Annotated in this window: 51 protein-coding genes, 1 tRNA gene, 1 other RNA gene and 2 pseudogenes (1 of these 55 running past the window's edge); 27 read left to right on the top strand and 28 right to left on the bottom strand. The window is 51.9% G+C overall.

Annotated elements, in window-relative coordinates; genetic code table 11:
- A protein-coding gene (locus OGY10_RS16925) for an alpha/beta hydrolase (RefSeq protein ID WP_131797909.1) crosses the window boundary here: on the bottom strand, positions 1–757 show its 5' portion. The gene continues 302 nt to the left of window position 1, outside the view; only the first 757 of its 1,059 coding nucleotides appear in the window; it begins with the start codon at positions 755–757; its stop codon lies beyond the left edge, outside the window.
- A 263-nt stretch (positions 758–1,020) separates the two neighbouring features.
- Here OGY10_RS16925 and OGY10_RS16920 point away from each other — a divergent pair, with 263 nt between their 5' ends.
- The 9 genes from OGY10_RS16920 to OGY10_RS16880 all read left to right on the top strand — a co-directional run bounded on the left by OGY10_RS16920 (position 1,021) and on the right by OGY10_RS16880 (position 12,382).
- On the top strand, positions 1,021–1,905 hold the full coding sequence (locus OGY10_RS16920) for a LysR family transcriptional regulator (RefSeq protein ID WP_063444329.1): 885 nt from the start codon (positions 1,021–1,023) through the stop codon (positions 1,903–1,905).
- A gap of 302 nt (positions 1,906–2,207) precedes the next feature.
- Positions 2,208–4,187: an alkyl/aryl-sulfatase gene (locus OGY10_RS16915; protein ID WP_072420591.1), complete on the top strand. Its 1,980-nt coding sequence runs from the start codon at positions 2,208–2,210 to the stop codon at positions 4,185–4,187.
- Between the two features lie 51 nt (positions 4,188–4,238).
- Entirely contained in the window at positions 4,239–5,030 is a 792-nt protein-coding gene (locus tag OGY10_RS16910; RefSeq protein ID WP_072420592.1) for a hypothetical protein, read from the top strand.
- A gap of 261 nt (positions 5,031–5,291) precedes the next feature.
- Positions 5,292–6,143 (top strand): aldo/keto reductase, encoded by an 852-nt coding sequence (locus OGY10_RS16905; RefSeq protein ID WP_063444331.1) that lies wholly within the window; start codon positions 5,292–5,294, stop codon positions 6,141–6,143.
- A 26-nt stretch (positions 6,144–6,169) separates the two neighbouring features.
- The gene (locus OGY10_RS16900) at positions 6,170–7,159 is read left to right on the top strand and encodes an aldo/keto reductase (RefSeq protein ID WP_072420593.1); all 990 of its coding nucleotides are present in this window, start codon (positions 6,170–6,172) and stop codon (positions 7,157–7,159) included.
- 436 nt (positions 7,160–7,595) lie between these two features.
- Positions 7,596–10,097 (top strand): phosphoenolpyruvate--protein phosphotransferase, encoded by a 2,502-nt coding sequence (gene ptsP / locus OGY10_RS16895; protein WP_063444333.1) that lies wholly within the window; start codon positions 7,596–7,598, stop codon positions 10,095–10,097.
- A gap of 23 nt (positions 10,098–10,120) precedes the next feature.
- Positions 10,121–11,140, top strand: coding sequence for a PTS fructose transporter subunit IIC (locus tag OGY10_RS16890; RefSeq protein WP_024274694.1), 1,020 nt, complete (start codon positions 10,121–10,123; stop codon positions 11,138–11,140).
- Between the two features lies 1 nt (position 11,141).
- On the top strand, positions 11,142–11,996 hold the full coding sequence (locus OGY10_RS16885; RefSeq protein ID WP_001515328.1) for a helix-turn-helix domain-containing protein: 855 nt from the start codon (positions 11,142–11,144) through the stop codon (positions 11,994–11,996).
- Positions 11,993–12,382 carry a PTS fructose transporter subunit IIB gene (locus OGY10_RS16880; RefSeq protein ID WP_001515329.1) on the top strand — a complete coding sequence of 130 codons (390 nt, stop codon included), beginning with the start codon at positions 11,993–11,995 and terminating at the stop codon, positions 12,380–12,382. The genes OGY10_RS16885 and OGY10_RS16880 overlap by 4 nt, the downstream gene beginning before the upstream one ends.
- A gap of 97 nt (positions 12,383–12,479) precedes the next feature.
- Here OGY10_RS16880 and OGY10_RS16875 read toward each other — a convergent pair whose 3' ends face one another.
- From OGY10_RS16875 to OGY10_RS16865, 3 genes are read right to left on the bottom strand one after another with little or no spacing between them, the layout of a single operon-like run.
- The gene (locus OGY10_RS16875; protein ID WP_001515331.1) at positions 12,480–13,220 is read right to left on the bottom strand and encodes a phosphatase; all 741 of its coding nucleotides are present in this window, start codon (positions 13,218–13,220) and stop codon (positions 12,480–12,482) included.
- 56 nt (positions 13,221–13,276) lie between these two features.
- Positions 13,277–15,271, bottom strand: coding sequence for a transketolase (tkt, locus tag OGY10_RS16870; RefSeq protein ID WP_004105531.1), 1,995 nt, complete (start codon positions 15,269–15,271; stop codon positions 13,277–13,279).
- Complete coding sequence (locus OGY10_RS16865; protein ID WP_024191304.1) at positions 15,272–15,937, bottom strand: HAD-IA family hydrolase; 666 nt, start codon at positions 15,935–15,937, stop codon at positions 15,272–15,274.
- A 362-nt stretch (positions 15,938–16,299) separates the two neighbouring features.
- Between OGY10_RS16865 and ptsP (OGY10_RS16860) the strand changes: the two genes are divergently transcribed.
- From ptsP (OGY10_RS16860) to tal, 5 genes are all read left to right on the top strand, one after another.
- Positions 16,300–18,810 (top strand): phosphoenolpyruvate--protein phosphotransferase, encoded by a 2,511-nt coding sequence (ptsP, locus tag OGY10_RS16860; protein ID WP_001515334.1) that lies wholly within the window; start codon positions 16,300–16,302, stop codon positions 18,808–18,810.
- Between the two features lie 60 nt (positions 18,811–18,870).
- Positions 18,871–19,191 carry a PTS fructose transporter subunit IIB gene (locus tag OGY10_RS16855; RefSeq protein ID WP_001515335.1) on the top strand — a complete coding sequence of 107 codons (321 nt, stop codon included), beginning with the start codon at positions 18,871–18,873 and terminating at the stop codon, positions 19,189–19,191.
- Between the two features lie 167 nt (positions 19,192–19,358).
- A complete protein-coding gene (locus OGY10_RS16850; protein ID WP_047368014.1) occupies positions 19,359–20,462 on the top strand; it encodes a PTS fructose transporter subunit IIC in 1,104 nt (367 codons plus the stop codon).
- Between the two features lie 9 nt (positions 20,463–20,471).
- Positions 20,472–21,725, top strand: coding sequence for a class II D-tagatose-bisphosphate aldolase non-catalytic subunit (locus OGY10_RS16845; RefSeq protein ID WP_001515338.1), 1,254 nt, complete (start codon positions 20,472–20,474; stop codon positions 21,723–21,725).
- Between the two features lie 84 nt (positions 21,726–21,809).
- Positions 21,810–22,760 carry a transaldolase gene (tal, locus tag OGY10_RS16840; protein WP_072420666.1) on the top strand — a complete coding sequence of 317 codons (951 nt, stop codon included), beginning with the start codon at positions 21,810–21,812 and terminating at the stop codon, positions 22,758–22,760.
- Between the two features lie 68 nt (positions 22,761–22,828).
- Here tal and OGY10_RS16835 read toward each other — a convergent pair whose 3' ends face one another.
- Positions 22,829–23,722, bottom strand: a complete 894-nt coding sequence (locus tag OGY10_RS16835; protein WP_072420594.1) for a LysR family transcriptional regulator — start codon at positions 23,720–23,722, stop codon at positions 22,829–22,831.
- A gap of 148 nt (positions 23,723–23,870) precedes the next feature.
- Between OGY10_RS16835 and OGY10_RS16830 the strand changes: the two genes are divergently transcribed.
- The 3 genes and pseudogenes from OGY10_RS16830 to OGY10_RS16820 all read left to right on the top strand — a co-directional run bounded on the left by OGY10_RS16830 (position 23,871) and on the right by OGY10_RS16820 (position 25,435).
- Positions 23,871–24,662, top strand: a complete 792-nt coding sequence (locus OGY10_RS16830; RefSeq protein ID WP_072420595.1) for an SDR family oxidoreductase — start codon at positions 23,871–23,873, stop codon at positions 24,660–24,662.
- Between the two features lie 124 nt (positions 24,663–24,786).
- A complete protein-coding gene (locus OGY10_RS16825; RefSeq protein WP_063421708.1) occupies positions 24,787–25,038 on the top strand; it encodes a YdgH/BhsA/McbA family protein in 252 nt (83 codons plus the stop codon).
- A gap of 56 nt (positions 25,039–25,094) precedes the next feature.
- Positions 25,095–25,435 (top strand): annotated as a pseudogene (locus OGY10_RS16820) (helix-turn-helix domain-containing protein).
- A 362-nt stretch (positions 25,436–25,797) separates the two neighbouring features.
- Here the strand turns inward: OGY10_RS16820 and OGY10_RS16815 are convergent.
- Positions 25,798–26,244 (bottom strand): annotated as a pseudogene (locus OGY10_RS16815) (DUF3800 domain-containing protein); the annotation flags it as partial.
- 266 nt (positions 26,245–26,510) lie between these two features.
- Between OGY10_RS16815 and OGY10_RS16810 the strand changes: the two are divergent.
- A complete protein-coding gene (locus OGY10_RS16810) occupies positions 26,511–26,921 on the top strand; it encodes an ASCH domain-containing protein (protein WP_023299534.1) in 411 nt (136 codons plus the stop codon).
- A gap of 219 nt (positions 26,922–27,140) precedes the next feature.
- Here OGY10_RS16810 and OGY10_RS16805 read toward each other — a convergent pair whose 3' ends face one another.
- The 3 genes from OGY10_RS16805 to actS all read right to left on the bottom strand — a co-directional run bounded on the left by OGY10_RS16805 (position 27,141) and on the right by actS (position 29,395).
- Positions 27,141–28,319 carry a tyrosine-type recombinase/integrase gene (locus tag OGY10_RS16805; RefSeq protein ID WP_072420598.1) on the bottom strand — a complete coding sequence of 393 codons (1,179 nt, stop codon included), beginning with the start codon at positions 28,317–28,319 and terminating at the stop codon, positions 27,141–27,143.
- Positions 28,320–28,483: 164 nt separating this feature from the next.
- Positions 28,484–28,557 (bottom strand) — tRNA-Gly (locus OGY10_RS16800).
- Between the two features lie 79 nt (positions 28,558–28,636).
- Positions 28,637–29,395 (bottom strand): amidase activator ActS, encoded by a 759-nt coding sequence (actS, locus tag OGY10_RS16795; protein WP_032945492.1) that lies wholly within the window; start codon positions 29,393–29,395, stop codon positions 28,637–28,639.
- Positions 29,396–29,561: 166 nt separating this feature from the next.
- Here actS and idi point away from each other — a divergent pair, with 166 nt between their 5' ends.
- A complete protein-coding gene (gene idi, locus OGY10_RS16790; RefSeq protein ID WP_191226799.1) occupies positions 29,562–30,116 on the top strand; it encodes an isopentenyl-diphosphate Delta-isomerase in 555 nt (184 codons plus the stop codon).
- Positions 30,117–30,193: 77 nt separating this feature from the next.
- Here idi and lysS read toward each other — a convergent pair whose 3' ends face one another.
- From lysS to xerD, 5 genes are all read right to left on the bottom strand, one after another.
- Positions 30,194–31,711: a lysine--tRNA ligase gene (gene lysS, locus OGY10_RS16785; protein WP_003026911.1), complete on the bottom strand. Its 1,518-nt coding sequence runs from the start codon at positions 31,709–31,711 to the stop codon at positions 30,194–30,196.
- Between the two features lie 9 nt (positions 31,712–31,720).
- Positions 31,721–32,819, bottom strand: a protein-coding gene (gene prfB, locus OGY10_RS16780; protein ID WP_100194817.1) for a peptide chain release factor 2 whose coding sequence is annotated in 2 segments (ribosomal slippage) — positions 31,721–32,743 and positions 32,745–32,819 — 1,098 coding nt in all. Because the reading frame shifts where the segments join, the coding sequence is not laid out codon by codon here.
- Positions 32,820–32,910: 91 nt separating this feature from the next.
- Entirely contained in the window at positions 32,911–34,644 is a 1,734-nt protein-coding gene (recJ, locus tag OGY10_RS16775) for a single-stranded-DNA-specific exonuclease RecJ (protein WP_191226798.1), read from the bottom strand.
- A gap of 5 nt (positions 34,645–34,649) precedes the next feature.
- The gene (dsbC, locus tag OGY10_RS16770; protein WP_048225463.1) at positions 34,650–35,363 is read right to left on the bottom strand and encodes a bifunctional protein-disulfide isomerase/oxidoreductase DsbC; all 714 of its coding nucleotides are present in this window, start codon (positions 35,361–35,363) and stop codon (positions 34,650–34,652) included.
- Between the two features lie 23 nt (positions 35,364–35,386).
- A complete protein-coding gene (xerD, locus tag OGY10_RS16765; protein WP_191226797.1) occupies positions 35,387–36,283 on the bottom strand; it encodes a site-specific tyrosine recombinase XerD in 897 nt (298 codons plus the stop codon).
- A gap of 113 nt (positions 36,284–36,396) precedes the next feature.
- On the opposite strand from xerD, the gene fldB reads away from it, so the two are divergent.
- Positions 36,397–36,918, top strand: coding sequence for a flavodoxin FldB (gene fldB, locus OGY10_RS16760; protein ID WP_003026933.1), 522 nt, complete (start codon positions 36,397–36,399; stop codon positions 36,916–36,918).
- Positions 36,919–37,019: 101 nt separating this feature from the next.
- On the opposite strand, the gene OGY10_RS16755 is transcribed toward fldB, so the two are convergent.
- Positions 37,020–37,427, bottom strand: a complete 408-nt coding sequence (locus OGY10_RS16755) for a protein YgfX (RefSeq protein ID WP_003825515.1) — start codon at positions 37,425–37,427, stop codon at positions 37,020–37,022.
- Positions 37,408–37,674, bottom strand: a complete 267-nt coding sequence (gene sdhE, locus OGY10_RS16750; RefSeq protein ID WP_003825514.1) for an FAD assembly factor SdhE — start codon at positions 37,672–37,674, stop codon at positions 37,408–37,410. The genes OGY10_RS16755 and sdhE overlap by 20 nt, the downstream gene beginning before the upstream one ends.
- Positions 37,675–37,931: 257 nt before the next feature.
- On the opposite strand from sdhE, the gene ygfZ reads away from it, so the two are divergent.
- Positions 37,932–38,915 carry a tRNA-modifying protein YgfZ gene (gene ygfZ / locus OGY10_RS16745; protein ID WP_032944893.1) on the top strand — a complete coding sequence of 328 codons (984 nt, stop codon included), beginning with the start codon at positions 37,932–37,934 and terminating at the stop codon, positions 38,913–38,915.
- Positions 38,916–39,046: 131 nt separating this feature from the next.
- On the opposite strand, the gene trhA is transcribed toward ygfZ, so the two are convergent.
- Positions 39,047–39,709 (bottom strand): PAQR family membrane homeostasis protein TrhA, encoded by a 663-nt coding sequence (trhA, locus tag OGY10_RS16740; RefSeq protein ID WP_006686898.1) that lies wholly within the window; start codon positions 39,707–39,709, stop codon positions 39,047–39,049.
- A 163-nt stretch (positions 39,710–39,872) separates the two neighbouring features.
- Positions 39,873–40,184, bottom strand: a complete 312-nt coding sequence (gene yqfB, locus OGY10_RS16735; RefSeq protein ID WP_191226796.1) for a N(4)-acetylcytidine aminohydrolase — start codon at positions 40,182–40,184, stop codon at positions 39,873–39,875.
- 52 nt (positions 40,185–40,236) lie between these two features.
- Here yqfB and OGY10_RS16730 point away from each other — a divergent pair, with 52 nt between their 5' ends.
- Complete coding sequence (locus OGY10_RS16730) at positions 40,237–40,965, top strand: MurR/RpiR family transcriptional regulator (protein WP_008785744.1); 729 nt, start codon at positions 40,237–40,239, stop codon at positions 40,963–40,965.
- Positions 40,966–41,085: 120 nt separating this feature from the next.
- Entirely contained in the window at positions 41,086–42,519 is a 1,434-nt protein-coding gene (bglA, locus tag OGY10_RS16725) for a 6-phospho-beta-glucosidase BglA (RefSeq protein WP_286577070.1), read from the top strand.
- Between the two features lie 93 nt (positions 42,520–42,612).
- On the opposite strand, the gene OGY10_RS16720 is transcribed toward bglA, so the two are convergent.
- The 8 genes from OGY10_RS16720 to OGY10_RS16685 form a co-directional block, all read right to left on the bottom strand.
- Positions 42,613–43,356: an SDR family oxidoreductase gene (locus tag OGY10_RS16720; RefSeq protein WP_125363289.1), complete on the bottom strand. Its 744-nt coding sequence runs from the start codon at positions 43,354–43,356 to the stop codon at positions 42,613–42,615.
- A gap of 77 nt (positions 43,357–43,433) precedes the next feature.
- Positions 43,434–46,307, bottom strand: a complete 2,874-nt coding sequence (gcvP, locus tag OGY10_RS16715) for an aminomethyl-transferring glycine dehydrogenase (RefSeq protein ID WP_003825499.1) — start codon at positions 46,305–46,307, stop codon at positions 43,434–43,436.
- A gap of 127 nt (positions 46,308–46,434) precedes the next feature.
- Positions 46,435–46,824 (bottom strand): glycine cleavage system protein GcvH, encoded by a 390-nt coding sequence (gcvH, locus tag OGY10_RS16710; RefSeq protein WP_003026965.1) that lies wholly within the window; start codon positions 46,822–46,824, stop codon positions 46,435–46,437.
- A 25-nt stretch (positions 46,825–46,849) separates the two neighbouring features.
- Positions 46,850–47,944, bottom strand: coding sequence for a glycine cleavage system aminomethyltransferase GcvT (gcvT, locus tag OGY10_RS16705; RefSeq protein ID WP_286577067.1), 1,095 nt, complete (start codon positions 47,942–47,944; stop codon positions 46,850–46,852).
- 451 nt (positions 47,945–48,395) lie between these two features.
- Entirely contained in the window at positions 48,396–49,598 is a 1,203-nt protein-coding gene (ubiI, locus tag OGY10_RS16700) for an FAD-dependent 2-octaprenylphenol hydroxylase (RefSeq protein ID WP_191226795.1), read from the bottom strand.
- 115 nt (positions 49,599–49,713) lie between these two features.
- Positions 49,714–50,892, bottom strand: coding sequence for a 2-octaprenyl-6-methoxyphenyl hydroxylase (ubiH, locus tag OGY10_RS16695; protein WP_191226794.1), 1,179 nt, complete (start codon positions 50,890–50,892; stop codon positions 49,714–49,716).
- Positions 50,889–52,214, bottom strand: a complete 1,326-nt coding sequence (pepP, locus tag OGY10_RS16690) for a Xaa-Pro aminopeptidase (RefSeq protein WP_048215582.1) — start codon at positions 52,212–52,214, stop codon at positions 50,889–50,891. Before pepP ends, ubiH begins: the two co-directional genes overlap by 4 nt.
- Before the next feature lie 24 nt (positions 52,215–52,238).
- Positions 52,239–52,817 (bottom strand): YecA/YgfB family protein, encoded by a 579-nt coding sequence (locus tag OGY10_RS16685; protein WP_003026978.1) that lies wholly within the window; start codon positions 52,815–52,817, stop codon positions 52,239–52,241.
- A gap of 167 nt (positions 52,818–52,984) precedes the next feature.
- Between OGY10_RS16685 and zapA the strand changes: the two genes are divergently transcribed.
- The 3 genes from zapA to OGY10_RS16670 all read left to right on the top strand — a co-directional run bounded on the left by zapA (position 52,985) and on the right by OGY10_RS16670 (position 54,155).
- Positions 52,985–53,314, top strand: coding sequence for a cell division protein ZapA (zapA, locus tag OGY10_RS16680; protein ID WP_003026980.1), 330 nt, complete (start codon positions 52,985–52,987; stop codon positions 53,312–53,314).
- Positions 53,315–53,355: 41 nt separating this feature from the next.
- A non-coding RNA gene (ssrS, locus tag OGY10_RS16675) (6S RNA) lies at positions 53,356–53,539 on the top strand.
- A 19-nt stretch (positions 53,540–53,558) separates the two neighbouring features.
- On the top strand, positions 53,559–54,155 hold the full coding sequence (locus tag OGY10_RS16670) for a 5-formyltetrahydrofolate cyclo-ligase (protein ID WP_003825482.1): 597 nt from the start codon (positions 53,559–53,561) through the stop codon (positions 54,153–54,155).
- Between the two features lie 118 nt (positions 54,156–54,273).
- On the opposite strand, the gene serA is transcribed toward OGY10_RS16670, so the two are convergent.
- Positions 54,274–55,506, bottom strand: coding sequence for a phosphoglycerate dehydrogenase (gene serA / locus OGY10_RS16665; RefSeq protein ID WP_003825480.1), 1,233 nt, complete (start codon positions 55,504–55,506; stop codon positions 54,274–54,276).
- Positions 55,507–55,777: 271 nt separating this feature from the next.
- Positions 55,778–56,437 carry a ribose-5-phosphate isomerase RpiA gene (gene rpiA / locus OGY10_RS16660; RefSeq protein ID WP_003825479.1) on the bottom strand — a complete coding sequence of 220 codons (660 nt, stop codon included), beginning with the start codon at positions 56,435–56,437 and terminating at the stop codon, positions 55,778–55,780.
- A 170-nt stretch (positions 56,438–56,607) separates the two neighbouring features.
- Between rpiA and argP the strand changes: the two genes are divergently transcribed.
- Positions 56,608–57,501: a DNA-binding transcriptional regulator ArgP gene (gene argP / locus OGY10_RS16655; RefSeq protein ID WP_003825477.1), complete on the top strand. Its 894-nt coding sequence runs from the start codon at positions 56,608–56,610 to the stop codon at positions 57,499–57,501.
- Positions 57,502–57,671 lie beyond the last annotated feature (170 nt).

The following is a 57,671-nucleotide window of genomic DNA, read 5'->3' as shown; positions in this document are numbered from 1 at the left end:
GCATGCGATAGTAGTCAAAGAACTCTTTCAGTACCGGATGTGGATTTGCCGGCAGCGTTTCTGGCAGAACGCGCTCGCCCGCGCTGACCTTGCCGTTGCTGTCGACGCTAATATCATGAGCACCGTGTGCGAACGTGCCGCTCTGCGCATCCTTCCAGCGCTGTTCATTCAGATATTGCAGAACAGCACGACGGTCGGCGGTGGAATAACGGTCTTTGCCATCCCCCACACCATGGCCCATCGCCCGGCTCATGTCGTACATCACGCTGGTAGCCACCGCTTTAACGCGGGTATCCATCGCGGCATCGTTCAGCGCCATGCCGCCCCAGCCACAAATACCGAGCAGCCCGATACGGTTGCGATCCACCTCTTTTTGCAGTCCTAAGAAATCCACCGCCGCGCTGAAATCTTCAGTGTTGATATCCGGTGAGGCGACGTTTCGCGGATAGCCGCCGCTTTCCCCGGTGTAAGAAGGATCGAACGCCAGGGTAACAAACCCTTGTTCCGCCAGCGTCTGCGCATACAGGCCGCTGGATTGCTCTTTCACCGCGCCAAATGGCCCACTGACCGCAATCGCCGCCAGCTTGCGATCGCCACGGTCTTTAGGCAGGTAAAGATCGCCCACTAAGGTGATGCCATATCGGTTCGGGAACGAGACTTTACGATGTTCGACTTTCTGGCTCTCGGCGAACGTTTTATCCCATTTATCTGTCATGGACACAGAGGCATTAGGATTGGTTGAATCAGCATAACTCATTGTCGTGACTCCACTTAATGATGCGAATAACAGCATGGCCGGCATCGCGGTTTTTAGCGTTCGGGTGAAGGCTTTCATAAAAATCCCCATAAAAAACAACAGAGAGATACAGGTTTCCGACGGACAACGCTGCGGTGCTTTGCTTTGATGGGGTCATTATAGTGAGCAGAATTAGTGCTGATTAGGGGGCGATTACTGCTAAGATTGATATCATATTGTTATAAATTAATACTGAATTTGCTGTCATTCCGGGGGATTTTTCAATGGCGAAAAGGGAGAACTACAACGAGCTGTACCTGTTTATGCAGGTGGTGCGGGAAGGCAGCTTTACCGCAGCGGCTCAGCGGCTGGGGCTTGCTCAGTCAGGAGTCAGCCGTTCTGTTCGCGAGCTTGAAGAAAGGCTGGGCGTCCAGCTGCTGGTGCGCACCACGCGTAAACTATCGCTGACGCAAGCAGGCGAGCAGCTCTACCAGAAGACGGCATCTGGATTTGATACGTTAGATCTTGGGCTTGCCACGCTGGCGCACTATCGAGAGACGCCCTCCGGTACGGTACGTATCAATGCCAGCCAGCACGCGATTGATAAATGCCTGCTGCCAAAGCTGGCGGTATTTAAACAGCGCTATCCTGATATCAGACTGGAACTGATGAATGAGAGCCGGTTCGTCGATATCATCGAAGAGCGATTCGATGCTGGTGTCCGTCTGGGGCCTGAAGTCGGCCAGGGCATGGTCGCGGTGCGCATCACGCCCGATATGGAGATGGCGATTGTGGGGACTCCGGAACATTTTCGTCGCTATGGTTTTCCGCAAACCCCGACTGATTTAAAGGCACATCCCTGTATCGCCTATCAGTTTGCCGACGGCAGCGTATACCAGTGGGAACTCAATCAGGATGATAAAAAAATTACCCACCGGCCTGAAGGGCAATGGGCCCTATCCGACAGCTATATGGAAGCAGAAGCCGCCCGGCTGGGCCTCGGGTTAGCCTATGTCCCTGTTGAACTGGTCGACGATGATTTAGAACACGGTAAGCTTATCAGGGTATTACAGCGTTACAGCCTGCGAATGGAAGGATTGTTTCTCTATTACCCTCATCGCAACGTCTCCCCCGCCCTGCGGATGGTCATTGATACATTGAAAATCTGAACGTTAACAACGACCGACTCTTCACTGTACAAAATTGTGTCAGGTAGTCCCTCTGCTTTCATTTCCAAGGTCTGCTTTGAGCGAGCAGCGGACGTATTTCACTTGCTAAAAGAGTTAGAAACCTACAGTCGTACAAACATAATTTATTTGTATCCATAAGTGGCGAAATGTAACTCCTTGGTTATATTTAAAAAATGAAAATGGTAAGCGGCCATTTTAATTATTTGAATTAATGAATGATTTCCAGAAGTAATTATTCGAAAAGACTGAGTCGTTAGAAGGTTTACACATGAGGGGTACAAATGAGACTTAAGTTGATCGTCAAAAGTCTTGCACTGGCAGGGTTACTTTCCTCCACTGCACTGACACCTTTGTTCGCGCAGGAAGCACCAAAAGGTGCCACCGCATCAACAAAGCAAGCCAACGATGCACTTTATAACCAGCTTCCTTTTTCTGATAACACCGATTTCACGAATGCTCACAAAGGCTTTATCGCCGCTTTACCTCAGGACGTGATTAAAGGCGAGCAGGGAAATGTTATCTGGAACCCGCAACAGTATGCATTTATCAAAGAAGGGGAAAAATCCCCTGACACTGTAAACCCGAGCCTCTGGCGACAGTCTCAGTTGATCAACATCAGCGGTCTGTTTGAAGTGACTGAGGGCGTTTACCAGATCCGTAACCTCGACTTATCCAACATGACCATCATTGAGGGTAAAGAAGGTATTACCGTCGTTGACCCGCTGGTTTCAGCGGAAACAGCAAAAGTCGGCATGGATTTGTACTTCAAAAATCGCGGCAATAAACCTGTTGTCGCCATCATTTACACTCACAGCCATGTTGACCACTACGGCGGCGTGCGTGGTGTGGTTGATGAAGCGGATGTGAAATCCGGGAAGGTAAAAGTTTATGCGCCAGCAGGCTTCATGGAAGCAGCGGTCGCGGAAAACATTATGGCGGGCAATGTCATGAGCCGCCGTGCCAGCTATATGTATGGCAACCTCCTGAAACCTGAAGCCACCGGCCAGGTCGGCGCGGGTCTGGGCACCACCACCTCAGCGGGTACCGTGACGCTGATTGCCCCCACCAACATCATTGAAAAAGATGGTCAGAAGGAAGTCATTGATGGTCTGACTTATGACTTCATGCTGGCACCGGGTTCAGAAGCCCCGTCTGAAATGCTGTGGTATATCGAAGAGAAGAAACTCATCGAAGCCGCAGAGGATGTGACTCACACTCTGCACAATACTTATTCCCTGCGCGGCGCGAAAATTCGTGAACCGCTGCCCTGGTCGAAATACATCAACGAAGCCATTGTGCGTTGGGGTGACAAAGCCGAAATCATTATGGCTCAGCACCACTGGCCGACCTGGGGTAACGAAAACGTGGTTGGCCTGCTGAAAAGCCAGCGTGACCTGTATCGTTATATCAACGACCAGACCCTGCGCATGGCCAACGAAGGCCTGACACGCGATGAAATTGCAGCCAACTTCAAACTACCGGACAGCCTGGCAAAAACCTGGGCTAACCGCGGCTATTACGGCTCCATCAGCCACGATGTGAAAGCGACCTATGTGCTGTATCTCGGCTGGTACGATGGCAACCCGGCAACGCTTGATGAATTACCACCGGAAGAAGCGGCTAAGAAATTTGTTGAATACATGGGCGGTGCCGATGCGATTCTTCAGAAAGCGAAAACCGACTTTGACCAGGGTAACTACCGTTGGGTTGCTCAGGTGGTAAGTAAGGTGGTGTTTGCCGATCCAAATAACCAGAATGCGCGTAACCTGGAAGCGGACGCACTGGAGCAACTGGGTTATCAGGCTGAGTCCGGCCCATGGCGTAACTTCTACCTGACCGGTGCTCAGGAGCTGCGCAATGGTGTGGTTAAAGGCCCGACGCCGAATACTGCAAGCCCGGATACCGTTCGTGCGATGACGCCTGAAATGTTCTTCGATTTCCTGGCGGTACATATCAACGGTGAAAAAGCCGGTAATGCCAAAGCGGTATTTAATATCGATCTCGGCAGCGACGGCGGCAAGTACAAGCTGGAGCTGGAAAACGGCGTACTGAATCATACGGCGAATGCTGAAGCTAAAGACGCCGATGCCACGATTGCTCTGAACCGTGACACGCTAAATAAAATCATCCTGAAAGAAGAAACTCTGAAGCAGGCTGAAGATAATGGCGAGGTTAAGGTCACAGGGAATGGTGCGAAGCTCGATGAGATGTTGGGCTATATGGACAAGTTTGAGTTCTGGTTCAATATCGTCACACCATAAATAAATCCCCTGCGGCGTCACGGCTGCAGGGGACTTACTTCAGGTAATCCTATGCGTCTTTCATACTCGATTTTGCCTTCATTTTTATGCCTTGCCTCATCTTATGCCTATGCTGCCCAAGAGCATGCCCCGGATGCGGCGCAGGCAAACAACCCTCTGGCGAATATGACAGCATTCAATATGCAGAACTATTACATCGGAGATGTCAGCGGTACGGATCAGGATGCCAATCAGTTCTGGTTCCGTTATGCGCAACCTTTTTCACTAGGTGACAGCAAATGGCTGCTGCGTGGTTCATTACCAATTAATACCTATCCGGTTGCGCCGACCGGGGGGCATAAAACAGGCTTAGGTGATCTGAACTTATTTGCATCATGGCTTATTGATACCGGTAATCCGGCAGTGAGTTTTGGTTTCGGTCCACAAATCACGGCGCCGACTGCTACTGAAGATGCTCTGGGAACAGAAAAATGGTCTGCGGGTCTGGTCAACGTACTCTTCGATGCCAGTTCGCCAAAATTCCAGTACGGTTATCTGGCCTCATGGCAGCATAGCTTTGCCGGAGAAGACAACCGAAACGATGTGAATCTCGGTACTTTTCAGCCATTTTTATTCTATCAGTTGGGTGGCGGCACTTATCTGCGAGCAGCACCTATCTGGGTCTATAACTTCCAGAATGACAGCTACAGCGTTCCGCTGGGTTTAGGTATTGGACAGGTTATCAAGCAGGATAAAACCGTCTACAACTTCTTTGTGGAGCCTCAAGGGTCGGTTGCGGACCGTGGTCCAGGACAACCTCACTGGCAGATTTTCTTTGGGTTAAACCTACAGTTCCTGAATTAAACCATTTACGGTTAATTCTTTTTTTTCGTACATAATTGGGTCACTGCCAAATGAATGGCGGCGATTCCCGCTGCTAATAGAAAGTGGTGGTGACCTGAGACGCCATATAACTTAGCAACGTCCGCTCCTGGCACAAAGCCGACCTTCCTTCCCCCTCTAAATTAATGAACACATCTAATAAACCCTAGCTAATTACCCCATCTAATCGAATAAATCACTTTGCGTTATGCTTTTCCTACACAACTGCTGAAGGATAACGTCATGCAAACTGTAAAACTGAACAACGGGATTGAAATGCCCCTGCTGGGCTTTGGTGTGTTTCAGATGTCTGATGCCGCTGAATGCGAAAGAGCCGTTATTGATGCCATCGATACGGGATACCGCCTGATCGATACCGCCGCGTCTTACCAGAATGAAACCCAGGTCGGGAACGCGCTGAAACAGACCGGCATCGCCCGTGATGAACTGTTTGTCACCACCAAACTGTGGCTGCAGGATACTAATTATGAAGGCGCGAAAGCCCAGTTCGAACGCTCTCTGAACCGACTGCAGCTTGATTACGTTGACCTGTATCTGATTCACCAGCCTTACGGCGATGTCCATGGGGCATGGCGTGCGATGGAAGAACTGCAGCAGGCTGGCAAAATCCGCGCCATTGGCGTCAGCAACTTCCATCCTGACCGACTGGCCGACCTTATCGCCTTCAACAAAGTGACTCCTGCGGTGAACCAGATTGAAGTTAACCCCTTCAACCAGCAGCTGCATGCGGTTCCATGGAATCAAAGCCATGGCATTCAGCCGGAAGCCTGGGCACCGTTTGCAGAGGGTAAAAATGGCCTGTTCCAGCATCCCGTGTTAACGGCAATTGGCCAGAAGTACGGCAAAAGCGTGGGTCAGGTTGTGCTGCGTTGGATCTTCCAGCGAGGCATCGTTTCGCTGGCGAAATCGGTGCGCAAAGAACGCATGGAAGAGAACATCAACATTCTCGATTTTGAACTCAGCTCTGAAGATATGCTGCAGATTGCTGCCCTCGACACTGCAACCAGCGCCTTCTTCTCTCACCGCGACCCGGCGATGGTGGAATGGCTGACGGGCCGCAAACTTGATGTTTAAGTCGCGATAAAAGAGGTATTCATTCAATGCAAAAACGTTATCTGGGTAAATCAGGACTCGAAGTCTCCGCACTTGGGCTCGGCTGCATGGGCTTAAGCCACGGCTACGGCCCGGCGACCGATACTCATCAAGCTATCGAACTCATTCGCGCAGCGGTTGAACGTGGCGTCACCTTCTTCGATACCGCTGAAGTGTATGGCCCTTTCCTTAATGAAGAGGTGGTCGGCGAAGCCTTAAAACCGTTTCGTGACCGTGTGGTCATCGCCACCAAGTTTGGTTTTACTTTTGGCGACGACAACAAGCAGCAGATTTTAAACAGCCGTCCGGAGCATATCCGTGAAGCGGTGGAAGGATCATTACGCCGTCTTAAGACTGATGTCATTGACCTTCTATATCAACACCGTGTCGATCCGGATGTCCCGATTGAAGATGTTGCGGGAACGGTGAAAGACCTGATCGCTGAAGGCAAAGTTAAACATTTCGGTCTGTCCGAAGCGGGTGCGCAAACCATTCGTCGTGCGCATGCCGTACAACCTGTTACGGCGCTGCAGAGCGAATACTCCATGTGGTGGCGCGAGCCTGAGCAGGAGATCCTGCCGTTACTGGAGGAACTGGGCATTGGTTTCGTTCCCTTCAGCCCATTAGGCAAAGGCTTCCTGACGGGCTCGATTAAGCCAGGAACCACTTTTGGCAAAGATGATTACCGCAGCACCGTGCCGCGTTTCGCCGAGCAGGCGATTGAAGCCAATGAAAAGCTGGTCTCATTGCTGGGTGAACTGGCGGCAGAGAAAGGCGTGACGTCTGCACAAATCGCGCTGGCATGGCTGCTGGCACAAAAGCCGTGGATTGTTCCTATCCCTGGTACCACGAAACTGCACCGGCTGGAAGAAAACCTGGGGGCCGCCGACATCATCCTTTCTCAGGATGACTCGCGAAAGATAACCCAGGCGCTTGAAACGATTAAAATCGTCGGCGAGCGTTATTCTCCTGAGCATCGGGCTCGCGTAGGTCGTTAATACCCGGACGGGTCCGTACTCTATTGCGGACCCTTATTTCGTTTGATTAATCAGGCAGATAACTCAGATAGTTTTGAATCAGATACATATCTGCTAACGCCATAGTGATAGATGCCGCCGGAGAAGTCGTGAATAGACATGCCGGAAACAGATTATCCTGCCTACCCCCGCACCATTTCATGAACCTGTTTGTATTAGCTTTAAATTTGTGATCCATATTGCAAAAACGGCTCAAAAGCCAGAAACAAAAAAACAAACTAAATCAAACAAGTAATTGAGAATTAATCATTCATAAATATGACAAAAGTCACAAAATCACAATCAGGTTACTATTTTTAAGAAAAGGTCATTTTTTTACTATGTCATCACCGTTGCGAACAGGGAAAGATAGCGAGATCGGCAACACATTGACGCGCGAAGGCATTCAGGAGTCGAGATGGCGGTGGTTATAACCTATGTATGTGAGCTTCACGAAGGTGTTCATGCCCGGCCTGCCGGATACATCGCGCGGCTATGTAATCTGTTCCGGGCAGATATCGACTGGGAAAACACCCGTACGGGACTACTGGCAAATGCGAAAAGCGCCCTCTCGCTGATTGCCAGTGACACGCTGGTAAACGATACATGCCGCATCACCCTTTGCGGAGAGGATGAAACGCAGGCCGCAGTCCAGTTGCGCACGCTGCTTTCCGATCTCCCGACTTTTAGCCTTGAACCGGAACCAATAACCACGCAGGGGTATCTGCCCCGCTGCCTGCGCGAGTTGAACCCACAGGTGATTCAGGGAACTCGCATAAATAAAGGCGCAGCCATCGCCAGACCACAGATAATGCAGAGCCTGACTTTCACCGATATTATCGCCCGCAATCCAGGGTATATCGGCAATATTGAAAGTGAAAAAGCCCGCTTTCTTACCGGATTAGATGCGTTACGCGTAGAGCAAGAGGCCGCACTCGGAAAAAACCAGGGTATTGAACACGATCTTATTGCGGCACATCTATCTCTGATAACCGACATCGCATTTCAGGATAGTGCGATCGGTTATCTGAATAACAACATGAATGCCTGGTCGGCCATCGCGCAGGCGTCCCTTGACTTTTGCCATCAGCTTGAGCGCTCGCCTAGCCAGTATCTGCAGGAGCGCGCCCTGGATATTCTTGATATTGCGACGCAGCTCATCAGTGCGATCTATGGCGAACAGGCTCTGGCTTACCACCCACCTTTGCTAAATGAACCGACAATTGTTTTCGCCAGTCATCTGACCCCCAACCAGTTTCTGGCGCTAAACCGCAAACACCTTGCAGGTCTGGTGCTCTCCTCTACGGGGAAAACCTCCCATACAGCCATACTGGCTCGTTCGTCAGGTATCCCAACCCTGGCGGATATCGATTTTTCATCGCTGGATTTCGATGTCGATCAGCTGATAATCATTGATGGTGAGCCGGGGATCCTGATTACCCATCCGGATGAGAAAGTTCTGCGCTACTACCGTCATGAAATTGCCGTCCAGCAGGATATGCAGCAGCGGCTGCGGGAAAATGCTTTAGCGCCCGCAAGAACCCGCGATGGGCATCGCGTAGAGGTAGCCGCTAATATTGCAAGCCTGGCCGAAGCGCAGGCGGCCTTTGAAAACGGCGCGGAAAGCATCGGCCTGTTTCGCACCGAGATAACATATATGGGCCGCGATTACCCGCCCTCCTGCGCTGAACTGACAAACCTGTATAAACAGGTTGTTACTCTGGCAGGGGGGAAGCCCGTTATCTTTCGCACCTTCGATATCGGCGGTGATAAACCGGTTGGATACCTAAGCGTCGACAATGAAGAAAACCCGTTTCTTGGTTTCCGGGCAGTGCGTACTTATCCGCAATATCGCGACCTTTTTTCCACCCAACTGAAGGCTATTCTGAGCGCCTCAACATCAGGTAAAGCCAAAATTATGCTGCCGATGATTTCTCGGGTGGAAGAACTTATCTGGTGTCGTGAGGTACTGGAATCGGTTAAACAGGAGATGCGCCACGAGGGTCTGGCATTTGATGAACAGACAGCGCTCGGAATCATGCTGGAAGTACCTTCGGTACTCTTTTCTATGGCAGAGATGGCAGAACATGCGGATTTCTTCAGCGTGGGCAGTAATGACCTGACGCAATACTTTTTCGCCGCAGACCGAGGTAATGCACAGGTAAAAACGCTTTATGACAGTTGCACGCCACCGTTTTTACGCGCCCTGCAATTCGCAGTGAAAGAGGCTCATCGCGCCGGTAAGCCTGTCGGGTTGTGCGGTGAACTCGCTGCTGACGAAACCATTCTCCCACTGCTTATCGGCATTGGCTTTGATGAATTGAGTATGAACTGCACCGCGATTCCGGGGATTAAGCACGCCCTGGGCCAACTCAGTGCCGGAGATTGCCGGTCGCTGACGCAGAATCTTTTGCAAAATCACAACGCACAACAGTTCAAAGCCGCATTACAAAACTCGAGCGTTAGTGCGGCGCAAAAGCCGCTACTGTCGCCGGAGATGGTTTTATGGGGAATTGACGCCGCTGATAAAAACGAGGCTATCAAAATGATGGTTGATAACCTGTGGCTTCAGCAGCGCACCAATACACGTGACAGGCTCTGCAGTGATATCTGGGCTCGCGAAGTGCCTTTTCCTACCGTCGTTGGCTCGGGCTTTGCTATCCCCCATGCCCAAACGGACGCTGTCAGGGATTCCTCCGTCAGTATTGCCACGCTCAGGCAACCTATCGCCTGGGGCGGCGTCATGGTGGATACCCTGTTCATGCTGACGATTAGCAAATCCGCGCAGGATAACGAGCATATGAAGTACTTCTCCAGCCTGGCGCGCATGCTCATGAATGATGAATTTGTCAGCCAGATTAAAGCGGCAAAAAGCCCGGAAGCGCTTTACACGCTGATATCCAGAACTCTGGTCTTCTGAGCAGCAAACGTTACGAGGCTGACATGTTAAAACTATTAAAAAATACTAAACGACATTTTATGACCGGCGTCTCCTACATGATCCCGTTTGTCGTCGCTGGTGGTGTTCTGTTGGCGCTCGCGGTGATGTTTAACGGGGAAGCCGCCGTACCGGACCATGGTTTCCTGAAGGCCATGTCGCAAATTGGTATGGCTGGCTTAACCCTGTTTATCCCCATCCTGTCAGGATTTATCGCGTATTCGATGGTCGATAAACCGGGCATCGCGCCGGGTGCCATCGGCGGCCTGATGGCTTATCAGATGGGCGCCGGATTTTTAGGCGGCATGCTCTCCGGGATTATTGCCGGGCTGGTCGTCTATGTTCTGTTGAACCTGATCGCCCGGCTTAAAATCCCCCACTTCCTGCGCATGGTATTACCGATATTTATTATTCCGCTGATCGGGACCTTCCTCACCGGCATGGCGGTGTATTACATCATTGGCGACCCGATTGCCGGGCTGATGAAGTGGCTTAGCGTCTGGCTTGGCAATATGCAGGGCGCGTCGTTTATTATCCTCGGTACCATCCTGGGCTGCATGATCGCCGTTGACATGGGCGGACCAATGAATAAAACCGCTTTTTTCTTTGCTGTTGCACTGATCTCAACGAACCCGCAGCTGATGGCGGCAGTCGCTGCCGCCGACTGTACTCCGCCTCTGGGGCTGGCGCTGGCAACCTTTCTGTTTAAAGACATCTTTAATGATGTGGAGCGAGAAGCCGGTAAGCCAGCGATAATTATGGGCTTTATGGGGATAACAGAAGGGGCAATTCCGTTTGCGGCGGCGGATCCGGTACGGGTGATCCCGGCAATTATGCTTGGCAGTGCGGTTGCGGCGATCCTCTCACTATGGTTTGGCGCAACCAACGCCGCCCCGTGGGGCGGACTTATCGTATTACCGGTAGTCAGCAACCATTTTGGCTACATCGTTTCGGTGGTCGCCGGGAGCATCACCACCGCCTTTGCGGTGAAAGTCCTGAAGACAGTTATCAAACCTCGGGCATAATATGGCTACATTTATTCAATCTATTCTCAGTGAATTCAGCGCTCAGGGCTCGATAGACAAAGGCGTCATGGTAGCTAACGGCAATATGCAGGCTCCGGCGATGGCCTACCATTTGCACGTTCCGCGCATTGAGTTGACGGTAAAGGGCACACTTCGCATGCTGCTGCCGAAAGGCGTGGACCGCATCGTGAAATATGAACGTCCGGTCGGCACCATCACCTATATCCCCGCCAATAGCTGGAACTCGCCGCTGTGGGAAAGCCCGGTTATTTGCATGTCGATAGTCTTCTGGAAGCAGGACGTCGGTTTCAGCATCAGCAACTGGGATGGCACGCAGTTTAAAGAGGTAGAGAAGTACAATCTGCAAAACTCCAGCAGTACGGTTCGCGATCGGCTTCTCGACCTGGCTGAATCGCTGGCGTGGTCGCAAGATACCACCAGCGAGACCTTTGCCCACGTGGTCTATGCGCTGCTTAACGACCTGCTATATCAAATTACCGATGGCCTGAATAACCAGCGGGCTCCCTTCTCACTGCTGGACGAAATTAAGAGCCATATCGATAGTCACTACCACACGGACATTAGCCGGGAAAGCGTCGCCGAAACGTTTAATATTTCCCCAGGCTATCTGTCGCGTCTGTTTTCGAAGGAGTCAGACGTGAAATTTAACGAATATCTCAAGTTAGCCCGCATTTCACGTTCAAAAACGCTGCTGACCAATACCAATCTGAAAATAAACGAAGTTTCAGAAAAGTGCGGTTTCACAGATACTAACTATTTCTGCAAGGTGTTTCGCGATATCAACGACTGTACGCCGCTTGAATACCGCCGCAAAAATAAAGGAGCAAGATCATGACCACTCGTGCAACAAGAGATGAGATTCAGCCTTTCTCCAGCGAACGTCATCTGCATATTGTGGCGGTGACCGCGTGCGCGACCGGCGTGGCGCATACGTACATGGCCGCAGAGCAGCTGGAAAAACTGGCGAAGCAGTATCACTTTGCGATCAAAATTGAGACTCAGGGCGTACTGGGGCTTAAGAATCCAATTACCGATAAAGATATTTTCGAGTCTGAGCTCACCATCATCGCATCCGATATTACTATCGATAATCCTTCACGCTTTGAGGGTTGCCGTATTCTGAATGTTTGTATTAATTCGCTGTTACTCAAACCAACTGAGGTTATCGCCGCCATTCGTAAGTCTTTAAATCTGCCGCGAGGCAACGTTATTGACCTGTAGGTGGTTTTCCCTGGCTCTAACAGTCCAGTCTCAAAACCGCACAGACACGCCGAACTTCCTCTCCCATTATTGGGAGAGGGTTTAACCCACAAGATTTTTAGCCAGGAAGCGCATAAAGCTCGGCTATCCGCCCCCCGCCGTGCTGTTCCAGAAACGTCAGCACTCGTCGCACAGAGGTATTCAGCACTCTTGATGCTGGAAAATCAGCCTCCACCAGCAGATGCTGACAGGCGCTAAAGTCCCCCAGAGAAAACGCGCTGTGTGAATCGCTACCCAATGAGAGAAGTCCGCCGCTGTCGCGCACGGCTGCTACAATTTTGCGACAGTTCCCCTCACTGCCCTTACGTGAATGGACGAAAGAGGCGTTATTGACCTCCAACGCCACATGACACTCCTTAGCCGCGGCCACCACCGCCGGGATATCAATCGGATACTCCGGGTTACCGGGGTGGCTGATAATATGCACCTTACCGCTCGCTATTACTGCAATCAGCGCATCGGTATTGGTGGTAATGTCCGCTGGCGCAAACACCTGCTTATGGAATCCAGCAATCACTAAATCCAGCGACGCACGCATTTTGTCGCTACAGTCGGTCTCACCACCAGGTTTGATATTGGCCTCAATACCGCGCAGGATCCCCACACCATCGACAACGCGCGGCAGCACACGCAAATTATTAAAGTGAAACGGATGCGGCGCATCAACCATTTCCGGGCCATGGTCGGTAATGGCGATCAGGCGAATATGTTTACGCACCGCGGCGGCGATATAGTCATGAACCGTGCTATAGGCGTGGGTGCTGGCCAGGGTATGCATATGAAGGTCAACGGGATACATGTTATCTCTCCCTTTAATGAAAAGCGGCCCCTTAGCATGTAAGGGGCCGTTAAAGGTTAAGCCAGAAGCGCTTTTGCCTGCTGCAACACCACCTCAACGGTAATGCCAAACTCCTGATAAAGCTGTTCCGCCGGGGCGGACTCGCCGTAGGTCTGCATACCGATAATCGCGCCATTCAGCCCGACATATTTAAACCAGTAATCCGCGATCCCCGCTTCCACGGCAATACGCGCAGAAACCGCCTGCGGCAACACCGCTTCACGATACGCCGCATCCTGCTTGTCGAAGACATCGGTGGACGGCATGGAGACCACCCGTGCCTTCACACCTTCAGCCGTCAGTTGCTGCCATGCGGCTACCGCCAGCTCCACCTCCGAGCCGGTCGAGATAAGGATCAGCTGCGGTTGCCCCTCGCAATTCTTCAGTACATAGCCGCCGCGCGCGATATCCTGCACCTGCTGCCAGGTCCGTTCCTGCTGGGTCAGGTTTTGCCGGGAAAAAATGAGCGCAGTCGGACCGTCCTGTCGCTCAACACCATATTTCCACGCCACCGCCGATTCAACCTGATCGCAGGGACGCCAGGTGCTGAGGTTCGGCGTCATGCGTAGTGAGGCAATCTGCTCGACCGGCTGATGGGTCGGGCCATCTTCGCCCAGGCCAATGGAGTCATGGGTATAAACCATCACCTGACGCTGCTTCATCAGCGCCGCCATGCGCACCGCGTTGCGTGCGTATTCGACAAACATCAGGAACGTCGAGGTGTACGGCAGGAAGCCACCGTGCAGCGCAATACCGTTGGCGATAGCGGTCATACCGAACTCACGCACGCCGTAGTGAATGTAGTTCCCGGCGCTGTCTTCGTTAATCGCTTTAGAGCCGGACCACAAGGTCAGGTTCGATGGAGCCAGATCCGCAGATCCGCCGAGGAATTCCGGCAACAGCGGACCAAAGGCTTCAATCGCATTCTGCGACGCTTTACGGCTGGCGATTTTCGCCGGTTTGGCCTGCAATTTTTCAATAAACGCCTGCGCCTTGCTGGCAAAATCTGCAGGCAGTTGCCCATTCACCCGACGGGTAAATTCATCTGCCAGCTCGGGGAACGCTTTCGCGTATGTGGCAAACTGCTGGTTCCACGCAGCCTCCTTAGCCTGCCCTGATTTGCGGGCGTCCCACTGCGAAGCTATCTCAGTGGGGATAACAAACGGTGGATACGGCCAGTCCAGCGCTTCACGCGTTGCCGCCACTTCAGCCTCGCCCAGCGGCGCGCCGTGGACATCATGAGTACCCGCTTTATGCGGAGAGCCAAAACCAATCACCGTTTTGCAGATAATTAACGTCGGCATGGTGGTAATCGACTTTGCAACATCAATCGCGGCACGGATGGATTCAGGATCATGCCCATCGACTCCGCGTACCACATGCCAGCCGTAAGCCTCAAAGCGTTTGGCGGTGTCGTCGGTGAACCATCCCTCGACGTGACCATCGATAGAGATGCCGTTATCGTCGTAGAACGCCACCAGCTTACCGAGCTTCAGCGTCCCGGCCAGGGAGCAAACTTCATGAGAAATGCCCTCCATCATGCAACCGTCGCCCATAAAGGTATATGTGAAGTGATCGACAATGTCGTGGCCCGGGCGGTTAAATTGCGCCGCGAGAGTTTTCTCGGCGATAGCCATGCCGACCGCATTGGCTATCCCCTGCCCCAGCGGCCCGGTGGTGGTTTCGATGCCCGCGGTGTAACCCACTTCCGGGTGCCCCGGCGTTTTCGAATGCAGCTGACGGAAGTTTTTCAGCTCATCAATCGGCAAATCGTAGCCGGTAAGGTGCAGCAGGCTGTAGAGCAGCATTGAGCCGTGACCGTTGGAGAGTACAAAACGGTCGCGGTTGGCCCACGCGGGGTTATTCGGGTTATGGTTGAGAAAATCCCGCCACAGGACTTCGGCAATATCCGCCATTCCCATCGGTGCGCCCGGATGACCGGAATTTGCCCGCTGAACGGCATCGACACTCAGCATACGGATGGCATTGGCCAGGGTTTTTCGTGATGACATTTAAAACTCCCTCTGAATCTTAAGTAAAAAATCTGCCTCGCCCTTGCGCGTTACGCGCAGGTCGAGGTAGTTATCAATGGTTTTCCAGGTATCGATATCGTGAACTACAGACTGGCGGGTCAGGACTTCAACCACCACGCACCCTGCCTGGGTGGCAGAAAGCAGACCGGCAGTGGAGTCTTCAAAAGCGAGGCAATTAGCGGGAGAAAGACCGAGTCGGGCTGCACCCGTCAGGAACGGCTCCGGATGCGGCTTGCCATGATGAATATCTTCGCTGGTCACCAGCACCGGCGGAACGGGGAAACCGGCTTGTCGGATCCGTGCTGAGGCAACCTTCAGCGACCCGGAAGTCACAATGGCCCAGGGGACCTGCAACTGCTCAAGCTGGCGGAGAAAATCAACAGCCCCGTTAACCGCAGTGATGCCGTCAGTATTGCTCGCTTCAAACTCTTCCAGCGCGAGAAATTCGTCGATGATGATCTGTTCACTGGCATCGGGCATAAAGTGGCGCAGCGTACTCAAAGCGGGTTTACCGTGGAGATAATGGCATACCGCCCTCGGATCCAGCTCTTTTGTAGTGGCCCATAAACGCCAGGAGGCCTCAACGAAATCCAGCGAGTTCACCAGCGTCCCGTCTAAATCTAGTAATATTCCACGAAAATGCATCGTAATTACCACAACGAAATAAATAGAGTGTGTATTATTTTGTACTCCATTACCCATGACCATTGAATAGAAAGAAAGTCACTTTAATAGCAATTACGTGACCACTGCTCACCCGTTAATAATAGTGCGGCTGCCATCACAATTACTTAAATCATCTCGCAATACACACATCACAGTAATTCTATATAATTTCATGACCTCGATCACAAAATAATAATCAGGCTTTTTTATTCAAGCAAAGGTCACTTTTTTTCTATTCAAAGCTAGCTGAGAACGATGAAGGATATAAAACATGAAAGGCAGGCACTCAAACCTGCAGAAAAAATTAATTAGCCAGGGCTAAAAGATTATCGGGAGCAATGATGTCACAGATAATTACGTATCAATGTGAGCTGAAGGATGGTATTCACGCCAGACCGGCGGGACATATCGAACGATTGTGTAATACCTTTCAATCTGAGGTGTGCTGGAATAATATTCGCAGCGGCATTCAGGGTAATGGTAAAAGCGCTCTCTCGATTGTCGCCACCGATACCTTACTCAACGACGCCTGTGAAATTACCATCAGCGGTAAAGATGCTGCAAACGCGGCTCAGCAGCTGAGTGCGCTGCTTAAAAAACTGCCCTCCTTCGAGGTTAGCCATGCAGATGAAGCCGCAGTGCCTGCGGGCTATCTCCCGCGTTCGCTGCGGGAGACTCAGCTCAGTTTTATTCAGGGTTCACGCATCAGCGGCGGTGTTGCCATTGCCAAACCCGTTCGTATTCAGAGTCTGTCTCTGGACGAAATGCTGGCGCGTAACCCGGGCGGTGAGTATTCCACGGAGCATCAGCAGCGTATTTTTCTGGCGGGTTTAGAGGCGCTTAAGCAAGAGAAGCAGGCTGCGCTGGAAATTAAAAAAGGCGTTGAACACGATATTTTACAGGCGCATTTTTCCATTATCACCGATGCGACCTTTCAAAGCCATATCTCCTCGGCGATTTCCGGTGGTGACAATACCTGGGATGCGGTGATTAAAGCTGCAATGGAATTCTGTGAAATTCTTACTCGCTCATCAAGCAAATACATTAAAGAGCGGACCCTGGATGTTCTCGATATTACCGGACAATTACTTTCTGCGATCTATGGCCCGGGTATATTACCGCAGAACAGTCTTGAATTAACGCAACCATCGATTATTCTGGCCAACAGTCTGACACCAAGCCAGTTTCTCGGGATCAATAAAGAGTTTCTTGCCGGGATGGTATTATCCGCCACGGGTAAAACGTCGCACACCGCTATCCTTGCACGTTCGCTCGGTATCCCGACTCTGACAGATATTGATTTTTCGACCCTACAGCTAAATGCAGACATGGACATTATTATCGATGGCAATCCGGGTATTTTAATTATCGCACCGGATGAGAAAGTTCTGCGCTATTACCAGAATGAAATTGCCGTTCAGCAGAGTATGCAGCAGCAAATGCTGGCTAACGTCTATCAGGCAGCAACCACCAGCGATCATCATAGCGTTGAGATAGCCGCCAATATTGCCAGCCTGGCGGAAGCCGAGGCAGCCTTCAGTAACGGCGCTGAAGGCATCGGACTATTTCGTACCGAAATGTCATTCATGGACCGCGAATCCGCACCGGACTACCACGAACTGGCTGAGCTCTACAGCCAGGTGATACAGGTTGCACAAGGGAAGCCGGTTATCTTCCGCACCTTCGACATTGGCGGTGATAAGCCTGTCGACTATATGAGCATCGGCGAAGAAGAAAACCCGTTTCTCGGCTTCCGGGCGGTGCGAACTTATCCGCGTTATCGCGACCTTTTCGCCATGCAGCTCAAGGCTATCCTCAGCGCCTCGGCTTTTGGCGATGCCAAAATCATGATCCCGATGATCGCCAACGTTGATGAAGTTATCTGGTGCCGTGAAGTCCTCGAAGAGGTCAAAAGTACGATGCGTGATGAAGGGCTGGCATTCAACGACAGCATCTCGCTCGGCGTGATGCTGGAGATCCCCTCCGTTATCTTCGCGATTAGTGAAATAGCGGAATACGCGGATTTCTTCAGCGTGGGCAGCAACGACCTGACGCAGTACTTTTTTGCCGCCGACCGTGGAAATACGCAGGTTGAGGCGGTATACGATAACTATGCTCCGGCATTCCTGCGCGCCATGCAGTATGCCGCCGCCGAAGTCCACCGCGCGGGCAAGTGGATAGGTATCTGCGGAGAGCTGGGTGCCAGCAAAGATTTTCTGCCGCTGTTCGTTGGCATGGGCTTTGACGAACTCAGCATGAGTGGCACCTCTATTCCGGGTGTAAAACATGCGCTGCGGGAGCTGAGTTTTGCCAAATGCCAGGGGCTGGTACAGGATATTGTGGCGTTAAAACGTTCCGCTGATGTCAAAGTCGCGCTGAGTTCACCGGACGTAAAAGCGGTCAGCAAAATGCCGATCCTCGCTCCAGAGTTTATTCTCTGCGGACTACAGGCCAGCGATAAAAACGAAGTTATCAAAAAGATGACCGACAATCTGTGGCTGCACCATCGCACCGATAATCGGGATCAATTAACCGATGATATCTGGGCCCGCGAAGACTCATTCTCCACCGCCGTGGGCTATGGCTTCGCCATTCCGCACACCAAGTCAGACCATATTCACTACTCCACCATCAGTATGGCAACCCTTGCGTCGCCCATTATGTGGGGCGATCAGGAAGTCGAAACCGTATTCATGCTGACGGTGAGTAAATCCGCCGACCCTAATGAGCATATGAAATATTTCTCCACGCTTGCCCGAAAGCTAATGAAAGAGGATTTCCGCAATGAAATAAAACAGGCCGAAAACGTCAACGTACTCTACAACCTGATGGCCAATACTTTGGCCGTATGAAATCAGGATTTATTAAGCAATGTTTAAAACCACAGCCAAATAAAAAATCAGGAGTCACTCATGAAGATTGTCGGAGTCGCAGCATGCATTACCGGTGTCGCCCACACCTATATGGCACAGGAAGCTATCGAGCAGGAGTGCAAAAAAAGAGGTTATGACGTCAAGGTCGAAACTCAGGGCGGCATGGGAATTGAAAATGAATTAAGCGAAGATGAGATTGCCGAAGCGGACGTGGTTATTCTGGCGATTGCTATTGGTATAGAAGGCGTCGAGCGTTTTGAAGAAAAAGAAGACGCCGGACTGGTTATTTCGCTGAACCCGGCAGAAGTGGTTCGCGATCCAGCAGCGATTATTGACCGGGCTGAAAAACTGGTGCAATAAAACAACCCACCGGTCCTTATTTACTTTCGACATTCGGTACCGGTGAATAATAACGTTAATTAAATTTCTGCGAACTCTTTATTTAAATTACGACGCAAACGCGTCCGGGGATGATTGTGCCTGAATATCGCAGTCATCATAAAAATAAAGGGTCCTGGAGGATGAAAATGTCGGAAAAAATGAAAGTCATCAAGGATGATTTAGTTAAAGCATTCAGTACCGGGGTGTCATATATGATGCCGGTGGTGGTGGTCGGCGGTATCTGCCTGGCACTATCCCTGATTGGTGGTGAGCCGGTCGCGGGTAAAGGCATGGTGGTGACCAACCCATTCTTATTAAACCTCGGCGCTATCGGCAGCGCGGGCCTCGGAATGATGATCCCGGTGCTGGCGGCTTATATCTCCTACTCTATCGCCGGTAAACCGGGGCTGACTCCGGGTTTAATCACCGGTTTTATGGCCAGCACGCCGCTGGGCGCAGACCACGTGGTAACCGGTTTTCTGGGGGCGATGCTGCTCGGTATTCTCAGCGGCTACGTGGCTAAATGGGTAAAAGGCTGGAAAGTCGGTAAGGTGCTGATGCCGGTTATGCCGATCATGATTATTCCTATCGTCTCAAGCGTCATCGTCGGCATGCTCTATCTGTATGTACTGATTGGACCCATCGGTTTTGCCATGAAATGGCTGGTTTCCATGCTCTCCCATATGCAGGGAAGCAGTGGACTGGTACTTGGTCTGATTGTCGGGGCCATGGCGGCCTTTGATATGGGTGGCCCGGTAAATAAAACCGCAACGGCATTTACTCTCGCATTAATGGCTGAAGGTATTTATGGTCCGAACGGCGCTTACCGTGTTGCCTGCGCTATTCCGCCACTGGGCATTGCCCTCTCTACTTTTATTTCACCACGTAAATGGGCTGAAGATGAAAGACGAATGGGAACCTCTGCTGCCTTTATGGGGTTAATTGGCATTACCGAGGGCGCCATTCCTTTCGCCGTTAAAAACCTGAAGACCGTTCTGCCATCAATAATTATCGGCAGCGCTGTCGGTGCTGGCCTGGCAATGGTTCACGGCGTTGAATCAATGGTTCCACACGGCGGGTTAATTGCTATCGCAGGCGTCAATAAAGCACCTGTATGGTATGCCATCGATATGGTTATCGGCGTTATTGTCACCGCAATATTCCTATATATTCTGCGCCCCAACATAAGCGAGCCGGTAAAAAAAGAGTCGGTTAAAAAAACAATCACTTCTGATATGAATAAAGTCTGAGGAGTCATCATGAAAAACACAATGAAACAGTACGTCGATTATATTGTTAACGGTGGAAAATCAACAATGCTGGGAATTGGCCCCATGTCTCCGGCATTAATTCAGGCCTGTTTTGAGCTGGGTAAAGAAAAAGACCTGCCGCTGATGTTTATTGCCAGCCGCAACCAGGTTGATGCAGATGAGTTTGGCGCGGGTTACGTTAACAACTGGGATCAATTTCGCTTTGCCGCCGACCTGAAAGCGATGGCGGAAAAAGTCGGCTTCGACGGTGATTACTTCCTCTGTCGTGACCATGGTGGCCCATGGCAGCGTGATAAAGAACGTAAAGACCATATTCCGGAAGCCGAAGCGATGGCGCTAGCGCGCCGCTCTTATCAGGTAGATATGGACGCCGGTTTCGACCTGTTGCATATCGACCCGACAAAAGACCCGTATGTCGTCGGTAAAGTCATTGATATCGAACTGGTGCTGAGTCGTACCGTTGAGCTGATCCGCTTCTGCGAAGAGTACCGTAAGGCAAATAACCTGAAGGAGTTCTTCTATGAAGTCGGAACTGAAGAGACCAATGGCGGCCTGACCGACGTCAGCGCCTATGAAGGGTTTATTATTGAGCTGAATAAGCGTCTTGCTGCCGAATCGCTACCGCAGCCGCTGTTTATCGTTGGTCAGACCGGTACCCTGACCCGCCTGACCAAAAACGTTGGCCATTTTAACGATAAGCAGTCCGCAGAGCTTTCGGCTATCAGCACCCGTCACGGCGTCGGTCTGAAAGAGCATAATGGTGACTATCTTCCGGATGAGATCCTGTTGAAACATCCAGGTCTGGGCATCACGGCAATGAACGTCGCCCCAGCCTACGGCACCATTGAAACCCGCGCTTATCTGAAGCTGGCGGAAGTCGAGAAAGATCTGGCAGCGAAAGGCTTTATCAAGTCAGCATCTGATTTAAAAACCGTCCTGACCCGCGAGTGCGTGCTGAGCCACAAATGGGAAAAATGGATGACCGATGAGCACAAAAATAAGTCCGAGGAACAGATCTTTAACGAGCCGGAATTGTTGAAAGAGATTCTCGAACTCAGCGGCCACTACAACTACGAAAAACCAGCGGTAGTCAAAGAGATGCAGACCATGTTTGCTAATCTGAAGTCGTTTGGTGTCGAACCCGAGCGTTATGTGGTTAATAAAATTAAAGATATGATCCAGAACGAAGCAGAGTGCTTCAATATGCCAGGCCTGACCACCCGCGTCGCGCAGGCAAAATAACCACCTATCCAGCTTAGCAATAAGGAGCGGGCTCTGGCCCCTCCTTGCTATTTGCTGCCCAATTATGAAATACAGGTTTATGCCATGAATCAGCTTGAACAACTAAAGCAGCGAACCACAATTGTTGCCGACAGCGGGGATATTGACAGCATTATGGCTTACCAGCCTGAAGATGCGACCACCAACCCTTCGCTTATTTATAAAGCGGCGCAGCTTCCGCAATACCAGAAACTGGTGAAAGATGCCGTCGCGGCGGTGAAGTCCCGCCAGAATGGAAAGCCGGTACAGCCTGCGGATATTGCCGATTACCTGGCGGTGAGTATCGGGGTGCTGATCCTGAAAAACGTTCCGGGTCGTATTTCAACTGAAGTGGATGCTCGCCTCTCGTTTGATACCCAGGCCAGTATTGCTAAAGCGCGGGAAATTATTGCACTGTATGAAGAGAAAGGTATTGGTAAAGATCGGGTTTTGATTAAGCTTGCTGCCACCTGGCAAGGGATCCGTGCCGCAGAAACGCTGGAAAAAGAGGGTATCCAGTGTAACCTCACGCTACTGTTCTCCTTTGCCCAGGCCAGAGCCTGTGCCGATGCCAATGTTTTCCTGATTTCCCCGTTTGTGGGCCGTATCTACGACTGGCACAAGAAAAACAACCCTGATACCACCTTCACCGTCGAGAACGATCCGGGTGTCGAATCAGTGCAGAAGATCTATCGCTTTTATAAAATGCACGGCTACCGCACCGTGGTGATGGGGGCCAGTTTCCGTACGCCGGAACAGGTGCTGGCGCTTAACGGATGCGATCGTCTGACCGTTTCCCCGGCGTTGCTGGCGCAGTTGCAGCAAACTCAGGGGGCGGTACCAATGCCGCTGACGTATGAAGGTGAAATCCAGGCGAAGCCCACAGCGATGACCGAGGCTGAGTTCTACTGGGCTCATAATCAGGATGCGATGGCAGTGGAAAAGCTCGCCGAAGGTATTCGCCTGTTTGCCGTGGACCAGAACAGTCTTGAGGCACTGCTGAGTCAATATCTGTAAGCTCCCCTTGCAAATATCCTATGCAGGTAGTTGATTCTTAGACGGGTCCGCAGTAAATATCGGACCCATTATTCCACGTAGCGAAGTGCATCGATCATCAGCGCAAAAGCGGGCGGATGCTGCTTACGGCTCGGGTAGTAAAGATAGTATCCGGGGAAAGATGGGCACCAGTCCTGCAGAACCTGAATAAGCTCTCCTGACTTTATATAATCCTGCACCCTGTCTTCAGGTATGCAGGCAATGCCAAAACCAGATAACGCCGCATCAATCCTTTCTGCCTGCAGATTAAACGTGACCTGCCCTTCCACTCTGACCCGTAGCGGTTTCCCTTCCTTCTCAAACTCCCAGTGGTAAAGCCCACCGGCTGTCGGCAGGCGCATATTGATACACCGATGATTTTGCAGCTTGTGCGGCGTTTCAGGTGCAGGATTTGCAGCGAAATAAGACGGCGCTCCTACCACAGCCATTCTCATGTCCGGCCCAATTCTTACCGCAATCATGTCCTTATCCACGCTTTCGCCCAGGCGGATCCCGGCGTCAAAACGCCCCTCAACAATATCGACAAAGCCGTTATCCACCACCAGTTCGAGATTGATTTCCGGATATTCCCTGAGGAAGGGTTTTAGCTTCGGCCATACCAGACTTCGCACGGCATGCTCCCCGGCAGATAAACGGATATTGCCGGAGGCAGTGCCGTTCAGCTGAACCAACGATTCCAGCTCCTGCTCCAGATCGGCAATACGAGGTTCAAGACAGGCAATAATTCTCTCACCGGCTTCCGTAGGGGCAACGCTTCGGGTCGTACGGGTCAGAAGACGGATATTCAGCCTTTCCTCCAGGGCCTTCATCGCGTGGCTGAGTGCAGACTGAGAAACGCCCAGTTTGCCCGCCGCTTTGGTGAAACTTCGCTCCCTTGCTACTACAAGAAAGATTTGCAGTTCGTTGAAATTTTCTTTGAGCATCGGCGATTTCCTTATGGAGGCATTCCCTTCATCGCATACTCATGAAGGGTATTCATAGACACAATCATTTTAGCCCTATTACTGACAATAATGATAATTGATATTCTGACCGTATCGAAAATAAGTCTGAATTATCAGAAGGTTTATCATGAAAATACTCATTGCAGGCGCGACAGGAAGTATTGGCCTTCATGTCGTCAATACCGCTATTAAAATGGGCCATCAGCCCGTGGCGCTGGTCAGAAATAAACGCAAAGTAAAATTGCTTCCTCGTGGAACAGATGTTTTTTACGGCGATGTTTCAATGCCTGAAACACTCACCGAATTGCCGAAAGATATTGATGCCATCATTTTTACGCTCGGTTCCGATGGTCAGGGTCGTATTGGTGCCAGAGCAATCGATTACGGCGGAGTACGTAATATTTTACGAATTTTCAAGGATACGCCTGTTCGCATCAGCCTGATGACCACGATTGGCGTGACTGAACGGCTCAGCACCTGGAATCAACGCACTGAGGTTCATGACTGGAAAAGACGCGCCGAGCGTCTGGTCAGGGCCAGTGGTCACCCCTATACCATCATCAGGCCCGGCTGGTTTGATTACAACAATGATGATGAACACAGAATTGTTATGCTTCAGGGAGATCGTCGCCATGCGGGAACACCGGAAGATGGTGTGATATCCCGGGAGCAAATCGCAGAGGTTCTGGTCAGTGCCCTGACCCACGACGAGGCAAAAAATAAAACGTTCGAGCTGGTAGCTGAGCGAGGCGAAGCACAGCAGGATCTTACCCCACAGTTTGCAGACCTGCTGGCTGATGATCCACAAAAAAATGATGGGGTTCTGGACATAGACAATATGCAGCTCAGAGAAGAACCGGAGTGCATTATTAACGAGCTGAGCCTGTATTCAAAAAAATTAACCAATCTACAACCCTGACAATTTTGTCATATAGCGGTCAGTCTCATGACAGCTTAGGTCTGTATATTTGAATGTACAGAGAGGGAGAGTTCCCCTGATACGAGTCCAGTTTCAAACATAAATTTTAAAAGAGGTATTAGATATGAAATCACTACTTATTACTTCATTGGTCGTGGGATTTATTACAGTGAATGCCGCATCTGCCGCTCAGGAAATTAACCATGCAGATGGGAAAGAAAAGATCGGTGTAGTCTCAGCCAGCAATGCCTATACGCTTGATGAGTTATCAGATGTTCTTTCTCGTAAGGCTGATGAGCAAGGGGCAACGTCATTCAAAATCCTTTCGACAACGGGGGATAACAGGCTACATGGGGTTGCTGAAATATATAAGTAAATCATTAGCATCCCAAACAGGATGTATCACAGCCCTCTTATAGTGAGCGTCGATTTATGTTCAGAACAGAAGACATCATCAATGAGATAACTCAATGGATTGATTCAAACTTACATAAACCGCTGAAGATAGAGGATGTTGCTGCGCGGGCAGGATACTCCAGGTGGCATCTTCAGCGGATTTTTGTGCAGGTGAAAGAAGTTAGTCTTGGAAAATATATTAGAGATCAAAACTTAAACTTGCTGCTAAAGCTCTCATCGAGACTAATTAGTCAGTAATGAGTATAGCCTATAAATATGGATTCGATTCCCAGCAAACATTTACGAGAGTCTTCTCTAAAAAATACAAATTGCCACCATTGAGATATAGACATGGCGAAAGGCGAAAAAAACACTAACACTTTAAAGTTATTAACCTTACATAACATCACCAAATAATATTTTATTTCGGCATCAAAAATTGGAGGCCTTTTTATCAAGAAATTTCTTGTCGAAAACATAACTCCAGCTTTGTTTTAAAATACAACATCTAGACCATAACCCTCAGCTATTACACATCAGCAGAAAAATCGACCAAAACTAGATGGATATATCAATCACATATCCATTCTAGCAAACCATGAGCTTTTAGATATCCAGAGTACCCTTGTAGTCGATTCATGGTACTGAGCGGACAAGCTAACTGAATTGAAGGTCCGCTCGGTGCGAGAAGTGGACATTTACATATTTGTTCCAGTGGCCAAATTTAGTGCACTACTACAGCCCTAGCCAGCATGTTGTTAGCAACAATACCTGTCACTTCATCGTTCTTTTTGTATTTATCAATTTTCTGGTCGATGATCACCTCAACGTCACTCTTAATCTGCTTAGCAACGTTCTTAACGAGCATTGTGTACGTCTGATAAAAAGCCAACTCCCTGTCCGTCTGCCAGTTGTTGTAAATGTTCTTAACTACAACAATTGAGTGGAAGCAGCACGAGTTCTTTAGCACCATAGCCAGCAACTCAATGCAAATGTTTGCCTGCCCTGCACTGTTCTTAATCTTGGACCACTTCAACTCACCGACAATCCCGTACTTATCTTTTAATTTCTGGACGCGCTCATTGAAGATGTGCAACGTGTCTTTACGCACACACAGCAAACCAATGCCATAACAGCGGTCACTCCCTGTCGTACCACTCTCATCACCAAAAGCCACGTATTCCATACAAATACCCGCATTAAATTGAATGGGTATTTTATGCTCAACCCAAGCGACAGACAACGTTTGTAGGTCTACTCAAGAGCCTTTAGGAATCTAATGTATCCATACGCTCGCACAATCTACTCACAGCACTTGACGGGCAGGACGAAGGTCTTATATGAGCGAAGAGCGGACAAAGTAGCAGAGGGAAAGCATCAATGTTAATGTCCGGAAAGTTCATGTTAAAACTCTGTATGACATTTTTCATCGACGATTAAAAAGGGCTCTTAATGGCTACTGTTGAGGTATTAAAAGTAAAGTATCCAGGCGCAGATGCCTGGCAAATGGGAGACAGCCCGGAACTGGCCAGCGAGCTTGCGGACCTGATTAAAAAAGGGATTAAAACGGCCTCCTGCGGATCCTTTGCCTCTTACCAGCAAGAAAAGTCTGCCCCGAGGATTGGAAGCTATAACATTATCCTTGATGGCCTGAATGCCCCGGTCTGCGTGACCCGGCTGGTTTCAATGCGACTGGTGCGTTTTTGTGATGTGACTGAGGAGTTTGCCCGCAAAGAAGGTGAAGGCGATTTAAGCCTTCAATACTGGCGAAATGAGCATCAGCGATTTTTTACCCGCGAAGGTCATTTTTCTAAAGATATGGAGTTGATCGCAGAAGAATTTGAAGTGGTTGAAGTGCTGTAAGACGAGAGAGTCCGGCTGGCGTCTGCTGCTATTAATAACAATGTCCGCTCCTGGCACCAAGCAGACAGTCAGACGCAAATGTAACGTTTCTGAAGTAAGCGTAAATGTAAATCAGTACAAAAAAATTACTGAGGTTGAACTCCTCCAAAACGGAGGAGCTAAGCTTTAGAATTCACGCTACCTACTAATAAATGGCTAATTTGACGATAGTCTCATAAGCTATGATTTATTTTTACTTGCTATAAAATCTGCATACCACTGCATCATCTCCCTCCTCCCCTCCAGATATTGAGCATGGTTATACGTTCCACGAATTGAGTTCTTATCGACATGAGCCAGTTGTATCTCAATCCAGGCCGAATTAAATCCCTGCTCATGCAAAATGGTACTCATCGTGTGGCGGAATCCATGCCCCGTAACACGCCCAGCGTAGCCGATACGCCTGACCAACACAGTCAATGCCATATCACTCATCGGTTTCTTAGGATTATTACGTCCTGGGAACAGCAACGCTCCTGCTCCCGTCATGGGTTTAAGCTGATTAAGTAGGTCAATTGCCTGGCTTGATAACGGAACCAGATGAGGGCGGCGCATTTTCATGCGTTCTGCTGGTACATTCCAAACCTTTTTCTCAAAATCAAATTCCTGCCACTCCGCTTGCCTCAACTCCCCAGGCCTTACTCCGGTTAAAATAAGCAATTGCATCGCAATCTTAACAAGCACACTACCGGCATAGGTGTTCAGAGTCCGAAGAAACTCAGGCAATTCATCCTGAGTTAAAAAAGCATAGTGCTCTTTCTCATGAGGACTCACGGCGCTGGCTAAATTAGGTGCCGGATTGTACTCGGCCCTGCCAGTCACAACGGCATACTTCCAGACTTCTCCACAACGTTGACGAACCTTACGTACCTTCTCAGTTGCTCCTCGTGCCTCTATCTTTGAAAGAACAGCAAGCAACTCCATCGGCTTGATATCTTTGATTGGCCGGTGACCGATATAAGGGAATACATCCTTTTCAAAGGTTCTCAGCATTTCTTCGCGGTAGGAGACAGACCAGCGGTCATAGCGACGCTGATACCACTCCCGCGTGATAGCCTCAAATGAGTTTTCTGCGTCTTGTTGACGACTAAGTTTCTCAATTTTTCTTTCAAGAGAAGGATCATTGCCAGCAGCTAATGTTCTTTTAGCATCCTCACGCTTACTTCGGGCTTCAGCTAAAGAAACATCAGGGTAAACGCCAATAGCGAGCAGTTTCTCTTTACCTAGTGAACGGTATTTGAGACGCCAGTATCTTTTGCCGTTGGGATTAACCAGCAGGTAAAGACCACCACCATCAGCCAGTTTGTAGGGCTTCTCTCTGGGTTTTGCAGTTTCAACCTGACGAGCTGTCAGCTTCATTGGGGGTACCTCTCAGCAGGGGGTACAATTATACCCCCATCCATACCCCCACATTGAGCTTGACCCTGGGGGAGTACAATTGAGTTCAATAGACTAATAGAATGCTATAACTGCTGATTTATCAAGGGAAAATTGAGTTTGGTAGACTTCAGGAGACTTGAGTTTGGAGCGGGCGAAGGGAATCGAACCCTCGTATAGAGCTTGGGAAGCTCTCGTTCTACCATTGAACTACGCCCGCATCGAAGTGCGTAAGGGATTATAAACCTTACGCTCTTCTTGGCAAGGGACTAACCGACTGACTGGCGATTAAATCACCGTCAACATTTTGGCTTACTGCCCTGCGGCGGCAAATAACGCAGCGGATCGATAGCTGTCGCCCGATAGCGGATTTGGAAATGCAGCCGCACCGTAGTCGCATCCGAGCTGCCCATCGTCGCGATTTTCTGCCCGGCCTTCACGTTTTGACCGTTGTTCACCAGCATGGTGTCATTATGCGCATACGCAGTGATGTAGTCCTCACTGTGCTTAATCATGATGAGATTACCATAGCCCCGCAGCTGATTACCGACGTAAACCACCTTCCCGGCGCCGGCGGCATAAATCGGTGTACCGCGCGCAGCCGAGATATCAATGCCCTTGTTGCCGCCGTCCGCGGTTGAATAAGGCAGGATCACCTTACCGCTGGCAGGCCACTGCCAGCAACGTTGCCCTACCGGAGGCCAGGAAGACTGCGGTACGGACGAAGACGGTCTGACCGCTGCCGTTTTGGTTGAGGATTTCTTGGTTGTTTTGCCAGAGTTAGAACTGGTTTTCGCGCCACCGCTGACCTTCAGTTTTTGCCCTACTTCAATGGTATAGGGCGGTGAAATATTATTCAGGCGGGCGATCTCTTTCACGCTGGTCCCGGTAGCGCGCGAAATACGGTATAGCGTATCTCCCCGCTTCACGGTATACACGGAGCCGGAATAACTTCCTGTATCAGACGACTTGCTCCCGGAACACCCTGCTAACAGCAGACCGACACACAGCAACATCACGATACCCAGGCCATTTTTCTTCAGGCGTCCTGCACTCAAAACAATACCTCGCAACATTTTCAGACGCTTTATCATAGCAGCCAGACACCGGATGCCAAATCATATCGCGCAACGAATCGTCGGCCCTGGCATTTCACACCCTCTGTTAATCAATCTGACTTAATTAAGCATATAATATGGGTGCTTAAGATTGATGGTGGACGCTATGCGACAGGAACATGTCATTTTATTGAATGAGCAGGACCAACCTTGCGGAACGCTGGAAAAATATGCGGCGCATACCGCCACAACCCCCCTGCATTCCGCTTTCTCGTGCTGGATATTTAACGAGCAGGGCCAACTGCTGGTCACCCGCCGCTCGCTGCACAAAAAAGCCTGGCCAGGTGTCTGGACCAACTCTGTCTGCGGTCACCCGCAGCTGGGTGAAACCCACGAAGCCGCTATTGTTCGCCGGGCTCGCTTCGAACTGGGTGCAGACATCGACTCGCTCAGCCCCGTGTATGCTGACTTTCGTTATCGCGCTACTGACCCGAGTGGAATTGTGGAAAACGAAGTGTGCCCGGTTTATGCCGCACATATCGTGAGTCCGCTACAGCTAAACCCAGATGAAGTGATGGATTGCCAGTGGAGCAGTCTTGAGGATGTCTTAAGCGGGATTGACGCGACGCCGTGGGCTTTTAGCCCGTGGATGGTAATGCAGGTTGCAGACAAAGAAGCGCGTACGCTGTTGCGGAATTACTGCCAACAAATTATTGCCTGATGGCGCTACGCTTATCTGGCCTACATAACGAATCGTAGGCCGGATAAGGCGTCAGCCGCCATCCGGCATTTCACATCTTACTTAACCGGGCGCATCGCCGGGAACAAGATCACGTCGCGGATGGTATGGCTGTTGGTGAACAGCATAACCATACGGTCGATACCAATGCCCAGACCCGCAGTCGGCGGCAGACCGTGTTCCAGAGCGGTAACGTAGTCTTCGTCATAGAACATTGCTTCGTCATCACCCGCATCTTTAGCGTTAACCTGATCCTGGAAACGCTGCGCCTGATCTTCCGCATCGTTCAGCTCGCTGAAACCGTTACCGATTTCACGTCCGCCGATGAAGAATTCGAAACGGTCAGTGATTTCCGGATTTTCGTCATTACGACGCGCCAGCGGAGAAACTTCTGCTGGGTACTCGGTAATGAAGGTCGGTTGAATCAGGTGCGCTTCCGCAACTTCTTCAAAGATCTCGGTCACGATACGGCCCAGACCCCAGCTCTTCTCAACTTTGATGCCGATAGATTCAGCAATCGCTTTTGCAGAGTCGAAGTTATCCAGATCGGCCATGTTGGTTTCCGGACGGTATTTCTGAATCGCTTCACGCATGGTCAGTTTTTCGAACGGCTTACCGAAGTCGAAGACTTCTTCACCGTAAGGCACTTCAGTCGTTCCCAGAACGTTCTGCGCCAGCGTACGGAACAGCGATTCGGTCAGTTCGATCAGATCTTTGTAGTCCGCATAAGCCATGTAGAGTTCCATCATGGTGAACTCTGGGTTATGGCGAACAGAGATGCCTTCGTTACGGAAGTTACGGTTAATTTCGAATACGCGTTCGAAGCCGCCAACCACCAGACGCTTGAGGTACAGTTCCGGCGCGATACGCAGGTACATGTCCAGATCCAGCGCGTTATGATGAGTGATAAACGGACGCGCTGCCGCACCGCCAGGGATCACCTGCATCATCGGGGTTTCTACTTCCATAAAGCCACGAGCAACCATGAACTGACGGATGCCAGCCATAATTTGTGAACGCACTTTAAAGGTATTGCGGGATTCATCGTTAGAGATGAGATCCAGGTAACGTTGACGATAGCGCGCTTCCTGATCCTGCAGACCGTGGAATTTGTCCGGCAGCGGGCGCAGCGCTTTGGTCAGCAGACGCAGTTCGGTGCAGTGAATAGACAACTCACCGGTCTTGGTCTTGAACAACTTACCTTTCGCGCCGAGGATATCGCCCAGATCCCATTTTTTGAACTGCTCGTTGTAGACGCCTTCCGGCAGGTCATCGCGAGCAACGTACAGCTGAATACGGCCGCCAACGTCCTGCAGCGTAACGAATGATGCTTTACCCATAATACGACGGGTCATCATACGGCCAGCAACGGATACCTCAATGTTCAGCGCTTCCAGCTCTTCGTTTTCTTTCGCGTCGAAGTCAGCATGCAGTTGGTCTGAGGTATGATCGCGACGGAAATCGTTCGGGAACGGGATCCCCTGCTCACGCAGGCTCGCCAGCTTCTCACGGCGCGTTTTCAGTTCATTGTTAAGGTCGGCTACCGCGTCAGCGCCCTGTACGTGTTGTTCAGACATGTTGGTTCCTCATAACCCTGCTTTCAAACTTGCTTCGATAAATTGATCCAGGCTGCCATCCAGCACCGCCTGCGTGTTACGGGTTTCAACCCCGGTACGCAGATCTTTGATGCGGGAGTCATCAAGGACATAAGAACGAATCTGGCTACCCCAGCCGATATCTGACTTGTTGTCTTCCATCGCCTGTTTCTCGGCATTCTTCTTCTGCATTTCCAGTTCATAAAGCTTCGCTTTCATCTGCTTCATGGCCTGGTCTTTGTTCTTGTGCTGGGAACGGTCGTTCTGACACTGCGTCACAATCCCGGTCGGGATGTGGGTAATACGCACCGCAGATTCCGTACGGTTAACGTGCTGACCACCCGCACCGGAGGCACGGTAAACGTCAATACGCAGATCCGCCGGGTTGATATCGATATCAATATCATCATCAACTTCCGGATAAACAAACGCAGAACTGAACGACGTATGGCGACGTCCGCCGGAGTCGAACGGACTCTTACGAACCAGACGGTGTACGCCGGTTTCAGTACGCAGCCAACCGTACGCATATTCGCCAGCAATTCTGATGGTTACGGATTTAATACCCGCCACTTCACCTTCAGACTCTTCAATAATTTCAGTCTTGAAGCCGCGCGCTTCAGCCCAACGCAGATACATGCGCATCAGCATGCTTGCCCAGTCCTGCGCTTCCGTACCGCCAGAACCTGCCTGAATATCGAGATAGCAATCTGCGCTGTCATATTCACCGGAGAACATACGACGGAATTCCAACTGGGCCAGTTTATCTTCCAGCGTGTCGAGTTCTGCTACGGCTTCGTTAAAGGTTTCTTCGTCGTCGGCTTCTACAGCCAGTTCCAGCAGGCCGGAGACATCTTCCAGGCCCTGGCTCATCTGATCGAGCGTATCAACGATGGCTTCAAGAGAAGAACGCTCTTTACCCAGCGCCTGCGCGCGTTCGGGTTCGTTCCATACGTCCGGCTGTTCCAGCTCGGCGTTTACTTCTTCCAGACGCTCTTTCTTGGCATCATAGTCAAAGATACCCCCTAAGAACGTCAGAGCGCTCCGTGAGGTCCTGAATGCGGTTATTTACCGGATTAATTTCAAACATTGTCTGATTTCTTTTATTGGACTAGTCAAAATGCGGTGATAAGAGCGGGATTGTAACTAATCCACGCCCTTTTTTATAGCGATTAGTGACGCTAAAGTGGCCAGATATTGTCGATTATAATCTGCAAACTACGGTTGCCGCGAAACTCATTAATATCCAGTTTGTAGGCAAGCTGAACTTCGCGCACGCCGTTGTCCGGCCAGCAGGTGGTATCGATGTTAAACGCAATGCCGTCCAGCAGCGGACCACCGCCTACGGGCTCGACCATTACCTTCAGATGACGCTCACCGACCAGACGCTGCTGGAGCAAACGGAAATGCCCGTCAAACAGCGGTTCCGGGAACATTTGTCCCCACGGTCCGGCATCGCGTAGCATTTGTGCGACCTCCATGGTCATCTCCGCTGCGCTCAGTGGGCCATCCGACACCACTTCACCTTGCAGTAAGGCGGGATCCAGCCACTCGGTAACCAGTTCGCCAAAACGCTGCTGGAAACGCTCAAACTGCGCCTCTTCAAGCGATAAGCCCGCAGCCATGGCGTGACCGCCAAACTTGAGGATCATGCCCGGATAAAGGGTGTCCAGGCGCTCCAGCGCATCGCGCATGTGCAGCCCCTGAATCGAACGCCCGGAGCCTTTGAGAGTACCATCACCTGCCGGGGCAAACGCTATCACCGGGCGATGGAATCGTTCTTTAATGCGCGATGCCAGAATCCCCACAACGCCCTGATGCCACTCGGGATGATACATTGCCAGGCCGCCCGGAAGCGTATCGCTACTGCGTTCCAGCTTTTCACACAGGGTCAGCGCTTCGGCCTGCATACCCTGCTCAATCTCTTTGCGCGTCTGGTTGAGTGCGTCCAGCTCATTGGCCAGCACGCGCGCTTCACCAATGTTGTCGCACAGCAACAGCGCTACGCCAACGGACATATCGTCCAGACGCCCCGCCGCATTCAGCCGTGGCCCGAGGGCAAAACCTAAATCACTGGCTGCCAGCTTTAGGGGGTCGCGATTGGAAATCTCCAGCAGCGCTTTGATACCAGGGCGGCATTTTCCAGCACGGATACGGCTTAAGCCTTGCCACGTCAGAATGCGGTTATTGGCATCCAGCGGTACCACGTCCGCCACCGTGCCAAGCGCAACCAGATCGAGCAAATCCGCCAGGTTCGGCGGTGCAATGCCTCGCTCATCAAACCAGCCTTTGTCACGCAGGAAAGTGCGCAGCGCCAGCATCAGATAGAAGGCTACACCAACGCCTGCCAGCGATTTCGACGGGAACTCACAGTCGTGCAGGTTAGGATTGATGATCGCCTCTGCGCCCGGCAGCGTATCCCCTGGCAGGTGGTGATCGGTCACAACGACCGGGATCCCCAACGTTCTGGCATGTTCGACACCCGCGTGAGACGAGATGCCGTTGTCTACGGTGACAATCAGCTGAGCACCACGGGCATGGGCCTGATCAACGACTTCCGGGCTTAAACCATAACCGTCCTCAAAACGATTTGGCACCAGGTAGTCAACGTTACTGCAGCCCAACGCGCGCATCGCCAGGATGCTTAGCGCCGTGCTGGTCGCGCCATCGGCATCGAAATCGCCAACAACGATGATGCGAGTTCCCGCACGAAAGGCGCTGTAGAGGATCTCAACCGCCTTTTCGACACCGTTTAAATGCTGCCACGGCAGCATTCCTTTGACGCTACGCTCAAGCTCCTGCGCGCTACGTACACCGCGACTGGCGTATAAACGGCGCAGCAGCGGCGGTAAGTCGGCAGGTAGCTCGACTGTCTCGTCGGCTTCACGCCGACGAAGTTGTATCTGTTGTTTCACGCGAATTATTTACCGCTGGTCTGTTTTGCATGTGCGTCGAGGAATTCTTTCATCTCTTTCGGGCCCTGATAACCAGGTACGACATAGCCATTGCTCAGCACAATCGCCGGTGTCCCGCTGACGCCAAACTGTACGCCCAGCGCATAGTGGTTAGCGATATCCACATCACAGGTCGCCGCTTTCACGCCCTTGCCTGCCATCGCATCATCAAAGGCTTTGTTTTTGTCCTTAGCACACCAGATAGACTTCATGTCCTGCTCAGCCTGGCTGTCCAGCCCCTGACGTGGGAAGGCCAGATAACGAACGGTGATCCCCAACGCATTGTAATCTTTCATCTCTTCATGCAGCTTGTGGCAGTAACCACAAGTGATGTCGGTGAAAACGGTAATGACGTGTTTTTCCTGCGGCGCTTTGTAGATGATCATCTCTTTTTCCAGCGCGTTCAGATGCTTCATCAGCAGTTGGTTGGTGACATTCACCGGACTTGCGCCGCTCACGTCGTACATCGGTCCCTGAATAATATGTTTACCGTCTTCAGTTACGTACAGCACGCCGCTATTGGTCAGTACGGTTTTCATGCCCGCAACCGGAGCAGGTTGAATCTCGGTGCTCTGCACACCCAGCTTTGCTAATGACTGACGAATTGCCGCGTCGTCTGCATGTACCATGCCGGAAAACGCCGTCGCCAGAAGGGTGAACATCATAAAACGTTTTTTCATAGCCTATCCTATCCTGTCAGCACTCACGCTCGCGGGTGATGCTGTTGATGTAGTTGCCGCAAGCGCTCCGTTGCGACATGAGTATAAATCTGCGTTGTCGAGAGATCGCTATGCCCCAGTAGCATCTGCACCACGCGCAGGTCTGCGCCATGGTTGAGCAGATGCGTGGCAAACGCGTGCCGCAGGACGTGCGGTGACAGCTTTTCGCTGTCGATTCCCGCCAACACAGCATAGTGTTTGATACGATGCCAGAAGGTCTGACGGGTCATCTGTTGCGCCCGCTGACTAGGAAACAGCACATCAATCGATACGCCGTTGAGCAACCATGGACGCCCATGCTCCAGGTATGTTTCCAGCCAGTACACAGCCTCCTCACCCAACGGGACAAGGCGCTCTTTGTTACCTTTACCGATCACCCGTACCACACCCTGACGCAGGCTGACGTCACTCATCGTCAGTCCTACCAGTTCAGACACGCGCAGGCCTGTTGCATACAGCACTTCCAGCATGGCTTTGTCGCGTAGCTCCAGCGGTTGCTCAATAAGCGGCGCTTGTAGCAGCCGCTCAACCTGCGCCTCGCTGAGATCTTTAGGCAGGTGCTGCGGAAGTTTAGGTGATGCAAGCGAGGCGCTGGGGTCATCTTCACGATATTTTTCGCGGTACAGATGCTGAAAAAAACGTCGCGTCGCACTGAGCAAACGTGCGGAACTGGTGGCTTTATACCCTCCATCCATCCGCTCAGCCAGCAAGGCTTGCAGATCATCACTTTGCGCGGTCGCAAGCGAAGCGCCGCGGTGATGTAACCATTCCACAAGCATGGTCAGATCGCGACGATACGCACTTAATGTGTTTTCCGCCAGATTTCGTTCCAGCCACAGGGCATCAAGAAACTGCTCGATGCGCGCCAGATCCTGTTCCACTCGCGCCCCTTATTCCACTCTCATTTTTGATGCATTATGCCTCATTGTGCCGAGAATGCGGCGATTCTGTTACACTACCCGCAACGCTACAGCAGAATTGAGATGTTTACGTCATGAACATGGGTCTTTTTTACGGTTCCAGCACCTGCTACACCGAAATGGCAGCAGAAAAAATCCGCGATATCCTGGGTCCCGAACTGGTGACACTGCACAACCTCAAAGACGATTCCCCGACCCTAATGGAGCAATATGACGTGCTCATTTTGGGCATCCCAACCTGGGATTTCGGTGAAATTCAGGAGGACTGGGAAGCGGTCTGGGAGCAACTGGACGACCTCAACCTGGAAGGCAAGATTGTCGCGCTTTACGGTATGGGCGATCAGTTGGGATACGGCGAATGGTTCCTGGATGCGTTGGGTATGCTGCACGATAAACTGATCACCAAAGGTGTAAAGTTTGTCGGCTACTGGCCCACAGAAGGCTACGAATTCACCAGCGATAAACCCGTCATTGCTGATGGACAGCTGTTTGTTGGCCTGGCGCTGGATGAGACGAACCAGTACGATCTCAGCGATGAACGCATTCAGGCCTGGTGCGAGCAAATTCTTGGGGAAATGGCCGAGCACTGGTCCTGATAACCGATTTGCCGGATGACGGCGTAAATGCCTTATCCGGCCTGCATGACGCACCTAACTGTTGGCTTTCAAGCTGCGCGCCATCAGGCATGTGTCATGCGTTACCCTTGCTTCGCCTTTTGCAGCATCAACCGTCGTAAATCCCGCCACTCTGCATCATCCATACTGTCTGCTGCCAGCCACAAATGTTGACGTTTTCCGGCATCAGATCGCAAGCGTAGCATCATACCTGTTTTAACCATCCAGGGGGCGCTAACGATAGACCACTCTTGCCCTTGCCAGCGCAGACGGCCATCCATCAATAGCCGAATCTCACCCTGACAGGCGTTGATTCGACGCTGACTGCGAACGCTATCGAACACCACCAGAGAGAGCAAAACCAGCCATAATGGGGTGTAGCTCAATGGCCAGGGCATCAATAAAATAAACACCGCGACCAGCCCATGAATTAGCAGTGAAAGCCACTGCGCGCGCCATGATACGCGTAAATCAGATTGCCACTGGACCACGTTCCCGATTCCGTGTCTGGATAAGTCGCACCATCTGTTCCAGCTGCTCATCAGCTGGTTTCCCATGATTCATCAACCAGTTAAATAAATCTGGATCATCACATTCTAGCAGACGGATGAAGATACGTTTTTCTTCGTCACTTAAGCTGTCATATTCATGTTCAAAAAACGGCATGATCGAGATGTCCAGCTCGCGCATACCGCGGCGGCATGCCCAATGAATACGTGCTTTGTTGTTAATATCCATGTTCTTCTCCCTGTCTCGCGAAAACGAAGTATCCCGCTATTGTAACGTGTTTTTCCCGCTCTTTTTACGGGAATATCAGTAAACTGAAGCTCGCTCGCTAAATAAAACCTTATTAAGCCAAAGGATTCACCAATTTTGGATGTCTCCTCGCAAAGCACAATATATGGCACAAATAGCCTGTTTAAACCGCTTGCAATGGTCCATAGCTCTTTTACCATTAGTCATCATCACTGCGTTAAGCAAATCAGGACATTATTATGGCTTTTACATCTTTTCCTCCTCGCCAGCCTTTTGCGTCAACGCGTTTACCTCTGACGCTAATGACGCTCGATGACTGGGCGCTCGCCACCATCACCGGTGTCGACAGTGAGAAGTATATTCAGGGTCAGGTCACGGCGGATGTCAGCCAGATGACCGAGCATCAGCACCTGTTGGCTGCACATTGTGACGCCAAAGGTAAAATGTGGAGCAACCTGCGTCTGTTCCGCCAGGGTGACGGTTTTGCATGGCTTGAGCGCCGTAGCCTGCGTGATGCGCAGCTCACTGAGCTGAAAAAATACGCGGTCTTCTCGAAGGTGGCGATCGCCCCAGACGACGAGCGCGTCTTGCTGGGCGTAGCGGGATTCCAGGCTCGTGCAGCGCTGGCCAATATCTTCAGCGAATTACCGAACAGTGATAAGCAGGTCATTACCGAAGGTGCCTCCACGGTATTGTGGTTCGAACACCCTGCCGAACGTTTTCTGCTGATCGTTGATGCCACCACAGCAGAAACCTTGGTTGAAAAGCTGCGTGGCGAAGCAGAGTTAAATAACAGCCAGCAGTGGCTGGCGCTGGATATCGAAGCGGGTATCCCCGTTATTGATACAGCCAACAGTGCACAGTTTATTCCACAGGCTACCAATCTGCAGGCTCTGGGCGGGATCAGCTTTAAAAAAGGCTGCTATACCGGTCAGGAAATGGTGGCTCGTGCAAAATTCCGCGGAGCCAACAAACGCGCCATGTGGACTTTGGCGGGTGCCGCCAGTCGGGTACCGGAAGCGGGCGAAGACCTTGAATTAAAAATGGGCGAGAACTGGCGCCGTACTGGTACCGTACTTGCTGCAGTACAACTGGCCGATGGTCAGGTACTGGTGCAGGTTGTGATGAATAACGACATGGAGGCCGACAGCGTGTTCCGCGTCCGTGACGACGCAAAAACGCTGCGTATCGTACCGCTGCCATATTCGTTAGACGAAGAGTAATTAGTCGGCCTGATAAGCGCAGCGCCATTAGGCAATTCGGCACAGGCCGCCGGATTGCGGCGTTGGCTTGTCCGGCCTATAAAATACAGTCCGGGCGAGGCGTTTACGCCGCCCCCGGGGTTGCACTGAATCTATGCGTGTTGCCCCACGTACAGATAGATCGCCAGGAAGTGGCAAACGCTGCCGCCCAGCACAAAACCGTGCCAGATCGCATGGTTATAAGGAATACGCTTACAGACGTAGAAAATTACGCCCAGCGAATACACCACACCGCCAACAGCCAGCAACGTCACGCCTCCCGCCGCCAACTTCACCGCCAGTTGATACACCACAATCAGCGAAAGCCAGCCCATTGTCAGGTAAGTCACCAGCGACAGAATTTTAAACCGGTGTGCGATGGTCAGTTTGAATAAAATACCGAGCAGCGCCAGGCTCCAGATAACAATCATCAACCCACGAGCCAGCGGCGAATCAAGCCCCACCAGCAGAAATGGCGTATAGGTCCCGGCAATCAGCAGATAAATCGCACAGTGGTCGAATTTTTTCAGCCAGACTTTCGCTCTCTGATGGGGGATCGCGTGATACAAGGTTGAGGCGAGGAACAGCAGGATCATGCTGCCGCCGTACAGGCTATAGCTGGTAATCGCCATAGCGCTGGCATTGGTATCCACTGCCTGAACCAGCAACAACACCAGTCCGACAATCCCAAACACCAGCCCGATACCGTGACTGATGCTGTTGGCTATTTCCTCTGCCAGCGAATATCCCTGCGCGATTAATGGCTTCTGAACCATAACTTACTCCCGAGAAACGAACCCTATCGTGATTGCTCCTCTAGCGTAACTGAGAATGGTTCCAGTGAACACCTGTTAGCTAAAATAATTACCAGATAAATATTTATCATTAAAAATCATGTTTTTAGTTTTTAAATTTCAGCTAACATGCGTACCATTAAAATCAAAAGCATTTAAAATCAATCACATAAAATTGCGTCTGATCCGGGTAAATCTCGGCAATGACACGTTTAAGTTCTTCAAGCGTCATGTTTTCCTGCTGGGCATGTTTATCCGTCAGCGTATCCAGCGTGACGGTTGAGGTGCCAACAACCTCAATCGTGCAGAAGTAACCGTCATCTTCGAAGCGCCCAACCCGTAAAATGTCCCCGGCTTTGAAATGTGATTCAGACTCGTCACGAATAGTGATGGTCTTGCGTCCGGCCAGAATGTCATCCTGGAAACGCTGAAAAAAAGTGATGTCATTTGGCTGCATGTTATTATTCCCTGTAGATGAAGTCTGATGAGTGAGTTTTGCCATTGTGAGTATGTTCTCCCACGCTGCCATCGCCAGTCTCAACAATCTTGAGATGCTGGTCTACAACTATGTCATCAAAAACCGTGACAAAGTCATGTACATGACCATTCGCGAACTGGCCGATGCCGTGGGTGTTTCCACTACCACCGTACTGCGCTTTTGCCGCAAGCTTAAGTGTGAAGGTTACTCAGAATTTCGCGTGCGCTTCAAATTATATTTAGAGCAGAATGAACCGCAACAGGCTAATTTCGGTGCCAGCGAAATTATCAGCTTCTTTAAAGGCGTTAATAACGATGAGTTCGATAATCTGCTCGATCAGGCTGTTGATATTATATTATCTTCCGAGCGTATTATATTCGTTGGGGCGGGAACATCCGGAGCCTTAGCCAAATATGGCGCACGTTTTTTCTCAAACGTTGGAAAATTCAGTAATCACATTGATGACCCTTATTTCCCGGTAACGAATGACATGGCCAGAAACGCGCTGGCGATCGTGCTTTCTGTTTCCGGTGAAACAGAAGAGATCCTGCGCTTTGCCAGCCAGTTCAGCCTGCATAACTGTAAGGTTCTGTCTGTCACCAGTCATGAACATTCGCGGCTGGCCAAATTGGCTGACTTTAATCTCTCCTGGCACGTTCCACAGACGCGCATTGCCGGGGTATACGATATAACCACGCAGATCCCTGTTATTTATATTCTGGAATCACTCGGCCGCAAGTTGGCGAAAAGAATAGCGTAAAAAAACAATCTGTTTTTTGGATGTAACAAATCACATTAGCGCTATTTTGTTATATCGTGACATTTATCTTTCCTTTGTTAGACTCAAAATCAGATGGTATTAATTTGAGACTGAGCGCAGATGAAAAAACTTACCTTACCGAAAGATTTTTTATGGGGTGGCGCGGTTGCGGCGCACCAGGTTGAAGGCGGCTGGAACAAAGGTGGCAAAGGCCCCAGCATTTGCGATGTACTGACCGGTGGTGCGCACGGCGTTCCGCGAGAAATCACTCAGGAAGTTGAGCCCGGTAAGTACTACCCCAACCACGAAGCCGTCGATCTTTACAGTCATTACAAAGAAGACATCAAGCTGTTTGCCGAGATGGGCTTCAAATGCTTCCGTACCTCAATCGCCTGGACCCGTATCTTCCCCAAAGGGGACGAAAGCCAGCCGAATGAAGAAGGGCTAAAGTTCTACGACGACATGTTCGATGAACTGCTGAAGTACAACATCGAACCGGTCATCACCCTTTCCCACTTTGAAATGCCGCTGCACCTTGTTCAACAGTACGGCAGCTGGACCAATCGTAAAGTCGTCGATTTCTTTGTCCGATTTGCTGAAGTCGTTTTTGAGCGCTACAAGCACAAGGTCAAATACTGGATGACCTTTAACGAGATCAACAACCAGCGCAACTGGCGCGCACCGCTGTTTGGTTATTGCTGCTCCGGCGTGGTGTATACCGAGCATGAAAACCCGGAAGAAACCATGTACCAGGTGCTGCATCACCAGTTCGTGGCCAGCGCTCTGGCAGTGAAAGCCGCACGTCGCATCAACCCGGAAATGAAAGTCGGCTGCATGCTGGCGATGGTGCCGCTGTACCCGTTCTCCTGTAAGCCTGAAGATGTGATGTTCGCGCAGGAATCGATGCGTGAGCGCTACGTTTTCACCGACGTTCAACTGCGCGGCTACTATCCATCATATGTACTGAACGAGTGGGAACGCCGCGAATTCAACATCCGAATGGAAGCTGGAGATGAGCAAATCCTGCGTGAAGGCACCTGTGACTATCTCGGATTCAGTTACTACATGACCAACGCGGTAAAAGCGGAAGGCGGCAGCGGCGATGCCATTTCTGGTTTTGAGGGCAGCGTACCGAACCCGCACGTAAAAGCGTCCGACTGGGGCTGGCAGATTGATCCGGTCGGTCTGCGTTACGCCTTATGCGAACTGTATGAGCGCTATCAGAAACCGCTATTTATCGTAGAAAACGGATTTGGTGCCTACGACAAAGTGGAAGAAGACGGCAGCATCAACGACGACTATCGCATCGACTATTTGCGCGCCCACGTTGAAGAGATGATGAAAGCGGTAACGTATGATGGCGTAGACCTGATGGGCTACACTCCGTGGGGCTGCATCGACTGTGTCTCGTTCACCACCGGTCAGTACAGCAAACGTTACGGCTTTATCTACGTGAACAAACACGACGACGGCACCGGCGATATGTCGCGTTCACGCAAGAAAAGTTTTAACTGGTACAAAGCGGTGATTGCCAGCAACGGCGAGAAACTTTGATTTTTTGCCGGATGGCGGCGTAAACGCCTTATCCAGCCTACAGATTAAATTCCCGTAGGCCGGATAAGCGTAGCGCCAACCGGCGATTAAACCCTACTTCCCGCCAGCCAGTTCCAGAAAACTGCCCGTTACGTACGACGCCTTCTCGCTCAGCAGCCAGGTAATCGCCTGCGCGACCTCCTCCGGTTGTCCGCCGCGCTGCATAGGCAACATCGATTTCACGCGATCGACCCTTCCCGGCTCGCCGCCTGATGCGTGCATTTCAGTGTAGATAAGACCAGGTCGCACGCAGTTTACGCGGATCCCTTGCGCCGCAACCTCCAGCGCAAGGCCGGTGGTGAGCGTGTCCACAGCGCCTTTTGAGGCCGCGTAATCAACATATTCGAATGGCGCACCAAGCCGCGATGCCGCCGAAGACACATTCACAATCGCCCCGCCTTGCCCTCCGTGTTTGAAAGACATGCGCTTTACCGCTTCCCGACAACACAAAAAATAGCCGGTAACATTGGTCGCCAGCACGCGGTTAATTCTTTCGGCGGTTAGGCTTTCCACCGTGCTCTGTTCAAACAAAATCCCGGCATTATTCACTAACGCAGACAGTGGTTCACCTTCGCGGTCAATGCATTCAAACATTGCCACAACCTGGCTTTCATCGCTGATATCAGCCCGTAGAGCAAACGCCTTTCCCCCGGCAGCGGCAATGGTATTCACCACCTCCGTTGCCGCACGGATATTGTGATGAAAGTTAACCGCAACCGTGTAACCCTCTTGCGCTAACTGCAGCGCGGTTGCCCGCCCGATGCCGCGACTGCCGCCAGTAACCAATGCGATTCCCATGGATACCTCCAGATATGAAAAAGCCGGGAGGCGTCTTCGCCTTACCCGGCCTACAAAAGCTTTACTGCGCGGAAAAGTTACTGATATTCGCTCATCGGCACGCAGGAGCAGAACAGGTTACGGTCACCGTAAACATCATCAAGGCGTTTCACGGTCGGCCAGTATTTGTTCGCCACGCCAGCCGGGAAGACGGCGATTTCTCGGCTATAACCGTGATTCCACTCCGCGACCAGCTCGTTTTGCGTGTGCGGTGAGTTAACCAGCGGGTTATCTTCCAGTGACCATTCACCGGCTTTCACGCGATCGATTTCAGCGCGGATTGCCAGCATCGCATTGATAAAGCGATCAAGTTCCACTTTGCTTTCAGATTCAGTCGGTTCAACCATCAGGGTACCCGCGACCGGGAATGACATGGTCGGCGCATGGAAACCGTAATCGATCAGACGCTTGGCAATATCCAGTTCGCTGATGCCGGTCTCTTCTTTCAGTGGGCGAATGTCGAGAATACATTCATGCGCCACGCGACCGTCGCGACCGGTATACAGTACCGGATAAGCATCTTTCAGACGGCTGGCAATGTAGTTAGCGTTAAGGATAGCTACCTGGCTTGCCTGCTTCAGACCTTCTGCACCCATCATACGGATGTACATCCAGCTGATTGGCAGAATGGATGCGCTACCGAACGGCGCCGCTGAAACTGCGCCCTGACGGGTGAGCATTCCTTCAATCTGCACTACGCTGTGACCCGGTACAAACGGTGCCAGATGTGATTTGACGCCAATCGGTCCCATACCTGGGCCGCCGCCGCCGTGCGGAATGCAGAATGTTTTATGCAGGTTGAGGTGCGAGACATCTGCGCCGATAAAGCCCGGCGTGGTGATCCCAACCTGAGCGTTCATGTTCGCGCCATCAAGGTAAACCTGGCCGCCAAACTGGTGCACAACGTCGCACACTTCACGGATCGTTTCTTCATACACGCCGTGAGTAGACGGATAGGTCACCATGATGCAGGAGAGATTCGCAGCATGTTGTTCTGCTTTTGCTCGCAGATCGTCCAGGTCGATGTTGCCGTTCTTATCACACGCGACAACCACAACCTGCATCCCCGCCATCTGTGCGGATGCCGGGTTGGTGCCGTGGGCAGAAGCCGGGATCAGACAGATATCGCGGTGGCCTTCGTTACGGCTTTCGTGATAGTGACGAATCGCCAGCAGACCCGCATATTCGCCCTGCGCGCCGGAGTTCGGCTGCATGCAGACGGCGTCATAACCGGTCAGTTTTACCAGCCACTCGGAAAGCTGGCCGATCATCTGGTGATAACCTTCTGCCTGCTCTGGCGGGCAGAACGGGTGAAGTTCAGCGAATTCCGGCCAGGTGATAGGGATCATCTCGGCGGCAGCGTTCAGCTTCATGGTGCAAGAACCCAGCGGGATCATTGCCTGGTTCAGCGCCAGATCTTTGCGCTCCAGCGAGTGCATGTAGCGCATCATCTCGGTTTCACTGTGATAGCGATTAAACACCGGATGGCTGAGGATCGCATCGTCACGCAGCATGCTGTCCTGAATGGAACGGCTGTCGAGCGCCACATCTTTATCCAGCGTATCGATATTCAAACCATGGCTGTCACCCAGCAGAACATTGAACAACTGCACCACGTTTTCACGGGTGGTGGTTTCATCGAGCGTAATGCCTACCGCGTTATGGATATCGCTACGCAGGTTGATTTCTGCCGCTTCGGCACGCGCCAGAACAGCCGCTTTGTCGGCCACTTCAACACACAGAGTGTCGAAGTAGTGCGCATGGCGCAGCTTCAGCCCTTTCTGCTGCAGACCGGCCGCCAGAATATCAGTCAGGCGGTGGATGCGATTAGCGATACGTTTCAGGCCAACCGGACCATGATAAACGGCATACAGGCTGGCGATGTTGGCCAGCAGAACCTGCGAGGTACAAATGTTGGAGTTCGCTTTCTCACGGCGGATATGCTGCTCGCGAGTCTGCATCGCCATGCGCAGTGCGGTATTGCCCGCCGCATCTTTCGATACGCCGATAATACGGCCTGGCATGGAGCGTTTGAATTCGTCTTTAGCGGCGAAGAATGCCGCGTGTGGGCCGCCGTAACCCATCGGTACGCCGAAACGTTGCGCAGAACCGAAAACAATATCCGCGCCCTGTTTGCCCGGTGCAGTCAGCAGTACCAGCGCCATAAAGTCGGCAGCGACACTGACCACAACTTTACGGGATTTCAGCTCGGCAATCAGTTTGCTGTAGTCGTGCACTTCACCGGTGGTGCCAACCTGCTGCAACAGCACGCCAAACACATCCTGGTGATCCAGTGCTTTCGCCGCGTCATCAACAATGACGTCAAAGCCAAAGGTTTCTGCACGGGTGCGAACCACGTCCAGCGTTTGCGGGTGAACATCAGCCGCCACAAAGAAACGGTTGGCATTTTTCAGTTTGCTGACACGTTTGGCCATCGCCATGGCTTCAGCAGCCGCAGTGGCTTCATCCAGCAGAGAAGCGGAAGCCATATCCAGCCCCGTCAGGTCCAGTGTGACCTGTTGGAAGTTCAGAAGAGCTTCCAGTCGTCCCTGGGAGACTTCCGGCTGATACGGCGTATATGCGGTGTACCAGCCTGGGTTTTCCAGCATGTTACGCAGAATAACCGGTGGCAACTGCACGGCGGTGTAGCCCATGCCAATGTAGGACGTGAAGCGCTTGTTACGCCCGGCGATGGCTTTTAATTCAGCCAGCGCAGCGTATTCGGTCGCCGCCTCGCCCACCTGTGGCGGGGTTGCGAGCTGAATGTCTTTCGGCACAATCTGGCCGATCAGCGCGTTTAACGACTCGGCGCCAACCGCATTCAGCATCTCTTGCTGCTGCGCGGCGTCCGGTCCGATGTGGCGTTCAATGAAAGCGCCGCTGTTTTCAAGCTGGCTTAACGTCTGTGTCATGGGCGATGGTTCCTGAAACGTGCAGTGAATCGTGATGGTCTCTAACTCAATTGCCCGGTGGCGCTGACGCTTACCGGGCCTACATAAAACCGTAGGCCGGATAAACGCAGTGCCATCCGGCACAATCTTATTCGTCTTCCAGTAATGCCTCGTACGCAGTGGCATCCAACAGCGATTCAATTTCGCTTTCATCGCTGGCTTTGATTTTGAAAATCCAGCCGCCCGCATACGGTTCGCTGTTAACCAGTTCCGGGGAGTCGCTGAGCGCATCGTTAACCGCAACAATCTCACCGCCTACTGGCGCATAGATATCGGATGCCGCTTTTACGGACTCCGCAACGGCGCAATCATCGCCCGCGCTGACGGTGGCACCAACTTCTGGCAGGTCAACGAAAACCATGTCACCTAACAGCTCCTGAGCGTGTTCGGTGATACCAACGGTATAAGAGCCGTCAGCTTCTTTGCGCAGCCATTCGTGTTCTTTGCTGTATTTCAGTTCTGCAGGTACGTTGCTCATCAATCAATCTCCAAAAAAGGATGAATTACGCGACGGCTTTGCCGTTACGCACAAAAACAGGTTTAGTCACTTTTACCGGCATTTCACGGTTACGGATCTGTACGATCGCAGTCTCACCGATACCCGCAGGCACGCGCGCCAACGCGATGCTGTAACCCAGGGTTGGGGAGAATGTGCCACTGGTGATAATGCCTTCATGCTGGTTGCCAGAAGCATCGGTGAAACGCACCGGCAGTTCATTACGCAGCACGCCCTTCTCAGTCATCACCAGCCCGACCAGCTGTTCGTGGCCTTTTTCACGCTGCATTTCCAGCGCTTCACGACCAATAAAGTCGCGGTCAGCCGGTTCCCACTCGATGGTCCAGCCCATGTTGGCCGCCAGCGGAGAAATACCTTCGTCCATCTCCTGGCCATACAGGTTCATACCCGCTTCCAGACGCAGGGTGTCACGCGCGCCGAGACCGCAAGGTTTGACACCAGCCTGTACCAGCGCACGCCAGAAATCTGCCGCCTTTTCATTCGGCATGGCAATTTCATAACCTGCTTCGCCGGTATAACCGGTGGTTGCGATAAACAAATCACCTGCCTGAACGCCGAAAAACGGCTTCATGCCTTCAACCGCATGACGCTGCTCGTCAGTAAACAACGTAGCTGCTTTTTCCTGCGCATTTGGCCCCTGCACCGCAATCAGCGACAGGTCGTCACGAACGGTGATGTCGATGGCGTAAGGTTCAGCGTGTTGGGTAATCCAGGAGAGGTCTTTTTCGCGGGTGGCGGAGTTTACAACGAGGCGGAAGAAATCTTCAGTGAAGTAGTAGACAATCAGGTCATCTATCACGCCGCCCGAAGCGTTGAGCATCCCGGAGTAGAGGGCTTTACCCGATTTCGTTAGCTTCGCAACGTCGTTTGCCAGCAGATAACGCAAGAACTCCCGGGTGCGGCTACCGCGCAGGTCGACGATGGTCATATGCGACACATCAAACATTCCGGCGTCGGTGCGAACAGCATGGTGTTCATCGAGCTGAGAACCGTAATGCAGTGGCATCATCCAGCCATGGAAATCGACCATGCGCGCGCCACATAGCGTGTGTTGTTCGTACAAAGGAGTCTGTTGAGCCATCTTTTCCTCGTTGAATAAGCGGGGCTACCAACTCTTTCGCGGTGAAATTTTCGCCACGAAACCCAGCACCGCAGCCGCTCCAGGGCTACGACGCAAACGTTCTCTTTGTCCTGAACTTACCACCGAAACAGACGCTAAACCATAAGTCAAAATTAACCATCACATTAGCTTATGGCGAAAAACAGCCAGATCGCCAACAGAATAAAACTCCATACATATAGCAATCAATCAGAACAACAAACAAATATAAGCGCAAAATTACAGCACCAATCCACATTAAATGTGGAAAAAATGTCAAAAATGGCGTTATGAAAAAAACGTAATATTAGAAAAACTAATGCGAAAAAAGGCGTGGAATTAGATTATTTCAAATGAGAGAAGCACCCCGGCGCGAAGGCCGGGAGAGGAAAGTGTGACGGGTCTCAAACTCTTAAGATTGTCCTTACGGACACTATCGTAACCACTCGGGAAGATCGTTCAGTCCCATCGCCTGACGGATGAGTTGTGGTTTTACGCCCGGGAGGGTATCAGCCAGTTTCAGCCCAATATCGCGTAGCAGTTTTTTCGCCGGATTCTCGCCTGCAAACAGTTCACGGAAACCCTGCATCCCCGCCAGCATCAGCGCTGCGCTGTGCTTACGACTGCGCTCGTAGCGGCGTAAATAGAGATACTGCCCAATATCTTTGCCCTGACGCTGTAGCCGCTTAAGCTCATCGATCAGTTCCGCCGCATCCATAAAGCCAAGGTTAACCCCCTGACCCGCCAGCGGGTGGATGGTATGCGCCGCATCCCCAACCAGCGCCAGACGATGGGCCGCGAACTGGCGAGCATAACGTCCCGTCAGCGGAAACGCCTGACGTTCGCTTTCAAGGCTGCACAGCCCCAGACGATTATCAAAAGCGATATTCAGCGCCTGATTAAACTCGTCAACGCTTGCCTGCTGCATACGTTCTGCTTCCTGCGGCGAGAGCGACCAGACGATAGAACACAGGTGTGGATCGCTGAGTGGCAGGAATGCCAGGATCCCCTCGCCATGAAACGCCTGACGCGCAACCGCACCGTGAGCTTCCTGCGTACGGATAGTCGCCACCAGCGCATGATGACGGTAGTCCCAGAAGGTGAGCGGAATGTCCGCTTTATTGCGCAGCCAGGAATTAGCACCATCGGCACCGACGACCAGACGCGCCGTCAGCATTGCGCCATCTTTGAGGCTCAGAAATGCCTCGTTCTCGCCCCAGGCCACCTGCTGTATTTCAGCTGGCGCCATCAGCGTAATATCCGCTGAACGCTGTGCCTTTTGCCACAACACATAATGGATTTCTGAGTTTTCAACGATGTGGCCCAAATGGCTGTAACCCATGCTCTGGTCATCAAACTCAATGCGTCCAAAGCTGTCTTTGTCCCAGACTTCCATGCCGTGGTAGCAGCAAGCGCGACGGGCAACAATGTCGGACCAGACGCCAAGACGGGTAAGCAGTTTTTCGCTGGCTGCATTAATGGCCGAAACGCGAAGCTGAGGAGGTGCATCCGCCGCCAACGGCTGCGGAACATGTTGTTCTAATACAGCAACGCGCAACCCACTGCCCTGCAGGCCGCAGGCAACCGCCAGCCCCACCATGCCGCCACCAACAATTGCTACATCAACACTTTGCACTGTTTGTACCTCGAAACCTGTAATCCGTAGGCCTGATAAGCGCAGCGCCATCAGGCATTTTTGCGGGGACCCTTGCCGGATGTCGGCGTTGCCTTATCCGGCCTACAGGTCATATTTATCGTGCAACCCAACCCAGGGTCCGCTCCGCCAGCGCATCGCGCGCAGGGGTGAATAATTCCATCGCCATCAACCCGACATTGCGCCCAACAACCAGCGGGGCCCAGTGATTGGCAAACAAATACACTAAATTGTTGGTCACACCAATCGTCGTCTCGCGATCGCGCTCGCGGCGCTGCTGATAGCGTGCCAGCACCGCATAATCACCCACATCTTCCGCGTTGTTTTGCGCCTGCGTCAACGTCTCAGCCAGGCTCATTACGTCGCGCAGGCCAAGGTTGAAACCTTGCCCGGCAATGGGATGCAGCGTCTGGGCGGCGTTCCCTACCAGCACGGTACGATGGGTAATCGCTTTCAGCGCCGTAGTTAACGAAAGCGGATAAGCGCTGCGTTTACCAGCCTGGGTAATACGTCCCAGTCGCCAGCCAAAAGCGGTTTGCAGTTCACGGCAAAACTGTTCGTCGGACCAGGCCATGATCTCATCACGCTGCTCCAGCGGATGGCACCACACCAGCGAGCAGCGACCGTCAGACATTGGCAGCATTGCCAGCGGGCCATATTGCGTGAAGCGTTCAAACGCTCGCCCATCGTGCGGTACAGAGGTCGTGACGTTGGCAATCACCGCCAGTTGCTCATAAGGCTGTTGCAGCCAGTCAACACCGCAGGCAGTCGCCAGTGCGGAACGCGTGCCGTCAGCAGCCACCAGCAGGCGACCGGTAATCATCTCGCCATTCTCCAGCGTCACTTCAACGCGCTCCTGCGTGCGCGACACGCTGGCTACGCGGTCGGGGCAGTGCAATGTGACGCCAGGTGCTTTGCGCAGCAGCGCAAACAGACGCAGCCCGACGTCGTGCAGTTCTACCACCTGGCCCAGAGCCGGAATACGGTATTCCTGCGCATCCAGCGTCACAAATCCGGCATGGCCGCGATCGCTGACGTGAACCGTTTTAATGGCCGTTGCGCAATCGGCAATCGCCTGCCATACGCCAATTCGCGCCAGCTGTTGGCAGGTTCCTGCCGCCAGCGCGATCGCCCGGGCGTCAAACCCAGGATGACGGTCAGTTTCAGGTTCGCTCGCTTCTATCAGATGAACTGGCAGCGTCCCATGACTGAGCTGGGAAATGGCCAGCGCCAGCGTCGCACCGACCATACCACCACCAACGATAATCACGCTCATTGCAGTCGCGCCGCAGCCATTAAGGCTTCAATGTCATCAGCTTTCTTCACTACGCTGGCGGTCAGGTTTTCATTGCCGTCCTCGGTGATGAGGATGTCATCCTCAATACGAATGCCGATACCACGATAAGCCGGCGGTACATCGGCGTCCGGCGCGATATACAGTCCCGGTTCGACGGTGAGTACCATTCCCGGCTCAAGAATACGTGAGCGGTCCTGACCATAAACGCCGACGTCGTGCACATCCAGACCCAGCCAGTGACTTAGGCCATGCATAAAGAATGGGCGGTGCGCATTTTCGGTAATCAACTGATCGACATCACCGTGCAGAATGCCAAGCTTCACCAGGCCCGTAATCATGATGCGCACCACTTCGCCAGTGACTTCCTGAATGGACGTTCCGGGACGATACAGACGCAGGCTGGTCTCTAAGGATTCCAGTACGATATCGTAGATTTCACGCTGTGCTGGGGTAAATTTACCGTTTACCGGGAAGGTACGCGTAATGTCACCCGCATAGCCTTTGTATTCGCATCCAGCGTCGATTAGCACCAGATCGCCATCGCGCATTTCACTTTCATTTTCGGTGTAATGCAGGATACAGCCGTTTTCACCGCTGCCGACAATCGTGTTATAGGACGGATAACGCGCGCCATGACGGGTAAATTCATGGTGAATCTCCCCTTCTAACTGGTATTCAAACATTCCTGGACGGCATTTTTCCATCGCGCGGGTATGCGCCAGTGCGGTGATTTCTCCGGCACGACGCATGACCGCAATTTCTTCCGGTGATTTGAACAGGCGCATTTCATGCACCATCGGACGCCAGTCGATTATCGCGGCAGGCGCGTGCAGATTTTGTCTGGAGCCTTTGCGCAGTTTATCCAGCGCCGTGCACACAATCTCGTCGGCCCAGGCATACTCGCCCTGGGCGTGGTATACCGCGTCCAGACCATTGAGCAGTAAATACAGCTGTTGGTTGATTTCACTGAAGGCCAGCGCCCGGTCAACGCCAAGTTTTGCCGGGGCAGCATCCTGGCCCAGACGGCGGCCAAACCAGATTTCCGCCGTCAGATCGCGAACCCGATTGAACAAAACGCTGTGGTTATGAGTGTCATCACTTTTAATCAGCACCAGCACGGCTTCAGGTTCGTTAAAACCGGTGAAGTACCAGAAATCACTGCTTTGGCGGTAAGGGTATTCACTGTCCGCACTACGCGTCGCTTCCGGTGCGGCAAAAATCAGCGCGGCGCTGCCGGGCTGCATTTGTGCCAGTAAAGCCTGGCGACGACGCTGGAATTCTTGCTGAGATATCTCGCTCATCACACTCTCCTTTGCGTTTCGTTCTTAGTGCAGAGTCGGTTTACGGACTTCCGGCGCGGTCGGCTGCTGACGCGTAAACGTGTCATGGCACAGCAAGGCGGCTACGCGCACGTATTCGATGATCTCTTCGAGCGACATTTCCAGCTCTTCCTGATCTTCGTCTTCGTCATATCCCAATTGAGCGATATTGCGCAGGTCATCAATCGCTTCCCCGGTTTCGCCGGTCACTTTGTCGAGCTTCGGCTGCGTGACGCCAAGGCCCAGTAAAAAGTGGTTTACCCATCCCGCCAGCGCATCGGCGCGATCGAACACGCTGACGTCATCCCCTTCAGGCAGATAAAGCTGAAAAAGGAAGCCGTCGTCTTCGAGGGCATCACTGGTGGCAGAGTGCATTTTCAGCAGCGCCTGAGCCAGCTCGTGACCAAAGGCCAGACCTTCGTTCGTCAGGTCGTGCAGCAGCGGCTGCCATGAGCTGTCGTTGTTTCCGCCGCAAATCATTCCGCTTATCAAGCCGTGCATTTCGGCCGGGGTTAATCCAGCCCCTTGTTGGTTCAAAAACTGGCTAACTTCGTTGTAACCAGGCATTTCGTTCTGTATAGACATAAGCATTCGTCATCAAAGGGAGGAATATTCATGGTATGCTACCACTTTGGACCCTGGTGGACCAGAAAAGGGCTTGTATCTTGATACCAGGGTAGCTATAGTGTCGCCCCTTCGCGGACCCACGGTCTGGAGACGAAGGCAGCGCAGTCAATCAGCAGGAAGGTGGCATGTCTGCACAACCCGTCGATATCCAAATATTTGGCCGTTCACTGCGAGTGAATTGCCCGCCTGAACAAAGGGATGCGTTGAATCAGGCTGCGGACGATCTCAATCAGCGATTGCAAGATCTGAAAGTTCGCACTAGAGTCACAAATACTGAGCAGTTGGTTTTCATCGCCGCGTTGAACATCAGCTATGAATTAACTCAGGAAAAAGCGAAGACGCGTGAGTACGCGGCGAGCATGGAACAACGTATTCGGATGCTACAACAGACCATCGAACAGGCGTTGCTTGATCAGGGTCGCATAACCGAAAAAACGGGCCAAAACTTTGAATAACACTTTTCGGTTTACTGTGGTAGAGTGACCGTGAAGACAAAATTTCTCTGAGATGTTTGCAAGCGGGCCAGTCCCCTGAGCCGATATTTCATACCACAAGAATGTGGCGCTCCACGGTTGGTGAGCATGCTCGGCCCGTCCGAGAAGCCTTAAAACTGTGACGACGCATTCACCTTGAACCAAGGGTTCAAGGGTTACAGCCTGCGGCGGCATCTCGGAGATTCCCTTCTACCTGGCAACAGCCATGACATTACTTTCTGAACTCCCTTTATCCCGACAAGAAATCCGTCAACTGATTCGGCAGCGTCGTCGCGCGCTTACTTCCGAACAGCAACGACAATACGGTCAGCAAGCCGCGACCCGAATGCTCAGTTATCCCCCTGTTGTACTCGCTCATACCGTGGCGGTATTCCTCTCGTTCGATGGCGAACTCGATACCCAGCCGCTAATAGATCAGCTGTGGCGAGCGGGCAAGCGCGTCTATCTTCCGGTTCTTCATCCCTTCAGCCCTGGCAACCTGCTGTTCCTGCATTATCATCCGCACAGCGACCTGGTAACCAATCGCTTAAAGATCCAGGAACCACGACTTGATGTACGTGACGTATTGCCGCTCTCACAGCTGGATGTACTGATTACGCCGTTAGTGGCGTTTGATGAGGTCGGGCAACGCCTGGGTATGGGCGGCGGATTTTACGATCGGACGCTTCAAAACTGGCAGCAGCATAAGATCCAGCCCGTAGGCTACGCGCACGATTGTCAGCGAGTGGAAAAGCTACCTGTCGAAGAATGGGATATCCCGCTGCCTGCGGTGGTGACGCCGTCCAAAATCTGGGAGTGGTAGCTTTTTTGCCAATTGCGGCAAGGCTCGAAAACAGAATGTATGCGTGACAGGAAGAGATTTTGAGGCCGGAAAATCAGAGGAAAGATGGGCAGGTCATCGCCTGCCCATGTAGAGGAAATCAGTACAGCAGACGAGCGCGAATGGTTCCCGGAAGGGCTTTCATCGCCAGCAGCGCTTTCTCTGCCACATCTTCATCCGCTTCAATATCAATAACCACGTAGCCTACCTGTGCGGAAGTCTGCAGATACTGCGCGGCAATGTTGACGCCCTGCTCGGCAAAAATCTGGTTCAGCGCAGTCAGTACGCCCGGACGGTTTTCGTGAATGTGCATCAGACGACGACCGCCGTGCAGCGGCAGCGAAACTTCCGGGAAGTTAACTGCAGACAGCGTAGAGCCGTTGTCGGAATACTTGGTCAGTTTCCCAGCCACTTCCAAACCGATGTTTTCCTGTGCTTCCAGCGTTGAACCACCAATGTGCGGCGTCAGGATCACGTTGTCGAAATCACACAGCGGCGAAGTGAAAGGATCGCTGTTGGTTGCCGGCTCAGTTGGGAATACGTCGATTGCTGCCCCTGCCAGGTGCTTGGTCGCTAACGCGTCGCACAGCGCAGGAATATCAACAACTGTGCCGCGTGCGGCGTTAATCAGCAGCGCGCCTGGTTTCATCAACGCAATCTCACGCGCGCCCATCAGATTTTTAGTGGAGGCATTTTCCGGTACGTGCAAACTGACCACGTCGCTCATATTGAGCAGGTCGGAAAGATGCTGCACCTGCGTGGCGTTGCCGAGCGGGAGTTTATTTTCAATATCATAGAAATAGACGTGCATCCCCAGCGATTCCGCCAGAATGCCTAGCTGAGTACCAATGTGACCATAGCCGATGATCCCCAGTTTTTTGCCACGCGCTTCAAACGAGCCGGTAGCCAGTTTATTCCACACGCCGCGGTGTGCTTTGGCGTTTGCTTCGGGTACGCCGCGTAGCAGCAGCAGCAGTTCGCCAATCACCAGTTCCGCAACGGAACGCGTGTTAGAGAATGGTGCGTTAAACACGGGGATACCGCGCTTTGCCGCAGCGCTGAGATCAACCTGGTTGGTGCCGATACAGAAGCAGCCAATCGCGACCAGTTTCTCTGCGGCGTCAATCACATCTTCAGTCAGATGGGTACGGGATCGCAGGCCAATGAAGTGGGCATCACGGATGGACTCTTTCAGTTGTTCAGTGTCCAGAGCGCCTTTATGAAACTCGATGTTGGTATAACCTGCTGCACGAAGGCTTTCGAGCGCTTTTTGATGCACGCCTTCAACCAGCAGAAATTTAATCTTATCTTTCTCCAGTGATACCTTTGCCATTTCCCCGACCCTGTCTTTTTTTGTTCAAACTGATGTGTTGTGTGTGGGATTTTCATCCGTCTCTTCAACATATCAAAAAATAATATTGCGGCAATATGAACGTTTGCGTCGCCGTGCTGAAGAAATGTCATTCAGAGAGAAATGTCAGAGGAAAATACTGGCGATAACTTTTTCTTTGGAGAGATCGGCAGGACAATATTATAAACGTGACACAAGTCACCAAATTTGCCCTGCCAAAATTTTTTTAACGGGAGAAGACACTCCCGTCAGATCATTTTACGATAGTTTTCACGCCGTCTGGTGTACCGATCAGCGCGACATCCGCACCACGGTTGGCAAACAGACCGACGGTTACCACGCCCGGAATCGCATTGATGGCGTTTTCCATCGCGATGGCATCGAGGATCTCCAGACCGTGTACATCAAGGATCACGTTACCATTGTCCGTCACTACGCCCTGACGGTATTCAGGACGACCGCCCAGCTTCACCAACTGGCGAGCCACAGCGCTGCGCGCCATTGGGATCACTTCAACCGGCAGTGGGAAGTTACCGAGAATATCGACTTCTTTGGACGCGTCGGCAATGCAGATAAATTTCTTCGCCACGGAAGCAATAATTTTTTCACGGGTCAACGCTGCGCCGCCGCCCTTGATCATCTGCATGTGGCCGTTGATTTCATCCGCGCCGTCAACGTATACGCCGAGGCTGTCCACTTCGTTAAGATCGAACACGTGGATACCGAGGCTTTTGAGTTTTTCGGTTGAAGCGTCCGAACTGGATACCGCACCTTCAATCTGACCTTTCATTGTGCCCAGCGCATCAATAAAGTGTGCGGCTGTTGAACCTGTACCTACGCCCACAATGGTACCGGGCTGTACATACTGAAGTGCCGCCCATCCTACTGCTTTTTTCAGTTCATCCTGCGTCATGATCGTTTCGCCTGTGGTGTGAATATGGTGGGAAAATTCACGCGCATTATAGAACATTGTGCAGAAAAATGTTCCCACACCCGCTCGCAAGCGGCGGATTTCGTCTTTACCCAACCTAAATTTGTGTCATAGTGCAGAACAAGCAAAATTTTCAGGAGTGCGTCAAAGCAATGAAACGTCCGGACTACAGAACACTACAAGCACTGGATGCGGTTATTCGTGAACGAGGATTTGAGCGCGCGGCGCAAAAGCTGTGCATCACGCAATCCGCGGTTTCACAGCGCATAAAACAGCTTGAGAATATGTTCGGACAACCGCTGCTGGTGCGTACCGTACCACCACGCCCAACCGAACAGGGGCAGAAACTACTGGCGCTTTTGCGTCAGGTTGAACTGCTGGAAGACGAGTGGCTGGGTGATGAACAAACCGGCTCGACGCCGCTGCTGCTCTCACTGGCGGTGAACGCCGACAGTCTGGCGACCTGGTTGCTTCCGGCGCTGGCTCCGGTACTGGCAAATTCGCCGATTCGGCTGAACCTGCAGGTTGAGGATGAAACCCGAACTCAGGAACGTCTGCGTCGTGGTGAAGTGGTCGGTGCGGTGAGTATTCAACATCAGGCGCTGCCAAGCTGTCTGGTGGATAAACTCGGCGCGCTGGACTACCTGTTTGTCGGTTCTAAACCTTTCGCCGAGCGTTATTTCCCTAACGGCGTCACCCGCTCTGCCCTGCTGAAAGCCCCAGCGGTAGCGTTTGACCATCTTGATGATATGCACCAGGCGTTCCTGCAACAAAACTTCGACCTGCCGCCGGGCAGCGTGCCGTGTCATATCGTTAACTCGTCTGAAGCCTTTGTTCAATTGGCGCGTCAGGGAACGACCTGCTGCATGATCCCCCACTTGCAGATTGAGAAAGAACTGGAAAGCGGTGAGCTTATCGACTTAACGCCAGGTCTGTTCCAGCGCCGGATGCTGTACTGGCACCGTTTTGCACCGGAAAGCCGCATGATGCGCAACGTCACCGATGCGCTGCTGGCCTATGGTCACAACGTACTGCGTCAGGATTAAACCGCTCATAACCTCTGAGTGCCGGATGGTGGCGTAACGCCCTATCCGGCCGACAAGCCTTTTACCCTCTTTTCATGCTATTCCCGCCACGTCTTTGAAATAAATCACAAAATCAAACACGCCACGCGGCAAAAAACGACGCCCTGTTGGCTATTTTTTGCTGGCGACAA

Origin of the sequence: Citrobacter sp. Cpo148 (genome assembly GCF_030332375.1) — a bacterium.
Classification (GTDB): domain Bacteria; phylum Pseudomonadota; class Gammaproteobacteria; order Enterobacterales; family Enterobacteriaceae; genus Citrobacter; species Citrobacter portucalensis.
The sequence above is the reverse complement of the archived record's forward strand: the minus strand, read 5'-3'. Positions and strand labels throughout refer to the sequence as shown.

What these genes read in the sequence shown, in the direction of transcription:
- OGY10_RS16670 (WP_003825482.1), top strand. Translation starts at nt 53,559, where the DNA reads ATGACATTACTTTCTGAACTCCCTTTATCCCGACAAGAAATCCGTCAA.
- OGY10_RS16855 (WP_001515335.1), top strand. Translation starts at nt 18,871, where the DNA reads ATGAAGATTGTCGGAGTCGCAGCATGCATTACCGGTGTCGCCCACACC.
- OGY10_RS16805 (WP_072420598.1), bottom strand. Translation starts at nt 28,319, where the DNA reads ATGAAGCTGACAGCTCGTCAGGTTGAAACTGCAAAACCCAGAGAGAAG.
- OGY10_RS16910 (WP_072420592.1), top strand. Translation starts at nt 4,239, where the DNA reads ATGCGTCTTTCATACTCGATTTTGCCTTCATTTTTATGCCTTGCCTCA.
- OGY10_RS16905 (WP_063444331.1), top strand. Translation starts at nt 5,292, where the DNA reads ATGCAAACTGTAAAACTGAACAACGGGATTGAAATGCCCCTGCTGGGC.
- gcvT (WP_286577067.1), bottom strand. Translation starts at nt 47,944, where the DNA reads ATGGCTCAACAGACTCCTTTGTACGAACAACACACGCTATGTGGCGCG.
- OGY10_RS16845 (WP_001515338.1), top strand. Translation starts at nt 20,472, where the DNA reads ATGAAAAACACAATGAAACAGTACGTCGATTATATTGTTAACGGTGGA.
- gcvP (WP_003825499.1), bottom strand. Translation starts at nt 46,307, where the DNA reads ATGACACAGACGTTAAGCCAGCTTGAAAACAGCGGCGCTTTCATTGAA.
- ptsP (WP_001515334.1), top strand. Translation starts at nt 16,300, where the DNA reads ATGTCACAGATAATTACGTATCAATGTGAGCTGAAGGATGGTATTCAC.
- OGY10_RS16875 (WP_001515331.1), bottom strand. Translation starts at nt 13,220, where the DNA reads ATGTATCCCGTTGACCTTCATATGCATACCCTGGCCAGCACCCACGCC.
- OGY10_RS16850 (WP_047368014.1), top strand. Translation starts at nt 19,359, where the DNA reads ATGTCGGAAAAAATGAAAGTCATCAAGGATGATTTAGTTAAAGCATTC.
- bglA (WP_286577070.1), top strand. Translation starts at nt 41,086, where the DNA reads ATGAAAAAACTTACCTTACCGAAAGATTTTTTATGGGGTGGCGCGGTT.
- argP (WP_003825477.1), top strand. Translation starts at nt 56,608, where the DNA reads ATGAAACGTCCGGACTACAGAACACTACAAGCACTGGATGCGGTTATT.
- ygfZ (WP_032944893.1), top strand. Translation starts at nt 37,932, where the DNA reads ATGGCTTTTACATCTTTTCCTCCTCGCCAGCCTTTTGCGTCAACGCGT.
- OGY10_RS16835 (WP_072420594.1), bottom strand. Translation starts at nt 23,722, where the DNA reads ATGCTCAAAGAAAATTTCAACGAACTGCAAATCTTTCTTGTAGTAGCA.
- OGY10_RS16890 (WP_024274694.1), top strand. Translation starts at nt 10,121, where the DNA reads ATGTTAAAACTATTAAAAAATACTAAACGACATTTTATGACCGGCGTC.
- OGY10_RS16810 (WP_023299534.1), top strand. Translation starts at nt 26,511, where the DNA reads ATGGCTACTGTTGAGGTATTAAAAGTAAAGTATCCAGGCGCAGATGCC.
- tkt (WP_004105531.1), bottom strand. Translation starts at nt 15,271, where the DNA reads ATGTCATCACGAAAAACCCTGGCCAATGCCATCCGTATGCTGAGTGTC.
- OGY10_RS16900 (WP_072420593.1), top strand. Translation starts at nt 6,170, where the DNA reads ATGCAAAAACGTTATCTGGGTAAATCAGGACTCGAAGTCTCCGCACTT.
- OGY10_RS16830 (WP_072420595.1), top strand. Translation starts at nt 23,871, where the DNA reads ATGAAAATACTCATTGCAGGCGCGACAGGAAGTATTGGCCTTCATGTC.
- OGY10_RS16915 (WP_072420591.1), top strand. Translation starts at nt 2,208, where the DNA reads ATGAGACTTAAGTTGATCGTCAAAAGTCTTGCACTGGCAGGGTTACTT.
- OGY10_RS16920 (WP_063444329.1), top strand. Translation starts at nt 1,021, where the DNA reads ATGGCGAAAAGGGAGAACTACAACGAGCTGTACCTGTTTATGCAGGTG.
- yqfB (WP_191226796.1), bottom strand. Translation starts at nt 40,184, where the DNA reads ATGCAGCCAAATGACATCACTTTTTTTCAGCGTTTCCAGGATGACATT.
- idi (WP_191226799.1), top strand. Translation starts at nt 29,562, where the DNA reads ATGCGACAGGAACATGTCATTTTATTGAATGAGCAGGACCAACCTTGC.
- OGY10_RS16865 (WP_024191304.1), bottom strand. Translation starts at nt 15,937, where the DNA reads ATGCATTTTCGTGGAATATTACTAGATTTAGACGGGACGCTGGTGAAC.
- ubiH (WP_191226794.1), bottom strand. Translation starts at nt 50,892, where the DNA reads ATGAGCGTGATTATCGTTGGTGGTGGTATGGTCGGTGCGACGCTGGCG.
- OGY10_RS16825 (WP_063421708.1), top strand. Translation starts at nt 24,787, where the DNA reads ATGAAATCACTACTTATTACTTCATTGGTCGTGGGATTTATTACAGTG.
- trhA (WP_006686898.1), bottom strand. Translation starts at nt 39,709, where the DNA reads ATGGTTCAGAAGCCATTAATCGCGCAGGGATATTCGCTGGCAGAGGAA.
- pepP (WP_048215582.1), bottom strand. Translation starts at nt 52,214, where the DNA reads ATGAGCGAGATATCTCAGCAAGAATTCCAGCGTCGTCGCCAGGCTTTA.
- lysS (WP_003026911.1), bottom strand. Translation starts at nt 31,711, where the DNA reads ATGTCTGAACAACACGTACAGGGCGCTGACGCGGTAGCCGACCTTAAC.
- OGY10_RS16685 (WP_003026978.1), bottom strand. Translation starts at nt 52,817, where the DNA reads ATGTCTATACAGAACGAAATGCCTGGTTACAACGAAGTTAGCCAGTTT.
- rpiA (WP_003825479.1), bottom strand. Translation starts at nt 56,437, where the DNA reads ATGACGCAGGATGAACTGAAAAAAGCAGTAGGATGGGCGGCACTTCAG.
- sdhE (WP_003825514.1), bottom strand. Translation starts at nt 37,674, where the DNA reads ATGGATATTAACAACAAAGCACGTATTCATTGGGCATGCCGCCGCGGT.
- ptsP (WP_063444333.1), top strand. Translation starts at nt 7,596, where the DNA reads ATGGCGGTGGTTATAACCTATGTATGTGAGCTTCACGAAGGTGTTCAT.
- OGY10_RS16880 (WP_001515329.1), top strand. Translation starts at nt 11,993, where the DNA reads ATGACCACTCGTGCAACAAGAGATGAGATTCAGCCTTTCTCCAGCGAA.
- serA (WP_003825480.1), bottom strand. Translation starts at nt 55,506, where the DNA reads ATGGCAAAGGTATCACTGGAGAAAGATAAGATTAAATTTCTGCTGGTT.
- gcvH (WP_003026965.1), bottom strand. Translation starts at nt 46,824, where the DNA reads ATGAGCAACGTACCTGCAGAACTGAAATACAGCAAAGAACACGAATGG.
- zapA (WP_003026980.1), top strand. Translation starts at nt 52,985, where the DNA reads ATGTCTGCACAACCCGTCGATATCCAAATATTTGGCCGTTCACTGCGA.
- OGY10_RS16720 (WP_125363289.1), bottom strand. Translation starts at nt 43,356, where the DNA reads ATGGGAATCGCATTGGTTACTGGCGGCAGTCGCGGCATCGGGCGGGCA.
- OGY10_RS16730 (WP_008785744.1), top strand. Translation starts at nt 40,237, where the DNA reads ATGTTCTCCCACGCTGCCATCGCCAGTCTCAACAATCTTGAGATGCTG.
- OGY10_RS16885 (WP_001515328.1), top strand. Translation starts at nt 11,142, where the DNA reads ATGGCTACATTTATTCAATCTATTCTCAGTGAATTCAGCGCTCAGGGC.
- tal (WP_072420666.1), top strand. Translation starts at nt 21,810, where the DNA reads ATGAATCAGCTTGAACAACTAAAGCAGCGAACCACAATTGTTGCCGAC.
- dsbC (WP_048225463.1), bottom strand. Translation starts at nt 35,363, where the DNA reads ATGAAAAAACGTTTTATGATGTTCACCCTTCTGGCGACGGCGTTTTCC.
- fldB (WP_003026933.1), top strand. Translation starts at nt 36,397, where the DNA reads ATGAACATGGGTCTTTTTTACGGTTCCAGCACCTGCTACACCGAAATG.